Below are 57,671 nucleotides of genomic sequence, written 5' to 3'. Positions count from 1 at the left end.
AAAGCCAGCTCCTTCACCGTAAAAGATGCTGAGGGAATGGAAATTCCACTCGGAGTCTCAGTCGAGAACGACACAATGGTTGGGACACTCGGGGCTGCGATGGCAGACGGGGAATACACAGTCAACTGGAATATTATCGGGGCAGATGGCCATCCTATTGAAGGCTCCTATGCGTTCACTTTAAAAACGGGTGCGGAAACAGCAGTACCGGATGTTCCAAAAGAGACGGAAGCGCCTGTAGAGACAGTGCAGGAAGTGCAGGCACAACCAGAAGAAGAAGCTGGATCCTCATACACCTTAGTGCTGGTACTCATGGTACTAATCGTGGTGGCAGCCTGTACTTTAATCTGGACGGCGAAGAGAAGGGCGAACTAGATGATTGGGGTGTACTTAACGGAAGCGTTGCTTTATCTTTGTTTTTCGCTACTAATCGGCACCTTGCTCATCCATTTAGTTCCGCCTCACCTGAAGCCGCCTTTGAAGCTATCCAAACGGGTGCTGCAGGTGTCGATTCTGGGGATCGTCCTGTTGTCTGCTGCACCCGTAGTTCGCGTGATCCTGTTTTTATATGAAGACATCGGGTTGCTGCTGACGATTCGGAACGTGATCGGAGAATTTGCAGTAGGGAAAGCCTGGACATTGACCATTATCGTATCGCTCTTTTTCTATCTATTTGTTTCTGTAATTCCGGTATTGGAGCGAAAGGCCTTCATTTCGGCAGCTCTGGCATTTACGGCAGTTCTGCTGGTCGCCTTAGGCTGGGCGAGCCATTCTGCTTCTCTGAACGATTGGAGCGGGCTGGTTTTCCATACCCTTCATTTTGCGGCTGTCACGGTCTGGGTCGGCCTGTTGCTGGTCGTCAGCTGGTTTTCCACGTCCCAGCAGAACTGGCTGCCCTTCTTGAAGTGGTACACGCCAGTAGCCCTGAGCTGTTTGGCGTTAGTGATCGGTTCCGGCCTCTTCATCATGACCCTGGCCGTCGAACTGACGGAATATCAGGAAACGTGGATGATGCCTTATGGGCAAGCGTTGTTGCTGAAGCATTTGATGGTTCTTCCGGTTCTGCTTTTTGTCCTCATCAACGGGGTTTGGATTCGGCGGAAACTGCAGCGCGGCAGCGGCATCAACCCGCTGCCTTGGGCAAAGGCGGAAAGTGTTATCTTGCTGCTGATTTTCATTACGACGGGGGTTTTGGGGCAGCAGGAGCCGCCCCATTCCATTGAGACCTATTTACGGAGCAGCGGCCCCTCGAAAATCTTCGATTATTTCTATTCCGGCCAGATCGATTCGGCCATGACCTTGCAGTTCGGGTTTAATCTGTTAAGTATGTTATTTTTACTCGTGGCAGCCGTGTTCGGCTTCCTGGTTGTGTATTGCTTCAAGCAAAAGATGCCGGCACGCGTTTCGCTAGTCATGAGTTTATGTTGTGTCTTAGCGATGTACTTGGGATTGATGACAAGCATTTAATCAATAGATCACCATAGAAAAGAGGGATTTTATGAATCAGAAAAATAAGAAGAAACAATCGGGGATGAAGCTAGCGGTAATCCTGACATTGGCAGCAGTCGCGGTTCTCGCAGCCATCGTGGTCTTGACGAACCAGCAAAGTGCCTCGTCTGTGGAAACCGCAAATGTGGACATCACGGGCCAACCGACGCTTGGCGAAAGCGATGCACCGGTCACAATCGTGGAATTCGGGGACTTCAAGTGCCCTTCTTGTAAAGCGTGGGGAGAAATGGTGTACCCGCAGCTGGTGACAGACTATGTCGACACGGGCGATGTGAAATTCGCCTATATCAATGTCCTGTTCCATGGCAATGAATCGGTTGTGGGCTCATTGGCCGCTGAAGCGGTCTATGAACAAAACCCGGAATCCTACTGGGATTTCCACAAAGCTCTATTTGCGGAACAGCCGACTGAAAATCACGATGGGGCTTGGCTGACGCCTGAAAAAACCTTGGAAGTGGCTTCCCAATTCCCAGCCATTGATCCGGAAAAACTGAAAGCGGACATGGAAAAGCAAGAGACCATGGATAGAGTCGAAGTGGACAAGGCGTTGGTAGAGAAGCACGACGTGTCGATGACGCCAACAATCGTCGTCAATGGCCAGACGCTGGAAGATCCGTTTGATTACGACGCCATCAAAGCGCTGATCGATGAAGCGTTAGCGGAGGCAAACTGATGGAAGAGACCCACAAGCAATCCGACAAGAGTGGTTTTTGGCTTTATGGAGCCTGGTTCGTTTCATTATTGGCAACGCTCGGCAGCCTGTACTTCAGTGAAATCAAAGGCTTCATCCCGTGCGACCTGTGCTGGTTCCAGCGGATCTTCATGTATCCGCTCGTGGTGATTTTGGGGATCGCGACGTTCCAGAACGATTGGAAGATCGCCCGTTATGTCCTGCCGTTAGCCGTTATCGGCGGCAGCATCTCGGCCATGCACTACATGGAACAGAAAATTCCGGGATTCGGCGGCATCCGTCCCTGTGTGAGTGGGGTTCCCTGTAGCGCGGAGTACATCAACTGGTTGGGGTTCATCACCATCCCCTTCCTTGCACTCATTGCTTTTCTGATGATTACGATTGCGATGGTGCTGTTGATTGTGAAGAAAAAAACCAATTAATATACCGTATTCTACAATAGGATGACGTAAATAAATGAGCGTCATTCAAAAGGAGTTCTTTCTATGGCAGAAGTAAGTTTAGTGCTGGCGTTCGGCGCCGGGCTGTTATCGTTCCTGTCGCCTTGCGCGCTTCCACTGTATCCGGCTTTTTTGTCCTACATCACAGGTGTCTCGGTCAATGAGCTGAAAACGGGGAAAGGCGCGATGAAAAAGAGTGCGCTGATTCATACCGTGCTGTTTTTATTCGGATTTTCCATCATTTTTCTGGCGCTTGGCTTATCAACTTCGTTTATCGGTGCTTTCTTTTTTGAGAACGCCGACCTGTTGCGCCAATTGGGCGCCATCTTGATGGTATTTTTCGGTTTGGTGCTGACAGGCGTCCTGAAATTCGATTTCCTGCTTTCGGATAAGAAAGTCCATTTCCAGAAGCGGCCTTCGGGCTATACGGGCTCCGTGGTAATCGGACTGGGTTTCGCCGCCGGATGGACGCCGTGCACCGGCCCGATCCTTGCTGCGGTCATGGCGATGGGCATCGCCGATCCGAGCCGAGGGCTCTTGTATATGCTGTTTTATGTTTTGGGCTTTGCGATTCCGTTCCTCTTGATGTCGTTCTTTATCGAGAAGATGACCTTCCTGAAAAAACGGAGTGCCCAGTTCATGTCGATTGGTGGGGGCTTGATGGTCCTCATGGGCGTCATGCTGTATTTTGATATGATGACGGATGTCATCGCATACCTGTCGCAGTTTACGGGCGGATTCACCGGATTCTAACCGTACAGATGGAATAGATGAAAAGAAAGGGAGGAATGTGGCTTGGCGACAAAGAAGAAGAACCGTTTTTTCATGAGAACCGCCATCTTGCTGGTTCTCGCCGGGGCAATCGGGTTTACACTCTACAACAATGCCACCAAGGAGAACCGGGAAGTGCTCCAGGTGGGAGATCCGGCACCGGATTTTAAATTGACGGATTTGAACGGGGAAGAGCATCAGCTGTCTGACTATAAAGGGCAAGGGGTATTCGTCAATTTCTGGGGAACGTGGTGCAAACCATGCGAAAAGGAATTTCCGCTGATGGAAAGGCAGTACCAGGTCTACAAGGACCAGGGGGTCCAGATCTTGGCCGTCAACATCGCGCAGTCGGATTACGAAGTGAAGCAATATGCCGAACAGCGTGATTTGACGTTCCCGATTGTCATTGATAAAAACAAGAGCGTTATGGAAGCCTATAACGTCATCCCACTGCCGACGACCCTTCTGGTGAATGCCGAAGGCAACATCGAAAAGATCATCACCGGGGAAATGTCGGAAGAAGACATCCAAAGCTACATGGAACAGATCAAACCTATGTAATCATAAGAATATGCAAAAGCGCTTCACATTTTCGAGTGTGAAGCGCTTTTTATTGAATCCATATTCTTTAATGTCTGGCTGCCAGAGACGCCTTCACGCTCTTTTGATGCTTGTATACCTTCAACCAGAGAAAAAGTGCCAATCCAATGAAGAGGATGGGCATTTGCCAGCCAATCTGATCCGCTGCTATGAAATCGTATATGGACCAAATGAGCAGGGCACCGCTATAAAAGAGAAACCCAATAGCAGAAGACCAATCCTTTTGGTCGTTTTTCTTTCCCGTCATGTTGTTACCTCCTCTTTTCATGATGAACTATTGAAACATTCATCAAGGCAACTGCATCAGAAGAGATACCAGCAAAAGCTTTGCGAACTGATACAGGACATGCCCAAGTTTAACTGTAGTACAGGTTTGTTTAAAATCAATTCATCTTTATGTCATATTGATGAAAATTCCTTCCCCCATACAAAGGATTACTCTTTTGCCTCTAGTAACGGAAGTTCTTCTTAAAACAGCATCTGGAGCGTTTGGTACAGCAGGAACAGATTCAGGACAATGATGACCGAGGCAATGGCCCAAGCAAGGAACTTTGTCAGCCAATGGTTCACCAAGCTACCCATGATTTTTCGGTTACTGGTGAAAATGATCAGGGGAACCAAGGCAAACGGAATGCCGAAAGACAGGATGACCTGGCTTAACACCAACGCAGCTGTCGGATTGACGCCCAACGCGATAATGGCCAGCGGCGGAATCATCGTAATGGCTCTTCTCACATAAAGCGGGATTCGGCGTTTGATATACCCCTGCATGATGATGTCGCCGGTTTTGGTCCCAACGGAAGAACTCGCCAATCCGGACGCCAGCAAGGCAACCCCAAATAAGATGGCGGAAAACGGGCCGATGATCTCGCCAAACTGGTTGAAAGCTACATCCAGGTCTTCAACGAGCAGGCCATTGCCGAAGAAAAGGGAAGCCGCAACAATCAGCATACTGGCGTTTACTGCGCCTGCAATGATCATGGCTATCAACACATCAAAAAATTCATAGCGGAAAATCTGTTTTCGTTCGATTTCCGTTTTCCCGATGACGCGTTTTTGCGTTAGAGCGGAATGCAGGTAGATAGCATGCGGCATAACAGTGGCCCCGAGGATACCGGCGGCCAACATGACACTATCCACGCCTTGGAATTGGGGTGTGAACAGCCCCTTGAAAATCGAAGACGGTTCCGGTTGCGCAAAAACCATCTGCAGCCCAAAAGCGAGGACCACAATCAGTACCATTCCCGCAATTCCGGCTTCCAGCTGGCGCACCCCTCTTCGCTGCAGCTCCAGAATGGCAAAAGAACCGACAGCAGCGATCAATGCTGCCGGAAACAACGGAATGCCGAACAAGAGATATAACCCCAAAGCCGCCCCGATAAATTCGGCCAGATCAGTTGCCATGACGACCAGTTCGCCTTGAATCCATAGACCGAAAGATACCGGTTTGGGCAGATTTTCCCGCGACACTTCCGGAAGATTCAGCCCTGTAGCAATGCCCAGTTTGGCCGATAAAGACTGAATCAGAATGGCCATTAAATTGGATGCCAGCACGACCCACAGCAAGAGATAGCCATATTTCGAACCCGCCGTGATGTTCGTGGCAAAATTCCCCGGATCGATGTAAGCGACGCCGGCAATGAAAGCAGGTCCAAGAAAAACCAGTACTTTGTGATGCTGTTTCCGATAAGCGGTGATTTCCTCGAACGATTTGTACTCGGACTCCGCCGGCTTGACCTTCACCTCAATCATGACGCACTCCTCCTTTTCGAGATGGATGACTAGTGCTTAGTTTCCTATAGGATAAAATGTTTCCTTTGTGAAACTATATGATGAATTTAAGAGAAATGCAACTTAAATATCTGATTTATTTGAAATTTAAATCATTTTTAGCGAGTTAACATATGAGGAATTATCGGCAGTCCTATAAGAAAAAGAGAACGAAGGTGCTGGATTAATAGCACCTTCGTTCTCTTTTTCTAGCTTCTGATACCCCTTTTTATAATCAGTAAAATTTAAAGTATTTTTTTAAGAAACAGTATGAAGTAAATACTTAAAACCATTTTTTACCAAAATATTAAAATTATAAATATTATATAGTATTATCCAAAAAATAAGTAATTGTTCTAATTTTACTAAAAATTACATAATGTAAAAAAGCTTTTTAGGGAAATTTAACCAACTATTTATTTCTGTAAAAAAATGTATGGTTTAATATTCTTTATGTGGTAAATTAAGGTTATCAATTGATGAAAGGTTATTATTGTGCGCGCAGTAATAAATTAAAAATAAGTATGGAAAGAGGAGAATATATGAAAGCAAAACGTAATCTTTTGGCAGCAAGCCTGGCTGCAGTGACTTTACTCTCAACTGTTGCCGTTTCTGCAGCAACTTGGACTACAGATACGGTAAGCGGTACTTCTTTTAAATCAACCTTGAAACAATATGGAGAAGGTACAAGATACCTACATGCTCGAGGGATTTCGGGTACAGGTAAAATTGATATGTACACAGTAGATCCTTGGTCACCAGATGATCTTGCAGCGACTGTGAACACGAAGGTAGCTGTAAATACTCAAGATGTATGGTATTCAAAAGCAAAAGCACCTAATGGATCAGGACAGTCATATTATTATGTATGGAGTGGTAGCAATTCATCTGCCTCATCAAACATGAGAGTTTCTGACTATTGATTTCTTCGTAATTTAAATGCTGAGATAAACACAAATGCATAAAATTTGGTGTTTATCTCAGTTAATTTAATTGAAAGAAAGGAGATAAGTAGTCTAAAGAGGCTATTTATAACATAAATGAAAACCAATTTGTTCTATATTAAAACCATTACAAGAAGCGCTCTTTTTCTTTTAACATTACTTTTTTTATTTTTTTTAACTTATAATTTATACGAATCAATTTTCGTCTCTATTACTTACTTTACTGCTAATTACATTTATAGCATTATATGCTTTAACCTATTCCTTGTAACAGCTTCAACTTATACTATGCTAAATAGATCGAATGTTTTAATATTTTTAGAAAGAGATAGCCTTAAAAAACAGTACTCTCTAATTTTGTCTTGTGGAATAATTTCTTTGATTATAGCTTTACTTCCAGTATCACTGATGTTTTTGTTTGCAAATGATTTAACTCAACCTACTTTTCTGTTAAAAGGAATAACACATTTTTTAATTATATGGCTGATATCGAACACACTGGCTGCGGTTATTGGAAGTTCAATGGGTTTGTTAATTAAGAACAAATTTTCTTATCTATCTTCATTAATAGTATATGGGTTTTTTGTTTGGGTTTCCTCCAATATACCGATAAAACCAATAAATAAGTATTTAAATATATTTGATGATAACACTTACATTGTGTCCAATAATTTATCAGGCATAATATTCAATACAGATTATTTTTTAGATAAACTTTTTATCATTCTGATTATATTTTCATTTATCTTTATAGTAAGAATTTTTTTGGTTCCAAAGAAAAAAATAATAAACTCTTTAATTCTGAGCATCCTGATTGTTTCAATATTTTCACTTCCTATTTGGAGTAATTCAAATTACCAAACTGTCACTTTTCCAACCAATCAAAGTATGAAAAATATCTCTTATGAAATTCAAGAGTACAATATGAATTTAGAATTAAATAATAAGCTGAAAAATAAGGCAACATTAAAAATTGGTTTCTTGGAAAACTCTAAAGATATCGTCTTAGCCTTAGATAATATTTTTTCTGTTAAAAACTTAAAAATTAGTAATAGCCCTACTTCCTTTACACATAATAATAATTTAATTAATATTCCCTCTACTCATAAGAAGGGTGACGTTATTACTTTAACTATCGACTACGAAGGTACTGTTAATATGAACAACAATATAGGTTTTAATACTTATTATGTTGCTGAAAGTGCTATTAACCTACCAGGAAGTGTTTTTGATTGGTATCCCAATCTAAGGAATCAAAGTTCCATAGATTTCGAGGTAACAGTTAATTCATCCGCGAAAATATACTCTAATATATCCTCTTTATCCTCTGAAGAAGAGCATTTAGTAGGGACTGCCAATAGTTTAAATATATTTGCAGGTCAGTACCAACAAGCTGAAGTAGATGGAATTCAATATATAATCCCTAACAGTTTTACTGTCAACGGTTTTAAATCAGATCTAGAAAGTATAATTAAAAGTATGTTGGGAAATAAAAATTTCCCTGAAGACGATTTATTAGTTCTCAAAGATAAAAAATATAAGCGTGTTATAGTGGGTATTTGGCCTTTTGGGGTAAGTAGTAGCCCTGTTCAAATCATTGGAGATACTATTTTAGTTTACTATAATCAATAGGAGAGCTTGGGATGAAAAATACTTTAACAGTAGAGAACGTGTATTTCTCTTATGGTAAGAAACAAATTTTAAACAATGTATCTTTTACTGCAACAAATGGAATAATTGCGTTATTGGGAAATAATGGGGCTGGAAAAACGACTCTAATGAATATATTAACAGGTTTAAAGTCTACAAAGCATGGTAAAGTAACGTTGAATGATTCAAATCTTTTAGATACAAAACAGTATCCAATTCAAAGTGTAGGCTACTTGCCTCAAAACTTTGATATTTACAATAATGTTACTGGGTATGATTTCTTGTCTTACGTATACGATCTTAAAAAGATTAAAGAGAGTAATAAGAAAAAATACATACTAAAAATTGTCGATAAATTTAATTTAGAATCAGTCATTCATCAAAAGGTTGGGAAATATTCTGGAGGATATAAAAGAAGGCTTGGCATAGCTCAAGCGGTACTTGGTCAGCCGCCTCTTATTATAATAGATGAGCCGACGGTTGGGCTTGATCCAGAACAAAGGATTGAATTTAGAAGTCTTCTATCAGAAATCAGCAGAGATTCAATAACGTTAATATCAACTCATATTATTGAAGACGTAGAATTATTTAGTGACAAGATATTGGTGTTAAAAGATAAGTGCATCTCATTTAATGGGAGCGTTGAAGAAATGATCTCCTTATCTAGCCCGGAAATTAATGTGACTGAAACAAGTAGAGAGCTGCTATCTCAACTCTCGAAAAAAGTAACAATTATAGAAGAAAAAAGGTTAAATAATGATTTAGTAAAAGTTAAATTTATTAAGTCAGATGAAGTGAAGGGAAATAATATGAATAAGGAGATTACGCTGGAAAATGCCTATGTCTACTTACAAAAAAAATGAGAATGAAAATCTTTCTTTTATTAATGTGTACGATAAAGGAAATCAGAAATTAAAATTGGCTTATGCAGCAGTAGTAATATTATTCTTAGTTTCTATTTTATTTCCAGCAACTAATGATTATATTCCACTTATTCAAGAAGGGAATAAGCTAAAAGGTATAGATAATCTTTATGATTATATCTTTCCTCTAATAGCAATGTTTATTATTTCTTATGTATTTTTTAACGATTATCAAGATGAGACATACGAGATATTTACATTCTATAGTAATAGAACTTTTAATTTTGTTCTTTTAAAAAGATGGCTTACTTACATAATTCCTTTATCCTTAGGCTCTTTCTTTACAGGAATGTTTTATTTTAGAAATGTTTCGTTTCTTGATTTAGATAGTTTGATTCTAAGTTTACGTTTTATTCCTAATATCCTTTTCTTATCAGCTTTATTTATATGTATAACGGTTTATGCTAAAAATAGTTTTGCTGGGCTATTTGTTGTTTTAATATACTTTCTAGTCGATTTTTTATCAGATGCTAGAATCTTTAAAATATTTTCACTTGGCTCAAACTCGAATAACTTTTTTTACTCCTACTCACCAGAATATTATATTTTAAATAGGTTAATCCTTTTGATTTTGAGTTTAATATTTTTATTTTTAGCATGTAAAAGATCGGTTAAATTGTAAACTTGAGAGCTGGAAATGATTCTAGCTATTTTGAATATATATTTGTTCGGAACAATATACTTAGCTCTGTCTGAAACTATTAGCTAACTCAGATTTTTTCAATATTTATATTAATTTTCTCCCTTTACTTTAAAATTATGAGCTAAAAGAATGTTTTCAAATACGTTAAGTACAATGAGTAAACACAAAAAGAAGAATATGTTTTAAAGGGAAATATTAAATTAATACGAGTGAGAATGAAATTTTCATTGTCTCTATATTCTTCATAGAAGTTACCCTATTAACAAACTGCTTTTGATATTATGCCGAGTAAATGTCTCCTAATAGAGAACTATTAAAAACGAGAAGAGGTGCTTATTAAAAGCTAGAGTGACCCAATAAAATGAGACAAGGAAAAAACACCCCAATCGTCGTTTGTAATACTAACGACAGTTTGGAGGTGTTTTTCTGTAAGGGTCCATAAAGAGGTTCTAAAAAAGGCTCAACGAAACGATTCTATCCGGAAGAAGTGAAGCGTGAGGTCATCCGAATGAAACAAAGTGGAGAATATACCAATGCCGAGATCATGGCCATTCACCAAATCAAAAACAGTTCCCAAATCAGAGTTTGGATGAAATGGCACCGAGAAGGCGAAAGCCACCGGTTTGCCCAACCTGTTGGAAAGCAGTACAGCTACAATGCCGAAGTAAGCGAACTGGATGAATTGAAGAAAAAGGTGTTGTATTACGAAGTAAAGGAAGAACTCATGGGAAAGTACCGGGAACTGGAAAGGAAGTGGAACCTGCCCTCTTCATAGAACTCATCGAGAGCTTCAAGGACGCTTATTCTGTCATGTTGATCTGCCGGTGCATGGGCATCCCAGGCGCCACCTATTATCGATGGCGCCGGAAAGATTTTGCGAAGACGGAATTGGAAAAACAGGTGATGACGATCTGTGAACAGCTGAAATTCCGCGTCGGTCATCGAACAGTGAAAGGATTGTTGAAAAATAACGGCATCCTGGTCGACCGAAAAACGGTACAGAAGATCATGCAGAAATACCATATTCAGTGCCGGGTCAAACCCAAACGAGCTAAGAAGATGAAGGGGGAAAGCCACCTGGTGGTGCCGAAACTGGTGGAGCAGAATTTCAAAGCAAGTGCCCCCAACCAGAATTGGGTGACGGATATCACCTATCTCCCCTTCGGGGAAAGCATGCTTTACTTATCGACGATCTTGGATTTGTATAACAACGAAGTAATCGCCTATAAAGTCAGCGACACGCAGAATGCCCAGCTGGAACTGGCATGCCGGAAGTGCCACACAGCCGGCACCCTCCTGCACAGTGACCAAGGTGCCCAGTACACATCCCGTATGTTTCAAGTAGTGACAAAAGAAAACGGCATTATCACCAGCATGTCCCCCAAAGGGAACTGCTTTGATAACGCCGTCATCGAATCCTTCCACTGCTCGCTAAAGTCGGAGAAATTCGCTACCCTCGAAAGGGTAAGCCTAACTAATGCCATTGTACAATAGAAAGTTGAAGATTACATGTATTATTACAACTACATTCGACCGTTCCAAAATTAAACTGCCATTCCCCCGATTGAGTATCGGACAATGGCAGCCTAAGTGTTTTTTTCGGTGTCTCAAATTAACGGGTCAGTTCAAAGCTATCTGTCCTTTGCTTTATTTTCACGATTCGTTGACTGTTTTTGCTTTTATTGAACGGTTTTCTTCCATCCGAGATAAGACCTGTTCATTATCTTTATTGGACAAATTGGTATAGAGCGAAGTGGTTTCAATGTTGCTATGACCTAATTGATCACGCAACAGGACAATGCTGCCGCCATTCCGGATAAAGTCCGCTGCAAAGGTATGGCGCAGCTTATGCGGACTCATGCCTTCTCCTTGGGCAAAGGCCGCAGTGTATTTGGTCACCAGCTTCTCAATCGCGCGGCGGGACAAGGGACGAGCCGTTCCCCCGTAGAGCGAGACAAAGAGGAAAGGGACTTCTATTGCACTGGGATAGCGGCTTTCCCGGATATCCAGATACGCTTTTAAGTGCCGGCTCGCTTGGTCCATGATGCGAACGGTGTCTTCTTTTGAGCCTTTTCGTTTGATGTCGATAAACTGTTTCTTCAAATTGATTTTCTTCACCAGGATACGCGACAATTCCCCAAGACGGATGCCGCTTCCGAGAAACAGGGAAAGGATGGCCAAGTCCCGTTCCCGATCGCGATTAAACCGTTGGCGTGCCAGCGCATTCTCCAACGTCGCTTCATACGCCTCTTCCAAAAACTGCAGGAAATCGGTGATTTCATGTTCATTTAAGATAACAGAGCTGATCTTCTGCGCCCTGCGGCTGGCCGTTTCCTTTTTCGTATGCAGGACGATCTTGCTCATGACGTTCCGGTAGAAGTAGGATTCTCCGTCTGCATTTTCCGTTTCTTTCGTCAAATAGTTAAATAGCGATTTCAATGCATTCGTGGACAGGGCAACGACCGCTTGCCCACGTTTTTTCACCGCATCTTTCTCATGCGGAATGGATTCTTCTTTCAGAAATTCGAGGTAGAGTTCGACATCCTGCTTTTTCAGTTCAGCTAATACAGAATAGGGAATCGAACTGGTATCTGTAGCATCCGCCAGCTCCTCGCGAAGCAGCCACTGGAAAAAGTGCTGGTAGCGGTAGAGGTACTGCAGCAAGGTATCCGCTGAAAGTCCGGCCCGCTTTTTGGAGCGGACATATTCCACCACGTAGAAGGGCATATCTTTCAGCTGATTTTCAATCCGCTGGAGAATCTGGAGTTCTTCAGGTGTTAATGCCATAGGTAGCCGCTCCTTTTATTCTTTACTCATCATATGTTCGCAAAATGTAATTTAAGCGAACAATTAAATTGAGAAGCGGTTTACTGAACCGCTCGTAAGTAGTTGGTTAAACTTTCTTCTACACACGTTGCAATCAATGCAACAAAGGGACGAACATCATTTTGTACACTGGCTTTCTCCAACGTCTCATAATAAGTTAATCGCTGTTCATTCTCAGCTTTTACGATAGCGGGAGGGAAGCCATGGCTCATCAGGATCAAATTCATCAGTAACCGTGCAGTCCGACCATTGCCATCCGCAAAGGGATGAATATAAACGAATTTAAAATGAAATAATGCGGCCAATTCCACCGGATGTAGCCGGTCTTTCTCTTCTTCGTACCAAGCGAAGAGACGTTTCATCTCGTCTGGAACCTGAAGAAAATGCGGCGGCTCATGTTGGCTACCGGAGATTCGAACGTTAATCGATCGATAAGTACCAGCATTTTCATCATCAATATTTTTCAGAATCAAGTGATGGATGGTCTTTAATGTACGTTCATCAAGCGGCTCTATCCGATTCACTTGATCCTCGATAAAGTTGATAGCTTCCGAGTGATTAATGACCTCGAAATGCTCCTGAAGCCGCTTGCCGCCAATGGTTAAACCATCTTCCATGACCACCTTCGTCTCAACCAAAGATAAGGTGTTGCCTTCGATAGCATTTGAATTATAGGTCCATTCCACACGGTAGACGTCGCGCAGGTTTTTAACGGCCGCAGCGGGCAGCGGCCGATGTTGATCCAATTGTTCTTTTAATTCATCAACCCGATTTAATTTACTCATTTATTAACACCTGCTTTTCGTAGAATTCGAAGTTAATTTTAGTATAGTGCATATAAAGCCTTCTCGTATCTTCATTTTATCACAGGCGCACTCTATATGTTCGTTAAATTGATATTTTGCGAACATAGAAACGAGGAGTACTACTATATAGTAATGTACTCCCTTCAATCTTGCACAGCTGAATCCAAAACAGATGCAGACAGTAAATTCTGGGTATTTTTCGATTAGTCCAGCATATAAATAGAAGTAATTGTACCAATTGCAAGTTGCTGACCGCCTAATGGTTCTTCATATGTAATGAGCCGCTGCTCCCAATCTAGTTCTCGAATTGTACAGTGCTTGTAGTGAAAATGGCGGTCTTTCCAGGATTGAATAAATACAGGGCATTTGCGTTCATAAGCTACAAGCAGCATATCCCATATGGCTTGTTTTTCCTCGGCACTGAGCATCGGCTGCGGATCGCTTCCGTTATCGGCATCCCAGGCATGCTGCGAGACGAACAGTCCCTCCCACTGCGTGTGCCTTCTTTCATTTTTAGGACGCTTATTTCTTTTCTCTTCCATCCTCAATTCCTCCTAATAATAAGAACATTTGTTCTTATTATACCCATTTAACGGAGTGAGTGTTCTGCTTTTGATAAATTTTTTATTCCAAAGGAGAATTTAAAAAAGAGAAGAAGCTGGTTGACTTCTTCTCTTCCGATAATTCCGGATATTTTACTGTGTATTCATTAAGAATTTACAATTCGTAGACAAATCCGTTGACTTAATATGTAGTTACATTTAAAATCCGTTATTTGGTAAAAATAATAGTATATGTTATCATAAATTATCATTTCGCTCTTTTTATTATCTAACACCTATTGTTTTATAGATAAATTAGGAGGTAATTTTTTGAATGCTAAAAGGAAAACAGCCCTATTCGCCTTTGGATTTGGCATCATTGTTATACTTTTTATCCTTCCGCTGCTGAGTACAATTGGTATTCCGTCTTTTGATGAGGTTTTGACTTCTTTATTTGGAGAAAAAAGTATTTGGGCTGTCGTCTTTTCACTCTTAGGAATTCTTTTAATCAGTCTTGGAATAGGAAAAATAATTAAAAACGCGAAATAAAAATATATAAAAATAAATATTGGAAATCATAGATGAACTGAGCTCCAAATGGGGTCACTTTTTTAAAGTGTCTACCATTTGGAGCTCAGTTCATTTATGTTATGTCTGTCTCTTTAATTTCCTCTTTTTGAATTATTAATTTCTGCTAAAAAATAATCAAACAGCTTTTCCGCTCTTTAGTTCGGCCCCAATTTTCCGTCCAACTTTCTTTCTAATTCTTCGTAGGCCAAGTCGCAAACTTCAGCCGTCTCCTTCAAGGGAACGGATAAACGCGTAATCTGAGTCCGACCATTAACAGAATAGCTTCCCAGCGAAACAAATCCAATCTCACTATTTGGAATCTCACTTGTTTTCTCGCCTTGCTCATTAACATACGTATAGCTCGACTTATGCATCCCGGAATGGTCTCTGCCCTCCCAGCCAAAGTCTTGAGGTGAAGAGGTAAGCACCAGCCCTTCTCTATTGAACCGATACTGAATAGCTCCATCCTGAATCTCCAGCGGCGGCGTTCCTTCGAGATCATAGACGACATAAGAACATCCTTCAAATCCTTCGGGAAAGTAGAAAGCTTCATCATAAGATCTGTGAGTGACGATCCAGTACAGTGCCACGCCTATTCCAATTCCCACGAGCAGGCCCAAATAGAATTTTTTCATATTAAAGTCTCCTTTGGTAGTAGAGTCAACTAAATAAAGCGGCCACAGGAAATTACGGCGAATTTAGGAATAGAAAGCTTTTGAAGGCGACAAGGGAAGATCGCTTAATCCCCCATAAGTTACATTCAAACCTCTGCAGCATTTTAATAAGAAGACATGCTTAGAATAAAAAGCAGGATGGCCATACCAAAATATAAAAAGAGTTTATCCCGTTTCTTCCCCTTTTTTTCAATAAGCAGATATAGGATAAATGATGCCCAGATACTGCAAAATGCTGCTATGTAGATGTCCATGTAAAATCGCTCTTTTCCAAAGTATTTGTCTGTCCAATTTCAAGTTATCGGTACAGAGGGGACATTCATAAACTTAATTTCATAGTGATTAGCTCAAGCAGTTTTAGAACTCTTTATTTTTAAAATTACCTTTTCTTTTAAGAAAATTTATTTTATTATTTCGGCCCTTACAGCTACGTATGTAGCTACCGAAGGTTGAGAGTAAGGTACGGTGCTGTCCCAAAACACCTTTACTTTCTCACCTTCTTCTATTTCTTTAAAAAGATGATTTTCATTAGTAAAATATACAGTATTCTCCTTACCAACTTCGCCTACCAACTCATCAAAGGTCAGTTTTATAGCTTCAGACTCCTTTATTCCATTCACAACTAAAACTTTTTCTCTTCCATTCTCATAAACCTTTTCAACAACAAAACCTTCAAAATGAAGTAGATTTCCTGAATCATCTTCTACTTTAGTAGCACTTTTACTTTCAGGTTCTTCGGTATTAGTTTTATCCTCATTGCTATTTTGGCATCCTACAATAAAAAACAGAGTAAACATTATGAAAAACAGAGAGAGCTTTTTCACTACTTCCAACCTTCCTATCATTACTATGAGGCAAGTAAGAAGTCCACATCAACGGTTGCTACTGATCCCCCCTATTGAGAGGTTTCTGTATAAATGACTTTTTAAACTAGTTCATAAACCGAAGAAATACCTTGTAATTCATCTATCTCATAGTGTCATTCTACTTTTCCCTAAATATACCAAGTCAATGCAATGAAAGCCAGATAATTTTAAGCAACAAGGGGTTCGTTCAATTGTACTTGAACAAAAAAGCAAGGAAAGAAGCTACTTCTTTCACTTCTCTCCTTGCAATGACCTGATGCTACGTAAAACATATCTCCGTTTGTATGTTCCATCCTTAAAGCATTAAAGAACCGACTATTAAATATCACCTTTTCAGCAATTCTCTTTCTTTTACTTATTCTTCGAAGCTCGCTGGAATAATGATTGTGAATGTAATTCAATTTGTATTATGTTACATTCGAAATTCTAAAACAACTTGTGGAAGTTCCTCTTTTTTGAAAAAACGAAACCTAATTGGAAATAAAACAGTATATTAATAATAGAAGGCTTATAAAGTTTCGAGGAGGCAATGAACATGAAATTTTTTTACTGGAATCTATCAGATAGAGAGAAATTCATTCGATCACTTTGGACAGGTGTACTGGCCTTAGGGTTTTTATATGTTGTCGTTTATATGTATGAGGGCGGTCCATTCGTCAAATTTTATTTACCTATAACCGTCACCCTAGTCATGTTAATTTCGCTTATTTTTAAGTATCGAAAATACAAAAAAGCAGTTTAGCATAAGAGCCGTTGAATCCCCTTATTACTGAAACTGAATGTAACTAAATTACCATTAAGTTACATTCACATCCCAACAGAAAAAATGATTTAACCACGTCAAGAATCACATGACAAGTGCATCATCGTCAGTAATTCGCCCTTCAAGCCTCAAAAATTCTTCAACAGCCTGGATATATTCACTCCAACCAATCATACTTATTGGATCTTGTAGAAAACCTGCCTCTTTTAAATTGGTGGACAGCTCTCTAATTTTTTCTTTGTCTGCCGCTGAAGTTTCACCCTCTGCATATTTTATTGACTCAGCTACCGGCAAGTACTTTGATTTAAGGAGGTCATGAAACACAAAAAGATAATCCGCTTCAGTAGATTCAAGTGGCGTGTCAGCATCGGCATCGTGCATTTTACGGGTATATTCAACAGCATATGCCGCATTCATTAACCGAGAATGCATAAGAATTGCATCCTCCGAAAAATTTAAATCTGATTCCGTGAAATAATGCAGTCCGAAAATGACATCGTCCGTAAGCTCATATAACTTCTCTTCCAGTATATTTGCTTGCTGTTGCCATTTATAAAAAAAACAGCCACTGATCAGTAGCGTTATTAGAATTAATCCAACAATTCCTTTTGTTTTCAATTCAATTCTCCATTCTCTTTGTAGTCGACTTTGTTAAAGCCAGTTGTAGATACTTAGATACAAAAATAGACATTTCATAAATCAGGAAGATCTAGTGATTTGGCAGAATTTGAATTGTTCGAAGTATTTTTTAGGATCGGTTATTTCGTTCTCTACGAATATTTTTGACCAATCGTAAATTTGTTCGAAATAAGACTCTTCGTTTTCACTAGGAAGAACAGCCAATATCTCACTAAGATCGCCCTCTTTATACATCTGATCCGTAATGAAATCGGTAATGACCGTCATTTTCACTTCATACTGATAAGAAATAGTTGCTGTCACTTGCTTTTTTAGCAAGTCCACGTGGAGGTAGTCATGCCTATTGGTTGAAAAGCAGTATAACCTTCGTTGTTACTCAAATCCTCACCTCTTCTCATTTTAGATGTAACTTAATTCACAATAAGTTACATTTACAACTTTGTCTTTATCCCAAGATTCTCATCAAAATATTAATCATTATTTTACTTTTATTCTGTGATGAAGGGATTTTAAGATCGCATCTTTAATATACTTATTGCAAAAGTGAATGGTTAGATAATTTTGGCAGTATAAAAATTTATAAGAGTACTCGTCTTTGAATAAAAAAGGAGAAACCTATGGTTAAGTTTCTTCCATCTGCATAATCCTGAATTCGCTAAGATGCAATTATTGTAGCGTAAGCTCGTTTACTGTTGCCACACAGAATGAACGTACTTTATTACTCTTCTTTGGAAGAGGAAGAAAGGAGACAAGGATATCATTCCACTAGCCACAAAGAATCCAATCGCATAGGATAGAATATCTTTATTCAGGACATGATCATTAACCTCAAATAGTAGAAAGTATACCCCTATACCTGCGCCGTCTATGTTTTTCATACTTTCCAGCAAGATAAATCCTTCTTTCAGTAAAAGGAATGCGAGCAAGAAACAACTTAATGATCCTCCCCATTTCACGAATTTCAAATAAGGGAACATGGCCTCCTGCATGGCGCTGCTTATTTTCTTGTCTTCTCCGAAAACCAAGAGCGCCTGATTTATCGCTTCATGTTCGGAATATCCTTTCTTTTGAAATTCCTCTTTCAGCATCATTAAATGATCCAACATTTCCTCAGCAATTTCGGCTTTTTCGGTATCACTGCATTCCAAACCGCTTACAATGACGCTTACGTGAGCTTCCAACCTTTTTGCCATGTTATCCCCTCCAAATTGCTTTTGATCAACTCGTTCACCCGACTCCATTCCTTTACCTTCACTTCCAATTCTGCTTTCCCAGTTTGCGTAATCTTATAATACTTTCTTCTGCCGCCTGCATCCGACTCTCCCCAATAAGATTCAATCCAACTCTTTTTCTCGAGTCTTTTTAACGCCGGATATAGCGTTCCTTCACTCATGTTGTATAACTCTTGGCTTGTCTCTTTTAAATCTTTAACGATTTCATACCCATAAGTGTCTTTTTTTACAATTAAGGAAAGAAGCAATATGTCGATGCTTCCGCGCATTAGATCTTTATCCATCATTTTCACCTCTTAAAAAGAGAATATCACTCATTACATCGTTGTGCAAGGTATATTGATGAAGTTAAATCTTAAACTAAAATATTGATAGCCCATTCTTAAAAGTACCACTTACACAACAAAAAAGAGAAAAAGCATAACAGCTGATTCTCTTACGTTAATTCCTCGTATATATTCCTAAAACCTGATAAAACTCGGACTCCAAACCTTATCGAGTAAGCCTTTCAATGAAGACTTTCAAAGAAATGGGGAATCGGAATGTGACTTGTTTTACTAAAGTCTCTTTCATAACCCTTTAGAGCCGTCAGTAAGGAGAAGACATGCTTAGAATAAAAAGGAGAGTTGCCAGGCAAAAATATAAAAGGAATTTCTCCCGTTTGGCCACCTTTTTTCGATGAGTAAGTAAAAGATAAGTGTAGCCACAATGCTACAAAATGCCGCTATATAGATTTCCATTTTGAATCGCTCTTTTCTAAAACATTTGTCTGTCTAAGCCGCACTTCGCGTTGTTACTCACAATAAGTTCATTCTTAAGGTATACGTGATCTCTGCGTAGATTCAATAATAGAAAAAGTGATGCGAGTCCTTTTTGAGAATCTAGTTTTGGCCAGGAGAACCATTCGCTTTTCATTCAACTACACTGAAGGGTGCTGCGACCGAGCCATAAACAGCGCGGTACTCCCCGGGTGTCAATTCGTTTTTCAATAGATCCACCGGCAACGTCTTCGGAGAGGCTTCATGAATTGAAAAAGTCGTTAGGCTGGCGTTCGCTGCTTCCTCTTTTAGTGGAAACCTGCACCATGTTCCAAACCGTTTCTTTTCCAAGAATAAGTAATCCCCACCTGTAGCCCCCTCCGCCTTTGCTTGGATCAGTATCGTTAATTCCTTGGCGGTGGCTGGATATTCTCTTTGCTCCATTTCTACAGAGAACTCTTCATTTGAGGAAGGACGCTCTTGAGCTGGAGCCACCGTCAACAAATAAAAGCAGAATAGAATTGCGATGAAAGCAAGCAAAGAGCCGATTATCCTTTTCCCCTTTTTCATCTTCTCACCCTTTCGGTTAAATAGGTCAGCTCTTCGCCGTCCCGTTCTCACAATTTCGATAGAACAAATCTGGACGGCGGCCGAATAGAAATTGGATGAATGAGCAGCACTGGCCGATAGCTATTCGGTTACGGTAAATTCGGACGCCATTCCTAAAAAAGTGGCCCGATAGGATCCAGGAGACAGCTCATACTGCAGCTCCTCCGTTGAAAGGGTGAGTTGACTGGTGGCATGTGGTGATTGGTATCCACCAATCGCATCAATCGGTCCTGAATCTTTCAACGGAAACTCATACCAGGTTCCGTCAATTGCTTTCTCCAATTCAAAGAAAGCGCCCGATAGCCCTTCATCGGAATTATTGGTAATAAGAAGCATAATTCGCTCGGCATCCGAAGAATAGGTATCTTTTTCAGTTTTAATTTGAACTTCTCCTTTTGCAGTTGGCAATTCTTGAACTTCCGCTTCTTTTAAATTGCTTGGGGTGCCGCTTGTCTGGCAGGCTGTTAAAAAAAGAACGAATAATCCTAGTAGAATTTTCGTTAATAGATCCATTCTCACACAGACTCCTCCTTATGAAATAGCGGCCACTTTCCAAGTGTTTGGTTCCTTACATTTCTTTAGACATGTTCTCTATAATCGGGCATTGAACTTGCCGCCTCAATGCGTTTAATCTATTTTCTCTACTTTTACTGCCTCTACTGTAATAATAGAAGGTTCTGCATGTGGAATACTGGTATCCCATATCACCTCTACTTTTTCTCCCGCCTCTATTTCACTGAATAGATTTTTGTCACTTGTAAACCAGAGGATGTTGTCATGATGGACTTCCCCTGTCACTTCATAAAAGCTTAAATTCTTCGCTTCTTTTTCTGAAATTCCATTCACTACTAACGCCATTTCTCTTCCACTTTCTATTTTCTTTTCAACGACAAACCCTTCGAATGCCACCAAATTTTCGTCTGTTTTTTCTTCTGATGAGACATCCGTACTTTCAGCTACTTCAGATTCTGTCTTTGTCCTGTTCTCAGCTTGACACCCTGTTAAAAACAGAGAAAACACAAGCGCTACTGAATAGGCTTTTTTCATCTTTTCTCACCCCTTCCTACTTAATTAGACGGCTGCTTCTTTTATTAGTTACGGTAAAGTAAGAAGAGGGAGGAATTGCTTGAATTATTTTACATTAAATTGAATGAAATTTTTAAGTTCAGAATCATTATCACTTTTACTCGTGCATAAAAGCAGACATTTAGAAGCGAAAAGCAGGTGAACGCTAATCAGCATCTACTTTTTAATTCTAAAAGTATAGACGCTATTTAATAAAATCGATAGGATCGTCAATAATGCCGTTGCTGTGGAAGGTACTACATCCGTTGAAGCAGACCAATCTTCCGCCTTCACCCGATTGGACACCATATTATAATCTGCTGCAACTGTGGAAGCTGTAAATAATAAACCCATTGCCATCGTTAGTTTATAATTCTTGCCTGTTCCATACTGATAAAGGTTTAGAAAAGTGGCTGTTATTGCATTCAGTCCGAATACGAACCACATCATTACGCCTCCATTCTATTAGAGTAAAAAATCCATCTCCCCTTAGTGATTCTGTTTTTAAAGATAGAAAACTCAGATATAGTTAAATAACGATTCAGATTAACCAAAGTTTCCAAGAATACCACTCGTAAAACTACATTTATTGGGTCACGCCCTTGCACTTTTTTAGATTTCTTTCATTACACATCGAAAACTATGGGTTGAGCGTTCTCTAATTTGAACGTAATTGCTTTAAAATGAAAAATTAGAAGAAAAATGGAAATGATGAAACTTGACTGGCTTAGGAGTCGTTTTAGGGGCAGATAGGAAATTTAGGTTTTCAGGAAAGTTGGGAGGATACTATGTTGGCGCATCTGCAGGAGGAATTACAGGAAGAATCGGACAAAGAACGCTGGTTAATCGAACTCATGGACGAATACGGAGATCGATTAACCAAACTGGCCCATGGCTATGTGAAGGATTGGGGCAAAGCGCAGGAAGTGGTGCAGGATGTTTTCTTAACCTGTTATAAAAATTACGATAAAACTTCTTCTATCGACACCTATAAAGCATGGATTTATCGCGTGACGATTAACCGGTCGAAAGATGTTCTCCGCAGCTCCTGGTTTAAGAAAGTCTTTGTGACGAATCGCTTTTTTCAGGATGCTCACTCCCACGAGGCGTCTCCTGAAGGTGTCTCCATCCAAAATCAGGAGTACGCTCTATTGTTCGATGGAATCTTTTCACTGCCCATCAAATACCGGGAAGTTATTCTTCTCTTTTATTATGAAGAACTCTCGATTCAAGAAATCAGTGAATTAATCCGGACGAATGAAAACACCATCAAAACCCGCTTAAAAAGAGGGCGCGAACTGCTTAATAGCACCTTGAAAGGAAGTGATCTTGATGAAAGATGACTTGCAGGATTTGCGGAAGAAAATGGACAGCACAATCTACAAAAATAAAAGATTTTCGCCACAGCGCAAGCAGGAAGTCTTGCGAAGAGTGAAAAATACCGAAAGAGGAAATGTCTGGATTCCCCGCTCCCTGACAACTGTCTTCTTAGTTGCTTTCCTAGGATTAGGCCTCTATTTAACTATGGGGTCCCCTTCTGAAGAAGCTTCACTAGAAAAACGAGCCGAAAACGAGCCAACGGTGATTGCTTCCCCTAATGATTCGGAAGAAACTGAGGTATCGCTCGAATCCGATCTTCCGATCAATACCCTGCTGGAGCTGACGGATGCATTCAAAGCCAACTTGAGCATTCCTTTAAATCTCCGGGAGTTGCTTCCCGCTGTTGAATCGAAGCCGGCAGTAACCGCGAATACATTGCACAATGGTTACCGAACCCATGTCACCTATCCGATGAACAGCTATACTATTGAACTCATTGAAAGTGTCGAGACCGAGGAGCGAATCTTAGAAGAATTAAATGCCCATGTACTTATTGCAGAAGATCAACAGACACTGGACATCAAAGGCCATCCCGCCTTCTACTCGGAAGATCAAAAGGAGCTGCATATCTTCACCAAAGAACGGTATTTCACGGTCTATGGTGCGGAAAAAAACTTGTTGATGGAAATCGCTGATTTAATCGAATTGGATAAACCGTTAGCTCCGGTGGAACTAACGGAAATGCCAAATACGGCGATGGAAACGGTGGAACTATCGCAAATCGAGCAGAGAAATTATATTCCTGCAGATTTTCACAAAAGGACGGAATTTCTGCGCGAAGAGTCTGCGCCGCTCGTCTTGGCAGCTAAAGGAGAAACAAGTTCGTCAATCCGGAACCATTATTCCTCCCCCCTTAGTCCTACAGGCATCATCGTCGAACAATTATATGACGCATCAGGCAAAAACTATTTGATGAATCACATAAGTGCGGCGTATGACATTGTCCAGACGGTACAGCAGGAAGACCGGACCCTCTTTTTAATGACGGACGGGATGAATTATGGGGGTTACTTTGAGACGGCAAATTACTCTTTCTGGGTCAACGCCCATCAAGAGAGCATCACACTAGAGGCTGTGGAAGAAATTTTAAGTGCGATACAAGTGGAAGAAAATGAAAGTGAGACCAATTTCAAGGAATCTTCCAACTCGGATCCGTTTCAAGGGTATGTAGTAAAGAAAGAAAAAGAAGGAAGTCATGAAAAAATCTTAGTCGTCAAAGGGATCACTTTGGAACGTGCTTTAGAAGCGACCGCTGAAGAGATAATAGAAACCGAAAATCCGGATAATGTGACTTGGTTTACTGGCGATGGAAAGCAATTCGATGGAATTGAAAAAGGCGATCAAGTGAATGTCTGGTGGGATACGAAGAAACTGCATGCCCAACCTTCCATCCTCACTTTGGAAGCAGTAAAAGTAGAAAGAATTGATTGATATCTCTCAAATTAATTTGCAGGTATACAAAAGATGATACCGCTATAGCATCGTATATGGCTTATTCAAACCTTTAGTTAATAAGGACTTGAATGCTAACTACATTGATAAATTGAGAAAACCCAGCAATTCTAATTTGCTGGGTTTTCCTATATACTTTTGTATCCATTTCTTCCTATAAAACTGATTTTATGTCACTTCCGATAGATTCATGAAAATAACAAATAATTCATAGGGAGCTTATTATGGATAAAATCGATTAACAACTCCTAGTTGCCTTTCACAGCCGGCAGTAACAGAGCGTGTCAAAAAATCGGAAGAAAAAAGGGCGATTACGGGTTACCACGCACTCATTATGATTAAAAGTTTAAAAAAATTCAAAATAGAAACCTAGTACTATCGGAAAGAGGAAAGTACCCACAATGTATTTTATTGCACGTTTTCTTTTTTTATTTGGATTTAAATGAGTATCAGTTGTATCAAACTCAATTTCTGTATACATTTTTCCAAGAATGCGTATCAATATTGAAGCCATTGCAATTGAAAGACCTAGCGTGATGAATAAAGTCGCTATTGAATTAGAAGTCGCTGGCACTAAGACATATTTGCCGATAACTAACGCCAGTGGAAATGGAGTTACATAACCTATTAGAAGTTGAGAAGTGAAATTACCAAGCCATTTATTTTGATTTGGCACAGAATTGATTATCTCTTTTAATTGAGTAAACTTTGCATCAACCCAATCCTTGCTTTCACCTTTCACTGAAAAGTAACCTCCTGTTTCTCTTACCTTTACATCGACGTAGATTCTATCGAGGTAACTAGCAAAGTTGAAATCAATTTTTTCAACAAGCTTATTATCATCGATGACATCTGGCTTATCACTATCAACAGAAGAACCATCTTTAAAATAGACTTTAAACTCCAGGGTTTTACGTTCCCCATCTATTTGTTCATCTATTTTCAAAAAGTATTCCATCAGAAACTCTAAATGCTTCTTTCCAAATATTTTCATTGAAATCTTATCTTCTCTCTTTATTCCCACCTAATTCACCTTGCCTTTTTCAAAATTCATTATTTAGTTCGAACTTCTAAATTGTAGCAGAATACATCCTACTCATAACTATATTTTCTTTCTATTAAATGCAAATAAATACAACTAAAACGCTGAACTTCGGCATCGAAGTTCAGCGTTTTGCGTTTAATCTATTAACTCAGGTATCATTCGCTAAAATATTAAGTTAGAAATAAAGTTTCCAGTCAAAGGAAAGAATAAAACTATAACCATAGTCCAAGAAATAGTTTTTTCTTAATATGATTTACATGCTCCTTATTGCCGGAGAGTATGAACTCGCTCTTCTTTTTCCTGCTTCTCCATTTTCTCCTGGCATTACTTTACGGATTCGCCATTGATGCTTTGATTAACAAGCTAAAGAAATCCCCACAAAACGAATAGTTCCTGTAACCGCCTTCTAAAAGGAAACCGCACTTGAAAGAATTACACACCCGCAGTCCAATCTGGCGGTTCATAAAAACATACTTTTTTAAATAGAAAGGGAATGAAGATGTGCTGGAATCAGCCACTTCTCTCCCTTTATGCAGCTTCCGATAAGCCCTCATATGTAAACTCGAAAAACATTCATCAATGGAGAATTCCTCTTCTACACACCTTCTACTTCTTTCTCTTTCTTACATCATGAGTTTTCTTCAACTTTCTGTTGCTCCTTAACAAATCTATAAATATAGCAAGTGCTTTCGTTTGAAACGGCGAATTGGTAACAATAGCGAATTCTCTTAAATGCGGCATTCCTTTGACATCCAGCACCTTCAAATCACCAGAATGCAATTCTTTTTGAATGGCCCACTCTGATAAAAGACTAATGCCGTCCCCTGCTTCAACCATTGTTTTAATGGACTGGTTGCTGCTGAATTCCATGATATTTTCAGGGTGAAAGTTGTACTGCTGAAAAACATTTTCAGCTGCCTCTCTTGTCCCGGAGCCATCTTCTCTTAAGATCCATGGTTGTGCTGCAAGTTGATCGATAGTGATTGCCTTCTTGCTTTGCGTCAAGGGGTTGTTTAGAGATGCAAAGATCACCATTTGATCTTCTGCGAATATTTCTGTTTTAAGTTCTGACTTTTCTTTAAACCGTCCTTCTACAACGCCGATATCCAATTGATGATTCGCGACCAATTCAGCAATAACAGCCGTATTGGCGATTGTGACCGCAGCTTTAATATTTGGATAGCTGTCCTTTAATTTAGCGATAATGCCTGGAAGAATATATTCTCCAAATGTATAGCTGGCGCCGATCGAGAGCTTTCCAGCGGCCTGACTGCTCAAATCTTCCACCAGGTGCTGCATCTTCTCGTAAAGTTCTGTAATTTCTTTCGCATGATGGTAGACGATTTCTCCTGCTTTATTCATTCGCACATATTTGTTCGTTCTCTCCAGAAGTTGAACCCCCATTTCAGTTTCGAGCGAACGGATATGCTGACTGACAGCTGGTTGCGTCATATGCAGTTGCTTTGCAGCCTTAGAAAAATTTTGCTCTTCCACGACTTTAACAAACACTTCAAGCACTTGATTCATAGTTATCCCCCCGAAAACATTTTCTACAATAAGTTTTACTTATTATTATACACTTAATTATTTATTTTACTTATATCATAATCCTTCTTATAATGACTGCAGAGGTGAACTTATGTCATCAATTAATTCTAAATTTCCCAACTCATCAAATATGAAAGCTTGGATAAGCGGTGTGTTTTTCACATTTCTTATAGCTCTTTCAGGTTACTTACTTGCGAAAATTCCTGGTTTTGATTACATCGGTCAAATGGCATGCGCCATTATCATAGCTGTCTTCTATCGGCAAGCTTTCGGATACCCTTCCAATATACGCACTGGAATAACTTTCTCCTCTAAGCATTTGCTGAGGACCGCGATTATTTTATATGGGCTGAAGCTTAACATCGATATTGTGCTGAGCGATGGCATCGGCTTATTGGTAAGAGACGCAGGAGTCATTGTGTTCGCTATCGTCGGAACAATCTTGCTCGCTAAACTCTTTAAGGCGGATAAAAATATATCCTTATTGCTGGGTGTAGGAACAGGTATATGTGGAGCCGCCGCAATTGCCGCCGTAGCTCCCATAATTAAAGCGAAAGATGAAGATACAGCTATCGGGGTTGGCATTATTGCGTTGATGGGAACAGTTTTCGCCATCTCCTACATCATCCTTCGGCCATTCTTGCCAATCGGCGATATCGAATATGGCATATGGACAGGAACGAGCTTGCACGAGGTAGCTCATGTAGCGTTGGCCGGCGCTCCAGCCGGAGAAGACGGATTGGCTATGGCTTTGCTCGCAAAGTTGGGTCGCGTCTTTCTTCTTGTACCAGTTTGCTTCATTTTCATTGTTCTCATGAAGCGAAAAAATAAGGGCTCGGAAGAAACAAACAGTAAGATTGAATTTCCCTGGTTTCTTCTTGGATTTATTGCAATGAGTATTCTTGGCAGCTATGTACTGGGTCCCGTCATTTCCATACCAAACTACTTCATGGAGTTTGTTTCTGTTTTAACGACTTGGCTGTTAACTGCTGCTATGGTAGGTTTGGGACTGAACGTAAGTTTACGGGATTTACGGGAACGTGCTATGCTTCCTTTAGCTGCAATGACCATCGTTTCTGTTGCATTATCGGTATTGACGTACTTCATAATTTAAGGAGGATAAAGTGAACCAGAAAACTTTTTTATGGCTTTTGTCACTATTCTTATTTGGGGTTCCACTTTCGCAGCAATCGGTTCCAGTTTAGAAGGAGGATATGAAGCCGGCCATTTAGTATTGGTCCGTTATCTTATCGCATCTTTACTATTTTTAATTTATGCTCTTCTCAACAGAAAACAGTTTAAAAAACCCACTAAAAATGACTTGTTGAAAATTATAATTTTGGGCTGGGTTGGGATCAGTGTATACCACATAGGCGTAACTTTTGGCATACAAACTATCCCTGCTGGAACTGCCGGCATGCTTATTGGTGCAGCGCCGATTTTCACAGCGGTTATTGCGATGCTTGTATTAAAAGAACGATTAACCGTATTAGGATGGGTTGGCTTGGGAGTGGGCTTTGTCGGCATAGTTTTAATCGCTGTCGGTTCCAGTGGATCTTCCTTTTCTTTAGCCAACGGAGCATTATTTGTATTAGGCGCCGCCATAGCAACTTCTATTTTCTTTGTATTTCAAAAGCCATTGCTTAAAAGATATAACCCGATTGAACTTACCGCCTATTTTACATGGGCAGGAACGCTTCCCTTTTTCATATTCTCGCCTGGCCTGTTGGATACGCTCCAACAATCTACTGATGAAGCGCATCTATCCGCTATATACGTGGGTGTCTTTCCAGCTTGTATTGCTTATGTAACTTGGGCAAAGGCCCTTTCTTCCGGAAATGCCAGTGCGGTAGCGAGTATGATGTACTTGGAACCCGCCATTGCTATAGCTGTTGCATGGGTTTGGTTAAAAGAATGGCCTGAAACTCTTTCAATTACAGGTGGAAGCGTTGCTCTTGCTGGGGTTATTATTATCAATGCGCTGGGAAGAAATAAAGCTGGCAGTAAACTCGGATTAAATGAGTAAAATTGAATTTTAAAGAGGAAAGATAAAATGAATTCATTTGAAGAAATATATGACCGTAAAAATAGCCGATCCGTCAAATGGGATGCAATGGGCGAAATTTATAATTTAGATGAGACTTCTGATGTTTTGCCTATGTGGATCGCTGATATGGATTTTCCTGCTCCTTCACAAGTTCTAATGGCTTTACAAAAAAGACTCGATCACTCTATTTTTGGTTATTCTCTTATGTGCGATGAGTGCCGGGAAGCCGTCATCAACTGGCAAGCTAAACGAAATGATTGGCAAATCAACCCTGAATGGCTACTGTTCCATCACGGCATCATTCCGGCTATCGCCTCAATCATCGAGACTTATACAGAGAAAGACGACAAAATATTAGTCACGCCACCTGTCTATCCTCCATTTTTTCAATTAGCCCAAAATCAGGACAGGAAAGTGCTGTATTCGAATCTTGTCGAACAAGACGGTCACTATACCATCGATTTCACAGACTTTGAGGAGAAATTAAAAGAATCCTCTCTTTTCATTCTTTGTAATCCGCATAACCCCGGAGGCAGAGTCTGGTCGATTGAAGAATTGCAGAAAGTCATCAAACTTTGCAGCAAATACGATGTCCTCATTATTTCAGATGAAATTCATGGAGATTTAATTGTTGGTCCCGAACGGTATACCCCTTTAGCTAAAATTGCTGGAGAAGAAAGCAATCGGATCTTCACTTGCCTCGCCCCTACCAAAACATTTAACCTGGCAGGCATCCAAGTTGCTGCCGTTGTGGCAACCGACAAAGAAAAACGCTTAAAACTGGAAAAACATGCATTAGCTCATGGTTCTGGCATGCTGAACTCTTTTGCTTCAACTGCATTAATTGCAGCATATAACGAAAGTGAATCCTGGCTCGAACAAATGCTGTCAGTAATTTCCGGAAACATGGATTACGCCATTAAAGAATTAAAGCGTCAAGTTCCTGGAATTGAAGTCACAAAACCTCAAGCGACTTATTTGTTATGGATCAATTATCGGTCTTTGCATTTATCGGAGAAAGAAGTAATGGATCTTCTGCTTACGCACGGAAAAGTTGCTTTGGAACCTGGCAGTAAATACGGAGAAGCCGGATTGGGATACCTCCGTTTAAATGTTGCCTGCCCCCGTCCAATTTTGGAAGATGGCGTGAACAGAATAGCATTCGCATTAACCAAAGAGAAAAAATAAATGATGGAAACGAAAGAAGATGTGCTTTGAACAACCAGTGCTTGTACCCAGTCAATGCTCTAAAACCTATTGAAACTGGAACTGCAAGATTCGCGGGATTAAAATGTAGGATAATATAGAGAATGCATTGTAAATTTTTTAAGAAAAATAGAGGATGGAAGGCTTGTTCAAGCTATCCATCCTCTTATTGATATTTTAAACTCCTATAATAAAAGTATTTGTTATTTACGAACTTCCGATAACTCATTGATATGTAAACTAGGAAATTAATTATAGAAAATAAAAAACGTCCTCTTTCTGGAGTAAGCTTGAAAATAAGCTCGAGTATCCTAGAGAACGTCTTTTTAATCTATCACTTATCTGTCTTCTGCGTGTCGCTTAGAACAATGCGATCAAAGAACCGCCGATTGCTCCTGTGACAACCACCAGCCATGGCGGCAGTTTCCAATAAGCCAGCATGCTGAATAAGACCGCTGCCAAAGCGAAATCTTTCGCCTCGATAATGGAACTCGTCCAGATTGGCGTGTAGAATGCAGAAATTAAAATTCCCAGAACTGCCGCATTGACCCCCATGATTGCACCTTTTACTTTCCGGTTTGTACGCAACGCATCCCAGAAAGGCAATGCACCCACGATCAATAAGAACGCCGGCAAAAAGATAGCGAAAGTAGCGAACAAGCCGCCTGTCCAGCCGTTCATGACCGTTCCCAGATAAGCTGCAAAAGTAAACAGTGGACCCGGTACTGCTTGAGTCGCCCCGTATCCAGCCAGAAAGGCTTCTTCACTCAGCCAGCCCGTTGGGACAAATTCCTGCTGTAAAAGGGGCAAGACGACATGTCCCCCGCCAAAAACCAAGGAGCCAGCCCGATAGAAGCTATCAAACATCGCTACCCAATACGAACCGCTAACTTCCCGGAGAATTGGCAGAAGAATCAGGAACCCGAAAAACAATACCAAGCAAGCAGTGCCTGCCTTTTTCGTAATTGGGAATTGAATCTGTCCCTCTGTTTTTTCAGCGGTATTTTTATACAGGATATAACCAACCAAAGCTGCAATCAGAATGACACCTACTTGCGTAAAAGCCGTCTGCCAGAAAAGAGTCCCAATCAACGCAAACAAGACAATCGCTTTCCGTTTCAAGTCCGGTGCCAAATTTTTTGCCATGCCCAAAATGGCATGAGCCACTACTGCTACAGCAACAATTTTCAACCCTTTTAACCAGCCGGCATCCGATACATCAAAATTTTGCAGTAGCAGCGCAAATAGAATCAACGCGATAACCGATGGAAGGGTAAAACCGATGAAACTTAAAATCCCTCCCAGTAGGCCTGCGCGCATCGCTCCAATTCCAATTCCTACCTGGCTGCTTGCAGGTCCGGGTAGAAATTGAGCAAGCGCGACTAGATCCGCGTAACTTTTCTCATCCACCCATTTTTTCCGGCGTACGTATTCTTCGTGAAAATAGCCTAAGTGTGCAATCGGCCCTCCAAAAGAAGTTAGTCCTAAACGAGTGGAAACAATCAGGATTTCCAGTAATGATTTGAAGCTGACAGTCGATTTTTTTTGATTCATTGTTCTCTCCTTCGATTCAGTCTTTAATTTCCTTGAACAGTTCATAGGCTTTCTTTTGGGCTTCAACCAAAATGTGTTCTCCTTTTTCCGTGATACTGTAGTACTTCCGGATTTTGCCCTCCACGTTCCGGTCTTCCCTCGTCAACAAGCCATCGGATTCCATGGTATGAAGAACCGGATAGAGCGTTCCTGGTCCGATGCTGTAACCATGTTCCCGAAGTTCTTCCAACATCCAAGCACCGTAAATTGGCATCTCTTTGGCATGGTGCAAAATGTGGATATGAATGAATCCCAAAAAGAGTTTCCGAAGCACCTTGTCCTCCATTTGATTTCTCCTTTCTCATACTGACTCTAATAATGGTTTTCAATATTGAGAGTCGATATTGATATTTGTTATTAAGATAACACAGAATTTCCCGGAAGTCAGCGTAGTTCCAAGAAATTTACATTTCTTTAACATTGAAGAAACATTTAAAACATTGTTCCGGAGAAGCGTTCGTAAAAGTACACTTTTCCGTACACTTCAAAAAGGGCAAAATATGACCAAAAAGAACGTTCGTAAACGTATCAAATGACTTTACGAACGTTCGCTGAATTGCAGATACTTTTTTGTACGCAACAACATCGAACCGCTAGGCTCTTTCTCATTAAATATGATGCTAAAAGGTCACAGTTCCTTTATTCTCACACGTATATTGTCCATGTATTCGATATTAATAGTGTAACCAAGATAAATCCTTTTACAACCAAATTTATCCAATTTTTTCAATATCGTCTAGGTTCATCATGGTAAATTCCTTCTATCGAATATTAGATCGTAGCAGCACCTTGCAACTGTTTCAGTATTACAATTTAATTGTAATATACCGGTTTGACCTGATTCTTAAATAAATCTTGTTTCGCAACTTTAGAACTTGTAAACGTTTCTCAAATAGGCAAAATAACTCAAAAGAAAGTGTTTTAGAAATGGGGGCGCAATTAATGAACAAAACGGTAATTATGAGCACCGTAGCATTAGTCATAGTAGTAATTGGATTAGTAAATTATTTTTACCTGACACCGAAAGCCGCAAAATTAGAACAAATGGAAAATGATATGGAGCAGTATTTGTATTTGGATAGGGGATATTTGGAAGAGGAAATTTTAGAAGTTGATGTTAGATTTGATCCTTGGAAGCAAACAGGGTTGCAGCGATATACTGCTGTCGTTTATTTTGCGGATGAACCGGAAAATGATTACGGCTATTCGTATAGCCAAGATGGGGAGATTGAGCCATCATATTTTGGGAATGGCAGACATAATCCGTAAATTTGATATTTAATTCTATTAATTCTTTTAAAAACGGGAACAAGTGCTATAAATTATCATATAGTTGCATCTATGCAAATAAATCGTTAGAATAAAGGTAGATAAAGCAAAAGAAAAGCCGACAGGTGCGCTAACACCCATCGGCCTGTAACATGAAAGCATCGCTTCAAAGGCGATCGCATATCAGGTCAGAAGTAAACCGCTCTCTATGCTGGGAGGCACAGGCGGTTTACTTTTTTTGTGAAAAAGTATATGACAACACGATAATTGAAACAATCAGCCCCGAAAAGTTAATCACCAATGTCAGTGCTTGAAATACTGTCATTTGCATCTCCCTCCTTTCTTTTATAGCTGTGAGCTACTTTAGAAGGTGAGACATGCAACCGCCTATGATTTTCCGCTTACGTTACCTCTTAATTATACCATACACACGTTCTCCTTATATATTCATACTGCTATTTTTAAGCAAATAGAAAAATTCCATTTTCTTCGAAAATCCTACTCCCTGAATTTCCGCTGCAGCAAAAGTGATTCGACAATTCGAGTGAATATAGTGTCGTAATTCGACAAAGCCTCTATTTTCTAAAAACATTCTTCTGTTTGAAAAAGCCAATACATTTAATTTGTAAAGTAGCTTTCAAGTATTAGTCCTTGGATCATCAAGACAACTTGAATTCGATTAAGCTAACATGATTATATTCAAAACAGCATTAGAAATAGCCACATTAAAACGAGTTTCTTCTATTGTATAGGCGTTTTTTAAAACACTTTGAATAAAGGAGAAATTCTACAATTCCACAACAAGATTGATCTGAAACAAAGCAATGCTGATTTATGATATTGGAATTCTCAAATTCCCCATGTTGTCAATAAAAGAAACGCGTAGAGTAGGGTAATTTAATACACAGAATTTCGACATATTGTGACAAAAAGAAAGAAAAAAAAACGAGTTTCTTCTATTATATAGTGACTCTATAAAGGAAGAGACTGGATTGAGTTCCCACAATTCCACAATTCGTAATTTAATAAACGAAGCATATATGGGTTTCTTGAGTTATTAATTGGCTTATGAACAGAATGGAAGAAAAGATTAAAAGTTAAATTCAACTTCGGTAAAATCCGACAATTTGTGATAGACAAAAGACAGCAAAATGATCCAGTGGATCAATTTACTGTCTTTAAAAATCTTAAAATCAATAACATGATAACGATGTCTCTATTCTTTATTATCTAATCATTTTGAAGGCGGCCATTGGACTTCTGCTAATGCTGGATCAAGATTAAGATCAGAATTATGAACGTGAGTGTCTTTTATTAATTCTACCACCTTATCAAGTAAAGTTTTATCTACATCAGCGAATCTTGTATAAAAAGATTCTTTATCATGCCAAAGCTTTAGTTCCGCAAGAATGACTTTATAAAGTAAAGGAAATTCTGTTTCAATACTTTCTTTATTCATTAAGAAAGCATTTAGATAATTTTCAAAAGAATAGGCATAGCTTGATTTATCATTATAAACGGATGTTTTGCTTTCAATTATCACGTTATCTGAATGCATTACTCGGGCTACGCCTCTTCTCGTATTTCCTACAGCAGCAGCAAATACAAGAAGAGCCATCTTTCTCGTCTCGTAGTCCGAATCACTAAAATAAAGATAAAAGTCGTCCTTTGTAGAAGGGGACCAATCTTTGGCAGTTTCAAAATGCCCCTGTTCTAATCCTTCTAAAATTTGTATAGCTTTTTGTACAATCTGTCCTGACACATTAACCGCTCCTTATACTAGATTCAAGTTGGAACGTACATTCTAACGGAATCATTGCGGGTACATTGTTACTATTACCCAATCATAATTAAGATACCTAAAGTTGGAAAACGAGCTGTTTCCTTTTGCTAGGATAATTCTAACGGTTTGACCAGCTAAATCAGAAGGTCCTTGTTTATAACGGTAGTTTCCTGAATAACCCAAATAATTTTGTTCATTCATTACTTCCATTGCAATGTCTAAAGTGGCATCTGGATACTCTGCATATTGAAATTGATCTATCCCATTAACTTCGTGACCAAGTTCATTATTTGCTAGCAACATATGTCGTTTAAATATGTGACAGTATCCGTGACCGGAAGCAGCTCCCTTTCCATCGGGTAAAATTATCTTAGAACCTGATTTACTGGTTGCATACTTAGTTCCAAACGCCGTACCTGCAACAGCATCTAGTTCTGAAGAATCAATGCTATTTTCATTTTCAGAAATATTCTTATTGCTTGTTTCTTCGGTCAAGTTTTTTTCGTTTTCAACTGAAATAGTTCTGGCACTGATCCCGCAATAACTTTGGGCTTGCTGTTTAACTAGAGCTGAAAGCAACGGATCGGCACTTGCTTGAGAAGGGGAAAAAACGAATAGAGACATCAAAATAGATAAAGCGGCAACTAATTTGAGAACTTTGAACATTTTCAATTCCTCCTTATTTTGTAATCACTTTACATTATATAACATATATAACCAAAAAATACCATAATTTTTTTAAAATTCAAAAAACTTTTTCATTTCTCTATTAGATGAAGTAAAATTGTTCCCGTCAATCGCCCCAATTTAAAAAAGCAAGAAATGCATTAAAACATGCATTTCTTGCTTTTTCCTATCAATATATTGAATTTTAGGCTAGCTCTTTAAGAAAGAGAACCGTGTAGCTTAAAAGTTACTTTCTATAAGTATTTATCCACGCTTGTGTCGGAAACGGTCAAATAATGCTTTTCCAAAACTTGCGTCGAGGCATGTCCCGTCTGCTTGGCGATGGTGGAGAGGTCAGCCCCCTTGCTATGCATATGGGCCACCAATGTTTTCCGGAAGTTATACGGAGAAAGTCCAGTCCATTTTTTCAGTTGATTGCGATAGGCCGTTTCGCTGATCTGTTCACTCTTGTATTTCCCGCTTTTGTGCGTGCGTCCAACAAAATAATCCTCCTGCTTCAGCTTGTACAAGTGAATGTATTCCCGGACAGCTTTGACCGTCTCCAAGTTCAATCGTTTGTAATGCCACTTTTTCTGTTTCTTCAAGTAGACGCTTAAGGTAAACCCTTCCAAATCAAAATCCTTAATTTTCAACCGCACCATTTCATTCGGCCGGTTTCCGGAATACAGGTTCACCAGGCAGATGGCTTTCGGGCGGGCTGACAACAGGTGAAGGGACTCCACCAAGTGATCTTTGTTGACGTTGGATTTTCCTTCTAATTTAATGAGATCCGCATTTTCATCGGTCTGAAACATTTTCCGCATAAAGCTTAGCTGCTCTTTGCACGTTTCATCGAAGGTAACCTTTCGCGTGACGGCCAAATATTTCCGGATGGCCACCACCCGTTTTTCCCATGTGCTTTTTTTGACGCGTTCGACCAAAATCGACAAATGGAGAAAATCGATGTAACTGGCCAGATTTTCTTCCTGTTCCGTTTTTCGGCAATGCTGCTGGAAAGAACGAATTTCGCTGTTGTACTTTTCCGGAATGTAATTTTTGATTTCCGCAAATTGTTTCTCGCGATCCAGTTGCCGTTTCCGGTTTTCAAAGGCTTGTTTGAAAATAACTTTTCCATTTGCTTCCAAAAACGATCCCTCCATTTTCTATTGAACAATTGTTCGTTATCTTTTCCCAACTTACGATAACTCTACATTATCGCAACTTGAAAAATCCTGAAAAATTAGCCCGTTAAAACGGGTTTGTTTTTCATTCCGAATTCCATTTAGCGCATTTCTACCCAATTCAAATTATATCTTATTTTCATCGCTTGCATAATTGCAAAGCCATATTCATTGGAAGGGGAGAAATCTAGGGAACATTGACGGCCATTGAATAAGCTCATGCCAATATTCAGTAATTCAGTGGCTGAACCGTTGAGGCCCGGATTCGCTGGTATTAACTCATCTTCGGTATCGCTATATTTCATTAAAGTGACCAAAGGGGCATTATCGCCGCTGCTTACATCCGCTTCTCTTAACAATTCAAAAATTTCTGGAACGGCAGCCAAGTAAATATTGGCCCGATACTGAATATCGTCTCCTTTGGGTCCGTAGTATTCCAGGAAGGTTCCAAATTTGTATTTGGGACGATCATTGATAAAATACAATTCATCAATCCCTTTCTTCAAATCGATCATCTAGAAAACAATACTTAAACAATAATCCGGCATATAGGAAGAAGTTAATTATTAATAGCCAACTCATTGAAGATAAATCGCTTATATTCATCATTACCCCACTCTGCCTAAACTTTTGAATCAGTTTTTATGACTTTATCAGTTCCAACTTTTTTTAATTCATAGACTACAACATTTAAGTCCTTAGCCAAGCCATGTACAGACAAGAATTTTTTTAAGGTTCCTTAAATCTTTCATCACTTGTTTTTATTATGAATGCATTTTTAGAATTGTTCTGTCAAAAGCTCTTTCGAGATTCTTTTTTTCAAAAGAATTACTTGTATCTCTTGATTAATGGAACGAGGACCATCGTTCATTTCCACCAAAAACACTCCTTCGACCTATATTTATAGTTAGATTTTAACATTTACTATTCTGCCTACCTAATCAAATTGACATAAAAAAACGCCACCTGAAATAAGTGACGCTCCTTTGTTACTTGGTATTTTCTTTTAAACTCATTTTTTAATCGTTAGACTTCAATGGTAACTTGTAGTGAGCAGCTAAAACGTATACGGCCATCACAATAAATAACTGACTAAATTCACTGCTTTCAAAAAAATCTTGTGATGAAATTTCTGATTTAGTCAGTAGTCCTGTTGCAGTAGAATGTGATAATAAAAATATTGTCGTAAAAATAGCGAACAAATCAATTAAGTTAAGAAAGACCTTTTTACTAAGTTTATCTTTAATAGAGATATTTGATTCTGAAGCAGTTTTACTTAGATACATTTGCAATTTATCTAAATGTTTAGGAATATCAATATGCAAGTAAATACTATAAAAAGTTAGAGAAGTAAGGTAAGTTCCAAATATTAATGTATTAAACATCCTCACTGTTAACAAACTATCACCATAAAAATGTATCATTAAAGTCGATGCAAATAGCAAAGAAATCATTGAGAAAAATAAACATGTCACTAATTCTTTAAAGTAGAGGAAAATTTGTAAAGCTTTACCGACCTTTACGATTGAAAGCAAAAATTGCTCGAACAGTTCAAATCCGATAATTAGTGCACCTAATTTTATTAAATTAGATAAGGTTTGTGCAGATACAGGGTCTTGGGAGGCTATTGTACCAATAATCACAATAGAAAATAGGCTGTAAAAAATAACAACGACATAAATACCTTGGAAAACATGTTTTTTATTCATTTCATTCATCTGTTGATTAATCCCTTTCTCGGATAATGCTCTAAATTTAAATTCTTATTTAAGAATAAATGTTTTACCATTGCATGCAAACCTTTTATAAAAACTCTTATCAATGTTTTAAGTTTAATTAAGGCCCAGCACCAATAATACGAGCTATAATCAGCAAGTCATACAGTCAAAGAATTGATTTCTATTTTCTATATTGGAATATAACTGCTGACTTTCCTTTAACTTATAATTATTTAAAAAACACGTCACTTGAGCAAGTGACGTGTCTCTTCTTTCTGATCTTATGCACATTTTAGAACTGATTCTTTAATTCGTTCTGCACATAAAAACCGTATCCGATACATGCTAAGGAAAACAGGGTGACGATAGAAGAGAAAATAATCATCATCAAATCTCCTGGAATTCCGCTGATTGATGCACCCAGTGTCAGCATTGAAAGCATAAGCGCTAGGATTGCAGCATAGACTTTTGCTGAAAATATGAATTTACCATAGATGGTTTTTTGCATGTGAATCCCTCCTTTAATTTTTTATATAAAAACGGCAATATGCCCTTTCCAATCAATATACAGTATTCTCTTGCAAGGAATCTAATATTTCTGGTTCTAGCAATTGCTCAATTACCATCTGCCCCCCGACCCAATAGCCAATCAAGCGATTAGGCATTACTCTTCTATGATTCCATATCCCCTCAAGATAATCCGATTCTAAGCAAGTTTCTTGATAGACCGACATTAAAGTAGCCTGGTATGTTTCTAAAGAAGAACTTATGATTCCCTTATAAATGTGCAAATTCACGAAGCTGTTCTGCTGTGAACTTATAAGAAATACTTGCTGAAAAGTCCCAAATTTTATCTGAAGTTACTAACGGACCGTTTACTTCAACATATTTTTTTAGTTGATCTTTCGTAGCTTTAGCTGCAGATTCAATCCGTTCGATTTCATTTGCTAGTTTGAAAGTGTCCTCCGGTGTCAAAGTATTATCTGGAATGATTGCATGGTTTTCTATTTTAAATGCCATCTCTTTCAACTGGTTTCTTAAATAGTAATCCTTAAACAACATGGCTAGTCCCAATGACTTTAGCTTAGCTGTTTGCAACAAATTCTTTAACTTTCTCTACATGACTTGATTCAATTTGATTCATCTGCTCTTTATCTCCAAAGAAAAATGTCGACTCTTCCTGGATCAGATAAAATAACTTGTCTTTTCTTTTAAAACATACAAATTGACTCTTTTTCATAATAATTCTCCATTCTATTTTTTATTTTTACTTCCACAACAAGTCAAATTGATTCTGCATCTCTACAGACATATCCATTGCGGCAATATCAGTAAAGGTATTCAACATAATGTTAGATTGCTCATAAAGCGAATCTATCAAAATATACAAACCAGTAAGTGACAAAACACCAAGCAATAGTGTTATGCCAACGTAGCTGCAAACTTTCATTTTTACCACCTTCTCTCTTAGTTTTTTTACACGCAAAAAAAAGCCGACTTTCCCGAAAGGGACAATCGACTTTTTAAAACGCTTTTCACCTGTTAATACAGATAAAAAACAAACCATATGCAAATTTTTGACCAAAAAGTGGCCTGTCTTTTAATTCCCTTCAAATGAAAGAAATGTAAAGAACTAAAACAATTTGTGCTTACTCTCTTATTTCTGTGAAAACAGAAATAGTATGTAGGCTTCCGCAAAATTTGCGACTAGGATAACGTGTATAGCTGAATTATAGCAAAGTGTAATTTCCACTTCAATAAATTATGTAAAATTTTAACTCGAAACTAATTTTACATAAAGTTATCAGAATAGTTTTACTTTTTTAAAATATGGTGATTTAATGTAATAGATTCAAAAATATGGAGGAGGTATCATTTTGAGGAATAATTGTATTAAGTTGTTCATGGTGTTTTCGATTTTGCTGTTAGGGTTAATTTTCACAAATTCTGTTAGTGCTTCGACTGGCGCAGCAAATGACACGCTTGCCACTTCACTAACAGAGGAGGATAATATAGCAACTATGGGTAATCAATTTCCGCATAGAGTTATCGGTCCTACGGGAGTTTCTTTTCCGAAATCCATTAATATTCAAAAACAAAATGCTCACATTGCTGGGACATATGAACATGGACGAGTGCCAACTAATAGCGTCATAGGGGGAAATTTGGACTTTGCCCGTCACTTATTGAACACACATGGAGGCACAGGCAAGTGGCAAAATGCTAATAAAGAAGTATTTATACACTCTACAAATATCGGTAGAACGGTAAATCCACAAACAGGAATTGCTACTCTTACCAGAAAAGGAACTATACACTATTCAAATACTGGAGCGCATATTGTTCCAGCCCCATTCTATTAGTCAACTTGTAAAATTTACAGAAGTGGAAGTGATTTATGTATGATTGAACGCGGTAAAATATTTGCGAATATTGTACAAGCGCTACTTGGTAATGTTCCAACGTCATTACGAGCGCTAGTTATTACAGGCGATGACCAATCAAAGTTTTCTAATTGGACTGCATATTTCGATTTAGAAGCTGACGAAGAAGAATTGGAGGCTATTAATGTAGCAAATACGGTTTTCATGTCTTTATTTCTTGAATCTGAAATAAACAAGACAAATATCGAAAACATAAAACTATCGAAAGATGAATCATTACCTTGGTATAAGGATAAGGGCGGGAAAATTGACGGCTTTTTAGTTTATTTAAGATATGAGAAAGAGAATCTAAATCCTTAAAAAAGACAGGGTCAATCCTTAGGAGTTAGTCCTTAGCGTTAACCACTTTTTTTCAAACAAAAAAGGGGCTGACCTGAAGTATTTTACTTCTTCGTCAGCCCCTCTCTTCTTATTCACGATATAGAGTGAAATCAAAACCTCTTTTATTAGTACACTCCGTTTCGCCGCTTTTTCAATGCAACTTTCTAGGCATCGTAAATACCGAATACTCCAATGATAAAATAGAAAACCCATATATTTGACGATTAGAACTAGTACGCATTGAATACTTGCAAGCTCATTAAACTCAGACCTTTAATATGTTGTTTATTATAGAATTGATCAAAGCCGTTCCAACACAGACTTAAAGCAGCAGCTATTATTGTTCGGTGCTTTGATTCAAAATGCAATAAGAAATCTTCTTGGGCTTGTGGGTTCATGGCCATTCGCTACCATTTATTCAAACGCTTCTCGCCTGAAGTACTAGACAAAAACAAACTATATGCAAATTTAGACTATAGAATAGCCCGTCTTTTATTTCCCTCCAACTAAAAGGAATATAAAAAACTAAAACAATTTGTGCTAACTTACTTTCTTCTGCGAACAGAAAAACGTATGTAAGTTCCGCAAATTCGCGCCTAGGATAACGTGTATTGGTGAATTATAGCTAAGTACCATTTCTACTTCAATAAGTTATGTGAGAATTAACTTAATACTATCTAAAGGGGTTGGAGAACAATAATTGGAAGCAAGTAATTAAACAAATGCAGTTCTAATTTTGCTAAAACTAAAAAATAAAAGATTTAGTAGCATAGTATAGCAATTAAGATAACATTAGAGTTGAAAAAATTATTAAAATAATATGTTTTAGTATTAAAGTTCTATATATATTTTTATGGAACTAATTTACAATTGTTTAAACATACTACTTATAATTACAACGTTTGTAAATAGAACTTTAAATGGATTAGTCATGATATAACTTTTAGTTTAAAGCCATTTTCAAATTACTATTTTAAGAAATTAAATAGTGAGATATTTTTTGGAATTTTCAATTCGTATTGTACGTTTAGGTAGGTTTGTAATAACTTCAAGAAAGGAGGGGCAATATGATAAAGAAAATAATTTTATCTATCATTATATTATTGGTAATCGGTATCGGATTCACTATATGGTTTAATACGCAAGAAAGTATGGAAGGATATGTTTATTCTACTGAAGATTCTTCACTCTGGGTTATTGAACTTGGAGATGAAGAAATTAATAAGGGAGACAGTATTCCCGACCTGTTAAAGGCTAAAGCTAGTGAATCTGAAGGTGTAGTATTCGAAGAACCATTATTGAACCGAGTCACTGGAAGTTCTAACTTCCAAGAAGGCGATAAAGTGAAAATCTATTGGTCCGGTGGAGCTTTCCAATCAGCGCCAAGCTTAGTAGAAAACACGTTTTTCATTAATAAAGTAGATAACTAATTTATTTTGAGGAAAAATAAGGTAGTTATACGAAGTAAATTGGGGGATATAATTTGAAAAAAATAGTATTGTCATTGCTTTTTACTGTATTCATAATTGGATTTATTGAACAAGAACAAAAAGTAGAAGCAAATACGGTTGATGAATTTATGGAAGAACAGCAATCGCAAAAACAGGAGAAATTACTTACTAAGTTAGAAAAAGAGTTATCTAAAATGGATTTAAGTTTAGAAAGTTTAAGTGAAACAGGTGATATGTACTTTGATGGAGATCAAATGATTCTACAAATTGCCAATTCGACAGCTTCTAAAAAGGATCAGAAACGATTTGAGAAACTAGGTAGAATTACTAAGAAGTTAGCTCAATCATCACCTACTGAAATTAAAGTAGTAGCTACCAAGTATACCTCTAAAGAATTAATTGATATGCAGAATAATTTCGAAAGTAAAGCGAATGAATTAGGGCTTACTGATAAATATAAGTTGTCTTTAAATTCCGAGTTCAATCGACTAGAACTTGTAATTGAAAGTTTATCCGAACAGAGCACGAAAGAACTTCAATCGCTATATGGAGAAGCTCTTTCAATTAAAGTGGATGCAAATATTTCAGAAAAAATGGAAAGCGAATTCCAAGCGTTTAAACCTAGAAAAAGTGATTTTAACTCTCAAGGCGGAGGCATTGGTATAAAAACAACTACGGCGACTTCTGGAAGTTATTACAACTGTACGACTGCCGGAGTGGCTCAAAAAGGTGCTAATACTTGGGTAATGTCAGCAGGACACTGTGCTCAACATAGCGATACTTTTTATCAGTGGAATTCCAGTTCGCCATTAGGTTATACACATTTAAATGCCACTGCGAGTGATTATGACTTTTTATTAATTAAGGTAAGTGGCTCTCCTCTTAAAAGATATGCAACGAACGGTTTATACAACGATACAGCAGACACATCAACAGGATATGACGGTTCATTGACCGGTTCAATTGAACAATATCAAGGGATGCAAGTATGTAAAGTAGGCATAACTACAAATAGAACTTGTGGAGTAGTGACTGTCAAGAGAGAGCGAGCAGGCTCAATATTTAATAACGGAGCAGTTTATTTTGTGGTTGAAAACAACGGAGCAGTTATTTCTAAGGGTGGAGATAGTGGAGCGCCTTGGTTTACTCAAAGTCGACCATATAGATTAGTTGGAATTCATTCTAGAGGTTTGCCGACGGGAGATTCAACAAGAGCATTCGCTACTCCATGGACTGAAGTAGCAGATAAATATGGACTATCATTATATAGTGGCAGTGCGTCACTTCCTATGAATTAAATGTAAAGTAAAGTATTTTAAATTATCATAAAAACCTCTAAACGAAATTGAATTTTCGTTTAGAGGTTTTTAATTAGCATATAATGTATATTTAGGGGCGTTCAATACTCATTTCCGGGAATTGTGGGCAGTTATTCATTACCCATCTACTATCCCTTCCAAATTAATTATCTGGTAGTTCTACCAATTATATTGAAGGGGGCTGACGAAAGTTTTTTAATCTTTGTCAGCCCCCTTCATTTTATTTGGTGTGCGAATTAGATAGCTTTTTGTTACTAAGAATTATTTTTTTATTTTTAGACCAACTATATAGGCATCCAAAACTGCAAACGCTGCAACAAAAATATAAAAGAACCACATATTTGCTGCAAGTATTAAGTATGCATTGAATACTTGAAGACCTAATAAAGAAAGACCTTTTATATATTGTTTATTATAGAGTTGTCCAAATCCGGTCCAACACAGACTTAAAATAGCAGCTATTATTGTTCGATACTTTGATCCAAAACGCAATAAGAAATCTCCCTGGACTTGTTGGTTCATGGCTATTCCCTCCCATAAATGGATCTGTTTAGTTATTCTAGCAGGGAATGCAACATACTAGCAAAGCATCTTGACATAGAAAAGTATTAGAACTTACTAATTTATAGAAATTTTAAAATAATGGTATAATTAGGATGATTAAGTTACAAAAAGGGAGACGTTTAAATGATATTAAAAAAAGTGAAAATTAATAAATACAAAAGCTTTCTGCAAGAACAATCCATTGATGTAGAGCCTAAAACTACTCGTCTTGTAGGTAAAAATGAGTCAGGAAAAACCTCTTTTTTAGAAGCGCTTGCAAAGTTTAATTATTTCGAGGAAGATACTGAAAAAAAGTTTAACGAAACATTTGATTACCCTAAAAATGAACTAAAAAGTTATCAGAGATCGGATGAACTAGTTGAGGTAGTATGTTGCACGTTTGAACTTCTCCCTTTTCAGATCGAAGAGATTGAAGAAGAACTTGGCAAAGGAGTTTTTCAATCCAAAGAAATAATGGTTTCTATTGATTATGGAGATAATGAAAAAGTATATAGGAATGTATATTCAGACGAGAAAAAATTTCTAAAACTACTTCTGAAAGATTATTCCCTCGAGCCAGATGTTTTAAAGGATTTAGGAAAAGCTAATAATATAAAAGAACTTATTGCAATGTGTGAAGGAATAGAAGAATGTAGCAGTTTATTAGAAAGACTTAAAGTGATTAAAACATTTTCAAAAGGTTCGGTAAATACATTAAATGGCTATATTGCAAATCGCTATATAAAAAAATGGTTACCTAAGTTTTGGTACTTCGATGAGTACTATTCGATTCCTTCTCGCATCAGTATTTCTAAAATGAAAGCGGGTCAAACCGATGCAATTTTTACTAAGGAAGAGTTTAATACAGCTAAAGCACTGTTTGATTTAGCTAACATAGATATTGAGGAATTAGATAACGCTGATAGCTTTGAATCTTTTATTTCAGAATTAGAAGCCACGTCCAATGAAATTACTGACAAATTCTTAGAATACTGGACAACTAATCAAAACCTTGAAATTCTATTTGAAATTGAGCCAATTACGAACATTCATCCTTCTAACAGAACAGTCATAAGCCAAGATAAAATGCTAAATATCAGAATCAAAAATACGAAACATCGAGTATCATTACCTTTAAAAAATAGAAGTAAAGGCTTTATCTGGTTTTTCTCATTTCTCGTATGGTTTAGCAGAATTGAAGGGAAAAAAGATGAAAGATTTATCTTGTTACTTGATGAACCCGGCCTGAACCTTCATGCTTCAGCACAAAAAGATTTATTGACATTTATTGATAACGAACTCGCTAAAAACTATCAGGTGATCTATACTACCCACTCCCCATTTATGATTGATTCTACAAAATTACATGAAGTTAGAACTGTTTATGATTCACTTGATCCTAAAAAAGGCAGCATAATTTCCAATGCAATACAAGAAAAGGATTCGGAAACGTTATTCCCGTTACAAGCTGCTTTAGGATATGATCTTGCACAAAATCTTTACATTTCTAAAAATAACTTGTTAGTGGAAGGACCAGCTGATCTTATTTATATAACAATAATGTCCAGTCTTTTAGAATCAATGGGCCGTACTTCCCTTACTAATACTGCAACGATTATTCCAGTAGGGGGGCTGGATAAGGTCTCGACGTTCATTTCTCTTTTAAGAGGGAGTAAGTTGAATATTGTATGTCTCTTAGACTCCTTTACTGATCAAAAAGGCAAGCGCAAAGTAGATGATTTAGTCTCACACAAAATTGTTAAGGAAAAAAACATTCGATTCTTTGATGAATTCTCGGATATTGAAGGTAAATACGCAGATATTGAAGATCTATTTGAGAAAGAAGAATATTTAAGTCTCTTCAACGATACGTTTGAAGAATATCCAGACATTACAATTGAGGAATTGGATTCTAATGAAGAGCAAATTCTAAAACAAATCAATAAAAAAATTAAGAAGACTCACTTTAATCACTACAGACCAGCAAATAAACTTGCTCAAAAAGGTGTTCATAATGAGTATTTTGATAAGAAGACACTTGAACGCTTTGAAAATATGTTTAAGGAGATTAATAAATTATTTTAATCAATTTAGTTCGAAATTTTCGATTGTAAAAAACCCGTGATTCCGATTTTGAACTGAAATCCAAATGGTAGACACTTTAAAAAGTGAACCCATTTGGGTTTTTTTCTGTTTTCAGCCCCGATATACTGAACATATCTACTGGAACGGAAGCGATTGTCAAGAGTAAACTGATCTTTAACGAACATCAACGCCGCGTTTTGGAAGCGAATCCGAATGTCAAAGCGGTCTCTGATCGTCACTTTAAAGATTATGTCGATTATAAACAAGCAACCAGCTTTGACGAATTGAGAGGGTTGGTAAATGAGCAAATGTAATATTACAACGGAACACGCAAGCGATGGAATCTAAAATGGACCGCTAGGATATAAAGAAGCTAAACACTTTAATAATGCTGTTTATCACGAAAAATTCTTAATAAGTTTAAATCGTTTTTTTGACAATAATAAAACAGAATTATTTGTATCCCATCATTAATCAAAATATCAAGGCGTCTTTCCCGTATGGGTTACAGTTGAAGTTTTGTCCTTTTCGACTTTTTCTATGCTCTTCAAAAACCTTAAGAATAAAGATAAATCGGCTATTTCTAAAGATCATTACAACCTCCCTTTTAAATACACGTAATGTTGGCTACATACCCTCACGATGATTCGAAATACATGTGCGCACCACGGTCGGCTATATGGGAAGAAGTTGACCAAACGGCCGCAGCTATTTGACGAGATGCAGGGGAAATTGAAAATGATGGTGTATTTTCCGCCATTCTAATAGCATGCAAGCTACTAAATGAGGAGGAATGCGTTACTTTCATAAATTTCTTGGCGTCATTAATAGAAGAATCTCGCCATTCTGTTAATATACAGCAAATAGGTTTCCGAGTGAGTGGAAAAATTGGATATAAAAATAGCGAAAGGTCTACTGTAAAAAATACAGTAGACCTTTTCTCATAACTGATATTCTGAAACAGACAGTATTTGAAAGCTAACTTCTATCGACAGCTCTTTCTTCTTTGGGTGTCGGAGAAATTCCCTTACGAACTTCGTTCTTCTTTTTCAATTCCAACATCCACTTCATCAGCAGTGTTCGATCCACTAAATGGACTAGATTGGATTTTGCTAAGTTCTTTGCAGGCTCCGTGTAATGGCTATTCGTGACAACCCAGCATTCGTCCGCCTGGTAATGCTTTTTGGCAGCAGAGATTTCCTGGACGGCTTTTATGCCTACATTCTTTTTATAGCGTTTTGCTTGAACGATGATTTTACGACTTTTGGATGATAAAACCAAATCCGCTCCATAGTCACCGGTGGTTTTTGTTAATTGAACTTGATAACCTTTTTCGAGAAATAAGACGCGTAAATATTCTTCAAATTCTTTTCCCGTCATTTGATCAACGTTTAGGATGCCTGACTTCTTTAGCTTTTGATATCTAATAGCATTTCCGATTAAGGCAATTAAGAAGGCTCCCAACGCAAATAAAACAAGAAACCCTGTCAATAGAGGTTCTGCCGTTACAATCGTCCAAAAAAACTCAAATCCCATTTTAAAACCTTCAAAAAACCCCATTATTATCTGCTCCTCAATCTTCATTTTAAAAGAAAAAATCTTTTATCTATATGTGCTATATCCTAGACTATCGTTTTAATCTGGATAATTTTCTAATCTATTTAATGCTTTTTCGTAAGCAGAAATTCGCTTCGCTTCTGCAGCATCTATTTTTTGAAGAATTCGCTGCCAATAGATATTTCCGCTGTCACTATAGGATTTAGCCGTTTCGCGCCAGAGGAATTCTTCGGCTTCTTCCAGTACAATGAGTCTCCGGCTGTTAATTTTCAAATGCGGCATTCCCTCTTCTTTAATCAAGAGATTGATTGTTCCATAACTGACTCGAAAATGCTCTGCAGCTTCTTGAGGTGTTAGAACGGTGCGCCCCAAGTACGACTCTCTTTCCTTTGCTGACTTATGGCGGAGCTCTTCTCCAAATTTCCCTAGCTCCTCTTGGATAATGGACCGGATAACTTCATCAATCATGGATGGTGCCTCCTTTTTGATTTCATTGTTCCTCAACTCATGCATTACCGCTTGGACATCCCATACACCTTCCACATCGGACCATTGATTTTCTTTGTAAGATTGAATCGTCTCCTGAACCTCAGTTAAATCGAATATTAATCGATTGCCAACTCTGCGATGAGGCATGGCTCGCTCATAGGTAAGTCTTCTAACTACATGGGAATCTATCCCTAGTTCTCCTGCAAATTCTTTCATCGTTACATATTGCTTCCTCCTAGGGGGCAGCTGCTCTCTTTTCGTCAGCATAAATAACTCCATCTCTTCTTTAAACAAGTTCTGAATAAGAAATTCAAAATTGCGCATTCCTTTCCTCCTTTCATTTTAGGATAGGAGTAAACAGTATTTTTTTAAGCTTACCAAAACTTCTCGCAGTAATGATAGATGCAATTAAAACATAGATTTTGGAATGAGTTTTGATAGAAATATTAAAAAGAGAAGTAGATTTATCTCTACTTCTCTTTCACTCTCAAAAACCATCGTTTTTGATAGATTTGAACTTCTAATACTCTCTTCTAATAAATAAAATAAATCTCACTCAAATATTTTCCTAAATTAAATTAACTTATAATTCTTAATTTAACTTTACATTTGAGAACCTTTTTTAGTATTCTATTATGAGAACCTTTATTAGAAATACTTAGGAGTGATAAAATGGATTTCAAAAAATATGTTGAAGAAATAAAACTTGCCAAGGAAATCGAAGAAGAAACGTCGGATTTTGTTAAATTCAGTATAAACGTTGATGATAACGTTAATCGCCGTTTAAAATACGTTGCTGGGGAACTGGAAATTACACGCGCAGAATTAACAAGAGATTTAATAGAACGCAGTTTGTATCAACTTGAAACGGCTCTTGAACTGGATCCTTTAGACTTCGATAAACCATATGCAAATACACTCTATGCCCATTTAGATTATGTAACGGTATCTGGAATTAAATTAGCTAAAGAAGATTTTATTCAAGCGATCAAAGCTTCCCGTGAACGTGAGGCAAAGAAAAAAAGAGTAGAAAATTAAACAGTAAAAATCACTACGCTTCTCATCTTTAAACTTAATAAATCTCATTCAAAAATTAAAAATATAATCCTATTCTTTTAAAATTTTCATTAGAAATTTGGAGGTATCCGTGTGACTCAAATTTATCACTACCCACCCGATTTATTTAATCTATTAGTACAGACCATCCCTTTGTTGTGTAAATCTAAAAGAGATACTATAAATTTTTTGAAAGGGTCAGGTATTCCCAACAGTTTTATTAGTGATTTAATTAATCAAGTCAACTTCGATCGTAATTCTATTGGAAAAGCTGAAATAGTTAGAACTGTTCTGGAAAGAATCAATGAAAATGGGGATGCTTCTTTAAGGGAACGAAGAGAGTTGTTAAAAAGAGTAACAGAGTTTGAAAATTTTGAAGCATGCTGGGAGAAAGACAGGCTTCCTGCAAAAGCTTTAGTAAGCGATATCCGGAGCTTAATAAACGTTAAAGATTCTTTTACTAGAATAAATGTAGAACGAGAAAAACAAGTGAAAATAAATCAAGAGGAATATCTAAAGAAAACACTCGCAAAAGAAAGGCATTATAAAGAGCTTAGTTCTATAAAGTCTCAGCTATATAGCTTATTTTCATATACAGATGCGCATAAAAGAGGAAAAGAATTAGAAATTGTGTTAAACAGATTATTTAAAGCAGCCGGTTTTTCGGTACGAGAAGCTTTCGCCCTTATAGGCGATCAAGGAGAAGGAATTATAGAACAAATAGATGGAGTTGTAGAAATAGACGGAGAACTGTACTTAGTAGAGATGAAATGGTGGAGTAAACCTATAGGAAACGGTGAAATGGCCGAACACCTTGTACGCCTCTATAGCCGTGGAGAAGGAAAGGGGATTTTCATTTCAAATTCTAGTTTTACAAAACCGGCTATCAATCAATGCAAAGATTTTCTCTCTAAATCGGTTGTATGTCTTTGCGGATTAAATGAAATTGTGATGGCATTAGAGACTGGTACCGATTTGAAACAACTTTTTAAAGACAAAATCCAGGCAGCTATCGTAGACAAGAATCCTTATCATGTCATTCATTAGTCTATATTACAAAATCTTCTTGTGAAAAGGGATTATACAGAAAAGGAATGCTTCCCTAAACTGTATAATCCCTCTAGTTTTCAAGCTATATTTTATGCTAAACAAACCCTGGAGTTATATCATTTCTTGATATAATGGTAAAACTGTACTATCTAAATCTCCTTCAGTTATATCAGAAATATGACGTTCCTCAATCATCAATTTTTTCAACATAAAGTCATCAATAAACGCAATTTCTTGATTTTTTATATATCCAATTTGAATATGGTACTCTCCAAACTTTTGATAATCTTTAAAGAATCTTTGTTGATGTTGAGAATTTATTGATTTAGACATGAAATGTATTCGAGAAACTGCCATAAACAAATCACTATGAGCAACCTCAATATTCAGATCCTCATACCTTTTAATAAAACCATCGAGGTTCGTACCAACAGTTACAAAGTAACCGGCATTCTCTCCCTTTAAATCAGTGTGAATAATGGCAATTCTTAATTCATCATAAAAATCAACATTTACATCTTCTTTTGTTAAATCTCTTTTCCACTGCTCAGCAATCTTCTTTGCTGAGTTTTCACTTTCAAACAGAAGAGCAATTGCAGGTGGCAGAGAACTATCTGGAGTATATAAGTATGCACAACCTCTCCAAGCAGCCTTATTCCATAAATCAATATCAATTAAAGAAGTATAGAACATTGTTTTTCTTTCTTTTTCTTCTACAGGGCGTAACGGTCCTAGTGGAGGTCTGCTCGCAGTGCTTGGCACCCCTCGCAATCTCCAGTACAGTCGGTCAAAACTGCTGTCATTATCTGCGATATACCGTGTAGCACCCTGTAATGGAGTTGGAATATCCATATGTGTTGACCCTTCACTAAACAAAATCGGAATAAATTTATTATTTATACCGCCCTCATTATATAAGTGTTGATAAATCAAACCTGATTCCCAAATTCCGCCTAATCCTTGACCTGGAATTTCTTCGCCCATTACTCTTTTAAAATATAAAGGAGTACAAATCATAAGAACATAATCAGCATTACGAACTTGTCTATCCATCCATCTTGGCCAGCCCTCAGGCGGAGATTCTTCATATTGATCTAAGACAGCGTCTATTCCATCAGCCCGCAATCTATTTGAGAAAGCCAATACTCTGTCTAAATGTTCTTCTGAATCATGAGTATAACTGATAAAAACCACCGGGTTTGTATTACTTCCCTGACTCAAATATTCTCCTCCTAAGTAATTAATTTTTATAGAATCAAGTGCTTTTTATTATAAGGATAATTATACGATATTAATCGTGATAATTCTCTGATACCGATAGCCTTCGAAAATCAAAAATAGAAAGCTAATCGACAAAGATTAGCTTTCTATTTAGGCGTGTTAAATAACACTTGAATAGGATGTATTCATCTAAATAAAATACTAAAGAGAAAAATCTTCAAGTATAGGAACGTTCTCTTTGTTAGTTCCATTTTCTTGAAAGCATCCATTGACTTTGTAAAATTGAACGATCTTTTTGTACGTGTGTGAAAAATTATTCACTTTTCTTTGTATATTAAAGTTACTGAAGTTGTTGGGCTATTTTCTTTATCTGAATAAAAGTAAATTTCGTAGCCTTCTTTATAATAAACGGTAACATATGATTGAGTTTCACTCTCGTCGAAAAAAGTATCAGTAGATTCTTTTGAAAAAATTGAACTAACTTCATGTGGTGTCATTCCTACATGAGCATCAAAAATATTTATTTTAGAATCTGCAGTAGTGAATCCTACTACCTTATTCTCTTGAGATAAGAAATATCCAATTGTTTCATTAAAAACGACTAACCTTCCACCCATAAAGTAATCATCATAAGTTGGATCTCCATAGTCACTTATTAATTCTTCCAATGAAACTCCAAGTTTTAAAAAAGTTATAAAATCAGACATCTCTCTTTCACAACCTTCGTCAATTATTTTTCTTTTTTAGTTTCTAAAATTTATTATCAGGGTAGTTCCATTTTAGTCAATAATTGATATCTAATTCTTAGATTTAGTATATCTGGAAGTTGCTTTATAGTCCATCTCTCTACTTAATCTTATTAATTTTTGCTTCTAAATTGAATGCAATTTTTCCTCAGTCATTGTCTACATGAATTTATATATTGTTAAAACTCCATTTACATATAGTACGACTCTGCGTATTTCAAATTTCATAAGTATCGACAATCCTCTATTGTTTTAACACACCGGCTAGTGTATTAGTTCAAAAACAATCGACACATTTTTTAATCACTTTCCTAAGGAAGTAGTTTAATCAAAAAAATGGTAAAATATTAACGATAACTAATTCGCTACTCAAGAACTGAAGGAGACGAAAATATGACAGCATTTCCTAAAGATGAAGATGGACAGGTATTAAAAAAATTATATAAACAAGGTGTTGATTTTAAAGAACCACAAAATATTGATTTTATGGTTGCAGTTCCAGATAAAAAGAACGGTAAAGCTCTTTTAGAAACTTTAAGAAGAGGTGGGTTTACTTGTGAATTAGAACAAGATGAGGAAACTGAAGAATGGACTTGTTATTGTTTTATAACAATGCTTTTAAATTACGAAGAGATCATTGATATACAAAAACGACTTGACGAATTAAGTAAGCCCTATGATGGGTACACAGATGGATGGGGACTCATGGTTAACTAACAAAAGTTTTAGAAAAAAGTAGTTAAATAGTGAGCCCATGAAGTCAAAGCTTTAGTTTATGCAGCTAAATGACTGGCATAATCCCGGTGTAATACCGAGTTTATGCCAGTCATTTTATGTTTGATGTGTTAATTGTTGTAATAGAAAATGAGAATAGTATCGATAATTCGCTCTTGTCCATGTTTAAATTATTTATGGAAACTAAAAAAAGATGACTCTGGTAGAATACCGACGTCATCTAATCGCAGACTAGCTGCAGCATACCTTTTTATAACCTATCCATTAAACGGGTCGCGGATTAGTCTTTCCTATCCCTTTCTTTCTCCTTTTAGCTCCCTTTTCAATTTTGATGCAGTCCCTTTTTTCTTTGGCGGGCTGAATATGGAAAGAGCAACGGCACTTTTTTTATGGGTTTTGCTAATGATTTGATACAAGTTTTTTTCAATATAACGCAACTGTTGATGATTTATTTTTTTTGTAGCAACGATATCGTATCCCCATATAGGAGGCTTTAAAATATTTACATATTGATTGCTTTCTCTGACGCGCTTGAAGTGACGGTGCGAATGATCCCATACGATATAATGCTTCTCATACGTGCTCTCATGTTCGTTCTTTAGGCAGGGCAACACGATATATACGTCTCCTTCTATCCCTTGAGTTCGCTGATGATGGATGTCAGCCGTTGCGGTTTGCCACGTGATATACGCTAGACGATTTTTGTAATCCGAATTCGTCTCTTCTGCCGTTTTCTTCGGATAAATTGGTTTTTGTTTTCTCGAAAATAATTCGACAATGATAAAAGAAAAATCCTCGTCAGAATGGGACAAAAACCGCTTCTCCATATGCCTTACATCAATCCACTTTCCCTTCGTGTCTATATCATTTACCAGATTCCGCACAATCAACACAGCGGTAGATTGACTGCTTTTCACATATGTAATATAGGTGGCATCGTATTGTTGATTGCTTCTTAAGTGTGGTGGTTCAACTATATTCCGACCGTTTTTCTCTGCTTTGCACGTAGCATAATCAATATATTTCTCTATGTAATACGCTCGTAATTCTCCTAAAGGCTCCTGTTCTCGTTTATGACGTAATGCTTTTCCTAGTTGTTTATTACGCTTTTTCTTTTCCTCTATTTTTTGTAGAACTTCAGAATTACCTATAAGATGGTCATTCTTATACGATTCACTACAGTCATAACAGATTTTCCATTGTTTAATCCACCGATGCTTTACATCTAGTTCGCTGGTTGTTCTCAAATAGTCTTTCACTTTCTTTTGCAATCGGTTGTTTTCATTTACTACTTGTTCCCCACAAATGATACAGTCCATCGTACACCTCCAATCGTTGCGTTAGTCGAAAAAGGGAAAAACTTTACTCCTTGTTCAAGTAAAGCACCAGTTTAATTAAAATCCTTAGTCCTTCTTCCCATGAATGATAAAGTTTCCCTTAATTTTTTATTTCAAAGTTACTCTTATCATGTTGTTCAATTACTCTGGTGAAATTAATACACATATATAAGAAATTTATTAGTAATAAGTAGGACTTGGTCCTTTAAAGGAAATCTGACCATAGAAAAACCACACTCCTATTGTTATTTACAACTAACAAAGTAGGTGCAGTTCAATTTTTGTTTATTTAGCAATCAATCATTTCCCCAGAACATACGCTTTATTGAAATTCAATCAGATTGATCTTTTTAATTTAAGTGAGAACTACCCACAAAATTAAAGAAATAATTGATAAACAAATCCAAGTAACCACTTTTGATTTACTATCTTTGTTTAAAATGGTTAAGGATACAGTCCAAAATATAAGAGTGAGCCAAAACAAGTGGACCCATATGCCTCCAAAAGTGATAGCTAAAATGGCTAATACGACATTAATTATGGAAATTATTGAGCTCATTTCTTTCATAAAATCTCTCCTCAGTTATATTTCATTTTATAGCTATTGTACTTGAAACAAATAAGAAGTACTAACAAATTTTGATTTTTCAAAATTTATACTATTTAAATTACACTGTAATTACTATATTTGCATAAAATGTTAAATTTTTTAAATATAAATAAATGCTAAAAATTTAAAATATTATATAAAATTAGAATTTTATGTCATTTTGATGTTACAATGTAAAAAGATGGATTAAAAACAATAAATGGAGGTTATGTAAATTGAAGAAATTAGTCTTAACTGTGGTGTGTACTAACTTAATTCTTGCTGGGTTTGCTTCATCTTCTTTAGCAGCTCCAATGAAAGCAGTACAAGAACCATCTCAAGTACTTAGCACTGAAACTGGAAATTCTCCGATAAATACGAAGTTAGTTAAACAAACAGACGATTATTTAAAGTACTCTTATACTTTAGACGGTGAAAATTACGTTATTGAAGAAAATTTTAAGGGAGATTATGAAGTCAGCTCAGTTATTTACTTGGAGAATAAAAAAACAGGAGAATTAGAATTTTTTGAAGAACTTAATACATCATATGATGAAAAAAAAGATTTAATTGTCCAAGTAAATCATGAAGGAGATGTTAGTGAGACTGTAGTTGAACCAGAATCTGAAGTTACTCTATATAACTCTAAAGATGCACAACTACTCTCAAATGGCTCAAACTTCTCAACTTTTGCAGATCAGGCGGGAGAATTTTTATACAAAAGTACAACTACTGGAAGTAGCAAACCAACTCAATGGTTAGTAGGGGTAATTGCAATTACGATAGCTTCTATTACAAAAATGCCTGCAACAGGAGCCTGGGCTGTTAAAGTAGCCGGTTTTACTTACGCTTTTAACACAAAAACAGTATATTATAAGTATGTAAATTACCAAAAAAATGCTGGGAGTGCTGCTATGGTAGCCAGAACTTTCCGATATGTTTATCCATCCAGCGCTAGAACTAATCCAATCGCCAATTCTGTGACAGATTATAGTAGAGGTGGAACTTCTATAGTATCTACAAGAATTTATTAAACGAATAGTATTTTTTAAAATAAAATCCATCTGAAATAATATACTCTTCATAACAGATTACTTTTTATAGTCTGTAATGGAGAGTTTTTTTAAAGAGAAGAAGACATATAATAAGTCCACAATCTTAAATGATAGATCATTAGCAATTAAAGAAACTACATTTCTAATAAAAGTGAGACCGTCAATAATTATGTGTAAATAAGTAAATCCTTTTCTTGTATGTATGTTCATTAAGCCTGTTTGAACATCTCAGCCAGCTCTGCTCGAGCTTGGTCGAATCCGATATGGCAGCGGGTGGAGAAATTCTGGTTATAGATTTCGAATTGGGAAACCACGAAGCGGTCCAAGGAATCTTCGTTCGGGAATTGCTCTTTTCGCTTGCTGTATTTCTTCACTTTCTTATTGAACGACTCGATGAGGTTTGTCGAATAGATGCTTCGCCAAATCGATTTCGGGAAATCGTAGAAGGTGAAAATAAAGGGATTGGATTCCAATGATCTTGTCACTTTCGGATAAGCGGTTTTCCATTTGTCGACAAAGGCTTTCAGCGCTTCTTCGCCCAGTTCCCGGCTCTCTGCCCGGTACACCGATTTGAAGTCTTCACAGATTTCTGGCCGGTCGGCGACACGGACTTTGTGGGAGATGGTGCGCGACAGATGGACGCAGCACGCTTGATACTTGGCATCCCGAAAAACCGCAAAGATGCGATCGGTGATGCCTTTCAAGCCGTCGGAGATGAACAGAAGCACCTCTTCGACACCGCGCTCCTTTAAGTCCAATAGGACTTCTTCCCAAACGAACGCGGATTCCGTGGGCGCCACTGTATAAGCTAGGACTTCTTTCGAGCCATCCTCCCGGATGCCAACTGTGATATAGACGGCTTCCTTGGAGACGGTGTCGCGCTTGAGGGAAATGTAAGTCGCATCCAGATAGACACAGGCATAGCGCTTATCCAACGGACGAGATTTGAACGCTTCGACCTGTTCACTCATCGCTTTCGTCATATTGGAAATCGTTTGCGGGGTGTAGTGATGACCGTACATCTTCTCAATCAGATCCGAGATCTCGGACATCGTGACGCCTTTCTGGAACATGTGGATGACGAAAGATTCCAGCGTATCGTTTGAGCGCTTGTATGGAGCGACCGTCTGTTGGTTGAATTCGCCGTTCCGGTCACGTGGAATCGACAGGTTTAAATCCCCGTACTCCGTATGGAGTGTCCGCGTGTAGACGCCATTCCGGGAATTGCCTGAGTTGAAGCCGATACGGTCGTATTTCTCGTAATCCAGGAAAGCCGTGAGTTCGGTCTGAAGGAGCGTATTGACCGCTGTCTCCAGATGCTTGCGGAAAACTTCGGAGATGTCTTCTTTTTTTACTAGAGCTTGCATGATATCTGTTGTAAACTGAGTCATAGGGAAGGCCTCTTTTCTGTGAATTGGTTGTGGTGACTTAATTCTACAAGAAAAGGTCTTCCTTTTTCTATTTATTCATTTACACAAGATATTTTACGCTCTC

General features: G+C 37.8%; 61 protein-coding genes and 2 pseudogenes (1 of these 63 running past the window's edge). 28 read left to right on the top strand and 35 right to left on the bottom strand.

What is annotated here, in order from left to right:
- From NFU07_RS13310 to resA, 6 genes are all read left to right on the top strand, one after another.
- Positions 1-375 carry the 3' portion of a copper resistance CopC family protein gene (locus tag NFU07_RS13310; RefSeq protein ID WP_251478894.1) on the top strand. Its footprint begins 156 nt before the window's first position, so only the last 375 of its 531 coding nucleotides appear in the window; its start codon lies beyond the left edge, outside the window; its stop codon occupies positions 373-375.
- Entirely contained in the window at positions 376-1,467 is a 1,092-nt protein-coding gene (locus NFU07_RS13305; RefSeq protein ID WP_251478892.1) for a copper resistance D family protein, read from the top strand.
- Between the two features lie 31 nt (positions 1,468-1,498).
- Entirely contained in the window at positions 1,499-2,182 is a 684-nt protein-coding gene (locus NFU07_RS13300; protein WP_251478890.1) for a DsbA family protein, read from the top strand.
- The gene (locus tag NFU07_RS13295; protein ID WP_251478889.1) at positions 2,182-2,622 is read left to right on the top strand and encodes a disulfide oxidoreductase; all 441 of its coding nucleotides are present in this window, start codon (positions 2,182-2,184) and stop codon (positions 2,620-2,622) included. Before NFU07_RS13300 ends, NFU07_RS13295 begins: the two co-directional genes overlap by 1 nt.
- A 63-nt stretch (positions 2,623-2,685) precedes the next feature.
- Complete coding sequence (locus NFU07_RS13290; RefSeq protein ID WP_235196241.1) at positions 2,686-3,393, top strand: cytochrome c biogenesis CcdA family protein; 708 nt, start codon at positions 2,686-2,688, stop codon at positions 3,391-3,393.
- A gap of 42 nt (positions 3,394-3,435) precedes the next feature.
- Positions 3,436-3,972, top strand: a complete 537-nt coding sequence (gene resA, locus NFU07_RS13285) for a thiol-disulfide oxidoreductase ResA (protein WP_285835969.1) — start codon at positions 3,436-3,438, stop codon at positions 3,970-3,972.
- A 67-nt stretch (positions 3,973-4,039) separates the two neighbouring features.
- On the opposite strand, the gene NFU07_RS13280 is transcribed toward resA, so the two are convergent.
- Both NFU07_RS13280 and NFU07_RS13275 read right to left on the bottom strand, forming a co-directional pair.
- Entirely contained in the window at positions 4,040-4,258 is a 219-nt protein-coding gene (locus NFU07_RS13280; RefSeq protein WP_235196240.1) for a hypothetical protein, read from the bottom strand.
- Positions 4,259-4,479: 221 nt separating this feature from the next.
- On the bottom strand, positions 4,480-5,763 hold the full coding sequence (locus tag NFU07_RS13275) for an Nramp family divalent metal transporter (RefSeq protein WP_285835968.1): 1,284 nt from the start codon (positions 5,761-5,763) through the stop codon (positions 4,480-4,482).
- Between the two features lie 560 nt (positions 5,764-6,323).
- On the opposite strand from NFU07_RS13275, the gene NFU07_RS13270 reads away from it, so the two are divergent.
- The 5 genes and pseudogenes from NFU07_RS13270 to NFU07_RS13250 all read left to right on the top strand — a co-directional run bounded on the left by NFU07_RS13270 (position 6,324) and on the right by NFU07_RS13250 (position 11,531).
- Positions 6,324-6,704 (top strand): hypothetical protein, encoded by a 381-nt coding sequence (locus tag NFU07_RS13270; protein ID WP_251478887.1) that lies wholly within the window; start codon positions 6,324-6,326, stop codon positions 6,702-6,704.
- 399 nt (positions 6,705-7,103) lie between these two features.
- Positions 7,104-8,357 carry a M1 aminopeptidase family protein gene (locus NFU07_RS13265; protein ID WP_251478885.1) on the top strand — a complete coding sequence of 418 codons (1,254 nt, stop codon included), beginning with the start codon at positions 7,104-7,106 and terminating at the stop codon, positions 8,355-8,357.
- A gap of 11 nt (positions 8,358-8,368) precedes the next feature.
- Positions 8,369-9,238 carry an ATP-binding cassette domain-containing protein gene (locus NFU07_RS13260; RefSeq protein WP_251478884.1) on the top strand — a complete coding sequence of 290 codons (870 nt, stop codon included), beginning with the start codon at positions 8,369-8,371 and terminating at the stop codon, positions 9,236-9,238.
- On the top strand, positions 9,216-9,920 hold the full coding sequence (locus NFU07_RS13255; protein ID WP_251478882.1) for a hypothetical protein: 705 nt from the start codon (positions 9,216-9,218) through the stop codon (positions 9,918-9,920). The genes NFU07_RS13260 and NFU07_RS13255 overlap by 23 nt, the downstream gene beginning before the upstream one ends.
- A 529-nt stretch (positions 9,921-10,449) precedes the next feature.
- Positions 10,450-11,531: pseudogene (locus NFU07_RS13250) on the top strand (IS3 family transposase).
- Between the two features lie 63 nt (positions 11,532-11,594).
- Here NFU07_RS13250 and xerS read toward each other — a convergent pair.
- The 3 genes from xerS to NFU07_RS13235 form a co-directional block, all read right to left on the bottom strand.
- Complete coding sequence (gene xerS / locus NFU07_RS13245; RefSeq protein ID WP_251478880.1) at positions 11,595-12,728, bottom strand: tyrosine recombinase XerS; 1,134 nt, start codon at positions 12,726-12,728, stop codon at positions 11,595-11,597.
- 80 nt (positions 12,729-12,808) lie between these two features.
- A complete protein-coding gene (locus NFU07_RS13240; protein ID WP_251478878.1) occupies positions 12,809-13,552 on the bottom strand; it encodes a Fic family protein in 744 nt (247 codons plus the stop codon).
- 224 nt (positions 13,553-13,776) lie between these two features.
- Positions 13,777-14,115 carry a hypothetical protein gene (locus NFU07_RS13235; RefSeq protein WP_251478873.1) on the bottom strand — a complete coding sequence of 113 codons (339 nt, stop codon included), beginning with the start codon at positions 14,113-14,115 and terminating at the stop codon, positions 13,777-13,779.
- Between the two features lie 330 nt (positions 14,116-14,445).
- Between NFU07_RS13235 and NFU07_RS13230 the strand changes: the two genes are divergently transcribed.
- Entirely contained in the window at positions 14,446-14,664 is a 219-nt protein-coding gene (locus tag NFU07_RS13230) for a hypothetical protein (RefSeq protein ID WP_251478872.1), read from the top strand.
- Positions 14,665-14,840: 176 nt separating this feature from the next.
- Here NFU07_RS13230 and NFU07_RS13225 read toward each other — a convergent pair whose 3' ends face one another.
- The 9 genes from NFU07_RS13225 to NFU07_RS13185 all read right to left on the bottom strand — a co-directional run bounded on the left by NFU07_RS13225 (position 14,841) and on the right by NFU07_RS13185 (position 21,738).
- Complete coding sequence (locus tag NFU07_RS13225) at positions 14,841-15,320, bottom strand: DUF6843 domain-containing protein (protein ID WP_251478870.1); 480 nt, start codon at positions 15,318-15,320, stop codon at positions 14,841-14,843.
- A gap of 440 nt (positions 15,321-15,760) precedes the next feature.
- A complete protein-coding gene (locus NFU07_RS13220) occupies positions 15,761-16,183 on the bottom strand; it encodes a DUF3221 domain-containing protein (RefSeq protein WP_251479179.1) in 423 nt (140 codons plus the stop codon).
- A gap of 889 nt (positions 16,184-17,072) precedes the next feature.
- Entirely contained in the window at positions 17,073-17,606 is a 534-nt protein-coding gene (locus NFU07_RS13215) for a hypothetical protein (RefSeq protein ID WP_251478868.1), read from the bottom strand.
- Positions 17,607-18,313: 707 nt separating this feature from the next.
- Positions 18,314-18,820, bottom strand: coding sequence for a permease prefix domain 1-containing protein (locus tag NFU07_RS13210; RefSeq protein WP_251478866.1), 507 nt, complete (start codon positions 18,818-18,820; stop codon positions 18,314-18,316).
- On the bottom strand, positions 18,793-19,143 hold the full coding sequence (locus NFU07_RS13205; RefSeq protein WP_251478864.1) for a PadR family transcriptional regulator: 351 nt from the start codon (positions 19,141-19,143) through the stop codon (positions 18,793-18,795). The genes NFU07_RS13210 and NFU07_RS13205 overlap by 28 nt, the downstream gene beginning before the upstream one ends.
- Before the next feature lie 627 nt (positions 19,144-19,770).
- Positions 19,771-20,187 carry an immunoglobulin-like domain-containing protein gene (locus NFU07_RS13200; RefSeq protein ID WP_251478862.1) on the bottom strand — a complete coding sequence of 139 codons (417 nt, stop codon included), beginning with the start codon at positions 20,185-20,187 and terminating at the stop codon, positions 19,771-19,773.
- A 120-nt stretch (positions 20,188-20,307) separates the two neighbouring features.
- A complete protein-coding gene (locus NFU07_RS13195) occupies positions 20,308-20,739 on the bottom strand; it encodes an immunoglobulin-like domain-containing protein (protein WP_309296783.1) in 432 nt (143 codons plus the stop codon).
- 114 nt (positions 20,740-20,853) lie between these two features.
- Complete coding sequence (locus NFU07_RS13190) at positions 20,854-21,273, bottom strand: DUF3221 domain-containing protein (RefSeq protein ID WP_251478859.1); 420 nt, start codon at positions 21,271-21,273, stop codon at positions 20,854-20,856.
- A 195-nt stretch (positions 21,274-21,468) separates the two neighbouring features.
- Complete coding sequence (locus NFU07_RS13185; RefSeq protein ID WP_309296779.1) at positions 21,469-21,738, bottom strand: hypothetical protein; 270 nt, start codon at positions 21,736-21,738, stop codon at positions 21,469-21,471.
- Positions 21,739-22,079: 341 nt separating this feature from the next.
- Between NFU07_RS13185 and NFU07_RS13180 the strand changes: the two genes are divergently transcribed.
- Both NFU07_RS13180 and NFU07_RS13175 read left to right on the top strand, forming a co-directional pair.
- Entirely contained in the window at positions 22,080-22,634 is a 555-nt protein-coding gene (locus tag NFU07_RS13180; RefSeq protein WP_397443733.1) for a sigma-70 family RNA polymerase sigma factor, read from the top strand.
- Positions 22,624-24,102 carry a DUF3221 domain-containing protein gene (locus NFU07_RS13175; RefSeq protein ID WP_251478856.1) on the top strand — a complete coding sequence of 493 codons (1,479 nt, stop codon included), beginning with the start codon at positions 22,624-22,626 and terminating at the stop codon, positions 24,100-24,102. Before NFU07_RS13180 ends, NFU07_RS13175 begins: the two co-directional genes overlap by 11 nt.
- A 367-nt stretch (positions 24,103-24,469) precedes the next feature.
- Here NFU07_RS13175 and NFU07_RS13170 read toward each other — a convergent pair whose 3' ends face one another.
- Positions 24,470-25,117 carry a hypothetical protein gene (locus NFU07_RS13170; RefSeq protein ID WP_251478854.1) on the bottom strand — a complete coding sequence of 216 codons (648 nt, stop codon included), beginning with the start codon at positions 25,115-25,117 and terminating at the stop codon, positions 24,470-24,472.
- Positions 25,118-25,774: 657 nt separating this feature from the next.
- Complete coding sequence (locus tag NFU07_RS13165; RefSeq protein WP_251478853.1) at positions 25,775-26,695, bottom strand: LysR family transcriptional regulator; 921 nt, start codon at positions 26,693-26,695, stop codon at positions 25,775-25,777.
- Between the two features lie 112 nt (positions 26,696-26,807).
- On the opposite strand from NFU07_RS13165, the gene NFU07_RS13160 reads away from it, so the two are divergent.
- Genes NFU07_RS13160 through NFU07_RS13150 form a run of 3 tightly spaced genes read left to right on the top strand, consistent with a single transcriptional unit; the run spans position 26,808 to position 29,951 of the window.
- Positions 26,808-27,830 (top strand): YeiH family protein, encoded by a 1,023-nt coding sequence (locus NFU07_RS13160; RefSeq protein WP_203333875.1) that lies wholly within the window; start codon positions 26,808-26,810, stop codon positions 27,828-27,830.
- A 30-nt stretch (positions 27,831-27,860) separates the two neighbouring features.
- Positions 27,861-28,742: a DMT family transporter gene (locus NFU07_RS13155; RefSeq protein ID WP_210016795.1), complete on the top strand. Its 882-nt coding sequence runs from the start codon at positions 27,861-27,863 to the stop codon at positions 28,740-28,742.
- Positions 28,743-28,769: 27 nt separating this feature from the next.
- A complete protein-coding gene (locus NFU07_RS13150; RefSeq protein WP_101802577.1) occupies positions 28,770-29,951 on the top strand; it encodes a MalY/PatB family protein in 1,182 nt (393 codons plus the stop codon).
- Between the two features lie 378 nt (positions 29,952-30,329).
- Here the strand turns inward: NFU07_RS13150 and chrA are convergent, their stop codons facing one another.
- Positions 30,330-31,523, bottom strand: a complete 1,194-nt coding sequence (chrA, locus tag NFU07_RS13145; protein ID WP_210018583.1) for a chromate efflux transporter — start codon at positions 31,521-31,523, stop codon at positions 30,330-30,332.
- Positions 31,524-31,539: 16 nt separating this feature from the next.
- A complete protein-coding gene (locus NFU07_RS13140; RefSeq protein ID WP_210018584.1) occupies positions 31,540-31,848 on the bottom strand; it encodes a PadR family transcriptional regulator in 309 nt (102 codons plus the stop codon).
- 656 nt (positions 31,849-32,504) lie between these two features.
- Between NFU07_RS13140 and NFU07_RS13135 the strand changes: the two genes are divergently transcribed.
- Positions 32,505-32,831 (top strand): DUF3139 domain-containing protein, encoded by a 327-nt coding sequence (locus NFU07_RS13135; RefSeq protein WP_251478851.1) that lies wholly within the window; start codon positions 32,505-32,507, stop codon positions 32,829-32,831.
- A gap of 229 nt (positions 32,832-33,060) precedes the next feature.
- On the opposite strand, the gene NFU07_RS13130 is transcribed toward NFU07_RS13135, so the two are convergent.
- The 10 genes from NFU07_RS13130 to NFU07_RS13085 form a co-directional block, all read right to left on the bottom strand.
- On the bottom strand, positions 33,061-33,156 hold the full coding sequence (locus tag NFU07_RS13130; protein WP_251478849.1) for a putative holin-like toxin: 96 nt from the start codon (positions 33,154-33,156) through the stop codon (positions 33,061-33,063).
- Between the two features lie 909 nt (positions 33,157-34,065).
- Complete coding sequence (locus NFU07_RS13125) at positions 34,066-34,593, bottom strand: hypothetical protein (RefSeq protein ID WP_251478847.1); 528 nt, start codon at positions 34,591-34,593, stop codon at positions 34,066-34,068.
- A gap of 51 nt (positions 34,594-34,644) precedes the next feature.
- Positions 34,645-35,280: a hypothetical protein gene (locus NFU07_RS13120; RefSeq protein WP_251478845.1), complete on the bottom strand. Its 636-nt coding sequence runs from the start codon at positions 35,278-35,280 to the stop codon at positions 34,645-34,647.
- 254 nt (positions 35,281-35,534) lie between these two features.
- Positions 35,535-36,425, bottom strand: coding sequence for a tyrosine-type recombinase/integrase (locus NFU07_RS13115; protein ID WP_251478844.1), 891 nt, complete (start codon positions 36,423-36,425; stop codon positions 35,535-35,537).
- A 137-nt stretch (positions 36,426-36,562) separates the two neighbouring features.
- Complete coding sequence (locus tag NFU07_RS13110) at positions 36,563-36,976, bottom strand: hypothetical protein (RefSeq protein ID WP_251478842.1); 414 nt, start codon at positions 36,974-36,976, stop codon at positions 36,563-36,565.
- 504 nt (positions 36,977-37,480) lie between these two features.
- A complete protein-coding gene (locus tag NFU07_RS13105) occupies positions 37,481-38,179 on the bottom strand; it encodes a hypothetical protein (protein WP_251478840.1) in 699 nt (232 codons plus the stop codon).
- A gap of 292 nt (positions 38,180-38,471) precedes the next feature.
- On the bottom strand, positions 38,472-38,687 hold the full coding sequence (locus NFU07_RS13100) for a hypothetical protein (RefSeq protein ID WP_251478839.1): 216 nt from the start codon (positions 38,685-38,687) through the stop codon (positions 38,472-38,474).
- 269 nt (positions 38,688-38,956) lie between these two features.
- Positions 38,957-39,280: a hypothetical protein gene (locus tag NFU07_RS13095; RefSeq protein WP_251478837.1), complete on the bottom strand. Its 324-nt coding sequence runs from the start codon at positions 39,278-39,280 to the stop codon at positions 38,957-38,959.
- Positions 39,264-39,419 (bottom strand): hypothetical protein, encoded by a 156-nt coding sequence (locus tag NFU07_RS13090; protein WP_251478836.1) that lies wholly within the window; start codon positions 39,417-39,419, stop codon positions 39,264-39,266. The genes NFU07_RS13095 and NFU07_RS13090 overlap by 17 nt, the downstream gene beginning before the upstream one ends.
- A 27-nt stretch (positions 39,420-39,446) precedes the next feature.
- The gene (locus tag NFU07_RS13085; protein WP_251478834.1) at positions 39,447-39,764 is read right to left on the bottom strand and encodes a hypothetical protein; all 318 of its coding nucleotides are present in this window, start codon (positions 39,762-39,764) and stop codon (positions 39,447-39,449) included.
- A gap of 292 nt (positions 39,765-40,056) precedes the next feature.
- Between NFU07_RS13085 and NFU07_RS13080 the strand changes: the two genes are divergently transcribed.
- The 4 genes from NFU07_RS13080 (at position 40,057) to NFU07_RS13065 (ending at position 43,693) form a co-directional block, all read left to right on the top strand.
- Positions 40,057-40,542 carry a polymorphic toxin type 50 domain-containing protein gene (locus tag NFU07_RS13080; RefSeq protein WP_251478832.1) on the top strand — a complete coding sequence of 162 codons (486 nt, stop codon included), beginning with the start codon at positions 40,057-40,059 and terminating at the stop codon, positions 40,540-40,542.
- Between the two features lie 39 nt (positions 40,543-40,581).
- Positions 40,582-40,923, top strand: a complete 342-nt coding sequence (locus tag NFU07_RS13075; RefSeq protein WP_251478830.1) for a MafI2 family immunity protein — start codon at positions 40,582-40,584, stop codon at positions 40,921-40,923.
- Between the two features lie 1,088 nt (positions 40,924-42,011).
- Positions 42,012-42,374, top strand: a complete 363-nt coding sequence (locus tag NFU07_RS13070) for a DUF3221 domain-containing protein (RefSeq protein ID WP_251478828.1) — start codon at positions 42,012-42,014, stop codon at positions 42,372-42,374.
- A 53-nt stretch (positions 42,375-42,427) separates the two neighbouring features.
- Positions 42,428-43,693: a S1 family peptidase gene (locus NFU07_RS13065; protein ID WP_251478827.1), complete on the top strand. Its 1,266-nt coding sequence runs from the start codon at positions 42,428-42,430 to the stop codon at positions 43,691-43,693.
- Between the two features lie 282 nt (positions 43,694-43,975).
- Here the strand turns inward: NFU07_RS13065 and NFU07_RS13060 are convergent, their stop codons facing one another.
- Positions 43,976-44,236 (bottom strand): hypothetical protein, encoded by a 261-nt coding sequence (locus NFU07_RS13060; RefSeq protein WP_251478825.1) that lies wholly within the window; start codon positions 44,234-44,236, stop codon positions 43,976-43,978.
- A gap of 165 nt (positions 44,237-44,401) precedes the next feature.
- Between NFU07_RS13060 and NFU07_RS13055 the strand changes: the two genes are divergently transcribed.
- On the top strand, positions 44,402-46,342 hold the full coding sequence (locus tag NFU07_RS13055; RefSeq protein ID WP_251478823.1) for an AAA family ATPase: 1,941 nt from the start codon (positions 44,402-44,404) through the stop codon (positions 46,340-46,342).
- Positions 46,343-46,834: 492 nt separating this feature from the next.
- A pseudogene (locus NFU07_RS17780) lies at positions 46,835-47,107 on the top strand (Abi family protein); the annotation flags it as partial.
- 213 nt (positions 47,108-47,320) lie between these two features.
- On the opposite strand, the gene NFU07_RS13050 reads toward NFU07_RS17780, so the two are convergent.
- Both NFU07_RS13050 and NFU07_RS13045 read right to left on the bottom strand, forming a co-directional pair.
- On the bottom strand, positions 47,321-47,902 hold the full coding sequence (locus NFU07_RS13050; RefSeq protein ID WP_251478821.1) for a restriction endonuclease: 582 nt from the start codon (positions 47,900-47,902) through the stop codon (positions 47,321-47,323).
- A gap of 75 nt (positions 47,903-47,977) precedes the next feature.
- A complete protein-coding gene (locus tag NFU07_RS13045; protein ID WP_251478819.1) occupies positions 47,978-48,712 on the bottom strand; it encodes a helix-turn-helix domain-containing protein in 735 nt (244 codons plus the stop codon).
- Positions 48,713-49,060: 348 nt separating this feature from the next.
- Between NFU07_RS13045 and NFU07_RS13040 the strand changes: the two genes are divergently transcribed.
- Together NFU07_RS13040 and NFU07_RS13035 are read left to right on the top strand one after the other, a co-directional pair.
- Positions 49,061-49,426 (top strand): hypothetical protein, encoded by a 366-nt coding sequence (locus NFU07_RS13040; RefSeq protein WP_251478817.1) that lies wholly within the window; start codon positions 49,061-49,063, stop codon positions 49,424-49,426.
- A 111-nt stretch (positions 49,427-49,537) separates the two neighbouring features.
- Entirely contained in the window at positions 49,538-50,491 is a 954-nt protein-coding gene (locus NFU07_RS13035) for a restriction endonuclease (RefSeq protein WP_251478816.1), read from the top strand.
- Positions 50,492-50,605: 114 nt separating this feature from the next.
- Here the strand turns inward: NFU07_RS13035 and NFU07_RS13030 are convergent, their stop codons facing one another.
- A complete protein-coding gene (locus NFU07_RS13030) occupies positions 50,606-51,715 on the bottom strand; it encodes a toll/interleukin-1 receptor domain-containing protein (RefSeq protein ID WP_251478814.1) in 1,110 nt (369 codons plus the stop codon).
- A gap of 317 nt (positions 51,716-52,032) precedes the next feature.
- Complete coding sequence (locus NFU07_RS13025) at positions 52,033-52,422, bottom strand: hypothetical protein (protein WP_251478812.1); 390 nt, start codon at positions 52,420-52,422, stop codon at positions 52,033-52,035.
- A gap of 432 nt (positions 52,423-52,854) precedes the next feature.
- Here NFU07_RS13025 and NFU07_RS13020 point away from each other — a divergent pair, with 432 nt between their 5' ends.
- Complete coding sequence (locus tag NFU07_RS13020) at positions 52,855-53,178, top strand: ribonuclease E inhibitor RraB (protein ID WP_251478810.1); 324 nt, start codon at positions 52,855-52,857, stop codon at positions 53,176-53,178.
- 308 nt (positions 53,179-53,486) lie between these two features.
- Here NFU07_RS13020 and NFU07_RS13015 read toward each other — a convergent pair whose 3' ends face one another.
- Entirely contained in the window at positions 53,487-54,515 is a 1,029-nt protein-coding gene (locus NFU07_RS13015) for a hypothetical protein (protein WP_251478808.1), read from the bottom strand.
- Between the two features lie 843 nt (positions 54,516-55,358).
- On the opposite strand from NFU07_RS13015, the gene NFU07_RS13010 reads away from it, so the two are divergent.
- On the top strand, positions 55,359-56,156 hold the full coding sequence (locus NFU07_RS13010) for a hypothetical protein (RefSeq protein WP_251478806.1): 798 nt from the start codon (positions 55,359-55,361) through the stop codon (positions 56,154-56,156).
- 230 nt (positions 56,157-56,386) lie between these two features.
- Here the strand turns inward: NFU07_RS13010 and NFU07_RS13005 are convergent, their stop codons facing one another.
- The gene (locus NFU07_RS13005) at positions 56,387-57,568 is read right to left on the bottom strand and encodes an IS256 family transposase (RefSeq protein ID WP_251478804.1); all 1,182 of its coding nucleotides are present in this window, start codon (positions 57,566-57,568) and stop codon (positions 56,387-56,389) included.
- Positions 57,569-57,671 lie beyond the last annotated feature (103 nt).

Source organism: Planococcus sp. NCCP-2050 (assembly GCF_023708025.1).
GTDB lineage: Bacteria > Bacillota > Bacilli > Bacillales_A > Planococcaceae > Planococcus.
Note: the sequence above shows the minus strand (reverse complement) of the source record. Positions and strands in the feature narration are given on the sequence as shown.

Bases quoted from the DNA above. Each gene is read 5' to 3' on its own strand.
- NFU07_RS13240 (WP_251478878.1), bottom strand. From the start codon at position 13,552: ATGAGTAAATTAAATCGGGTTGATGAATTAAAAGAACAATTGGATCAA.
- NFU07_RS13005 (WP_251478804.1), bottom strand. From the start codon at position 57,568: ATGACTCAGTTTACAACAGATATCATGCAAGCTCTAGTAAAAAAAGAA.
- NFU07_RS13100 (WP_251478839.1), bottom strand. From the start codon at position 38,687: ATGCAAAAAACCATCTATGGTAAATTCATATTTTCAGCAAAAGTCTAT.
- NFU07_RS13070 (WP_251478828.1), top strand. From the start codon at position 42,012: ATGATAAAGAAAATAATTTTATCTATCATTATATTATTGGTAATCGGT.
- NFU07_RS13165 (WP_251478853.1), bottom strand. From the start codon at position 26,695: ATGAATCAAGTGCTTGAAGTGTTTGTTAAAGTCGTGGAAGAGCAAAAT.
- NFU07_RS13200 (WP_251478862.1), bottom strand. From the start codon at position 20,187: ATGAAAAAGGGGAAAAGGATAATCGGCTCTTTGCTTGCTTTCATCGCA.
- NFU07_RS13120 (WP_251478845.1), bottom strand. From the start codon at position 35,280: ATGTTCAAAGTTCTCAAATTAGTTGCCGCTTTATCTATTTTGATGTCT.
- NFU07_RS13260 (WP_251478884.1), top strand. From the start codon at position 8,369: ATGAAAAATACTTTAACAGTAGAGAACGTGTATTTCTCTTATGGTAAG.
- NFU07_RS13180 (WP_397443733.1), top strand. From the start codon at position 22,080: ATGTTGGCGCATCTGCAGGAGGAATTACAGGAAGAATCGGACAAAGAA.
- NFU07_RS13190 (WP_251478859.1), bottom strand. From the start codon at position 21,273: ATGAAAAAAGCCTATTCAGTAGCGCTTGTGTTTTCTCTGTTTTTAACA.
- NFU07_RS13060 (WP_251478825.1), bottom strand. From the start codon at position 44,236: ATGAACCAACAAGTCCAGGGAGATTTCTTATTGCGTTTTGGATCAAAG.
- NFU07_RS13130 (WP_251478849.1), bottom strand. From the start codon at position 33,156: ATGACAGTATTTCAAGCACTGACATTGGTGATTAACTTTTCGGGGCTG.
- NFU07_RS13305 (WP_251478892.1), top strand. From the start codon at position 376: ATGATTGGGGTGTACTTAACGGAAGCGTTGCTTTATCTTTGTTTTTCG.
- NFU07_RS13090 (WP_251478836.1), bottom strand. From the start codon at position 39,419: ATGAAAAAGAGTCAATTTGTATGTTTTAAAAGAAAAGACAAGTTATTT.
- NFU07_RS13050 (WP_251478821.1), bottom strand. From the start codon at position 47,902: ATGGGGTTTTTTGAAGGTTTTAAAATGGGATTTGAGTTTTTTTGGACG.
- NFU07_RS13195 (WP_309296783.1), bottom strand. From the start codon at position 20,739: ATGGATCTATTAACGAAAATTCTACTAGGATTATTCGTTCTTTTTTTA.
- NFU07_RS13170 (WP_251478854.1), bottom strand. From the start codon at position 25,117: ATGAAAATATTTGGAAAGAAGCATTTAGAGTTTCTGATGGAATACTTT.
- NFU07_RS13055 (WP_251478823.1), top strand. From the start codon at position 44,402: ATGATATTAAAAAAAGTGAAAATTAATAAATACAAAAGCTTTCTGCAA.
- NFU07_RS13135 (WP_251478851.1), top strand. From the start codon at position 32,505: ATGAACAAAACGGTAATTATGAGCACCGTAGCATTAGTCATAGTAGTA.
- NFU07_RS13045 (WP_251478819.1), bottom strand. From the start codon at position 48,712: ATGCGCAATTTTGAATTTCTTATTCAGAACTTGTTTAAAGAAGAGATG.
- NFU07_RS13275 (WP_285835968.1), bottom strand. From the start codon at position 5,763: ATGATTGAGGTGAAGGTCAAGCCGGCGGAGTCCGAGTACAAATCGTTC.
- NFU07_RS13075 (WP_251478830.1), top strand. From the start codon at position 40,582: ATGATTGAACGCGGTAAAATATTTGCGAATATTGTACAAGCGCTACTT.
- chrA (WP_210018583.1), bottom strand. From the start codon at position 31,523: ATGAATCAAAAAAAATCGACTGTCAGCTTCAAATCATTACTGGAAATC.
- NFU07_RS13160 (WP_203333875.1), top strand. From the start codon at position 26,808: ATGTCATCAATTAATTCTAAATTTCCCAACTCATCAAATATGAAAGCT.
- NFU07_RS13025 (WP_251478812.1), bottom strand. From the start codon at position 52,422: ATGTCTGATTTTATAACTTTTTTAAAACTTGGAGTTTCATTGGAAGAA.
- NFU07_RS13210 (WP_251478866.1), bottom strand. From the start codon at position 18,820: ATGGCAAAAAGGTTGGAAGCTCACGTAAGCGTCATTGTAAGCGGTTTG.
- NFU07_RS13295 (WP_251478889.1), top strand. From the start codon at position 2,182: ATGGAAGAGACCCACAAGCAATCCGACAAGAGTGGTTTTTGGCTTTAT.
- NFU07_RS13300 (WP_251478890.1), top strand. From the start codon at position 1,499: ATGAATCAGAAAAATAAGAAGAAACAATCGGGGATGAAGCTAGCGGTA.
- NFU07_RS13235 (WP_251478873.1), bottom strand. From the start codon at position 14,115: ATGGAAGAGAAAAGAAATAAGCGTCCTAAAAATGAAAGAAGGCACACG.
- NFU07_RS13255 (WP_251478882.1), top strand. From the start codon at position 9,216: ATGTCTACTTACAAAAAAAATGAGAATGAAAATCTTTCTTTTATTAAT.
- NFU07_RS13150 (WP_101802577.1), top strand. From the start codon at position 28,770: ATGAATTCATTTGAAGAAATATATGACCGTAAAAATAGCCGATCCGTC.
- NFU07_RS13015 (WP_251478808.1), bottom strand. From the start codon at position 54,515: ATGGACTGTATCATTTGTGGGGAACAAGTAGTAAATGAAAACAACCGA.
- NFU07_RS13110 (WP_251478842.1), bottom strand. From the start codon at position 36,976: ATGATCGATTTGAAGAAAGGGATTGATGAATTGTATTTTATCAATGAT.
- NFU07_RS13270 (WP_251478887.1), top strand. From the start codon at position 6,324: ATGAAAGCAAAACGTAATCTTTTGGCAGCAAGCCTGGCTGCAGTGACT.
- xerS (WP_251478880.1), bottom strand. From the start codon at position 12,728: ATGGCATTAACACCTGAAGAACTCCAGATTCTCCAGCGGATTGAAAAT.
- NFU07_RS13020 (WP_251478810.1), top strand. From the start codon at position 52,855: ATGACAGCATTTCCTAAAGATGAAGATGGACAGGTATTAAAAAAATTA.
- NFU07_RS13140 (WP_210018584.1), bottom strand. From the start codon at position 31,848: ATGGAGGACAAGGTGCTTCGGAAACTCTTTTTGGGATTCATTCATATC.
- NFU07_RS13040 (WP_251478817.1), top strand. From the start codon at position 49,061: ATGGATTTCAAAAAATATGTTGAAGAAATAAAACTTGCCAAGGAAATC.
- NFU07_RS13290 (WP_235196241.1), top strand. From the start codon at position 2,686: ATGGCAGAAGTAAGTTTAGTGCTGGCGTTCGGCGCCGGGCTGTTATCG.
- NFU07_RS13155 (WP_210016795.1), top strand. From the start codon at position 27,861: ATGGCTTTTGTCACTATTCTTATTTGGGGTTCCACTTTCGCAGCAATC.
- NFU07_RS13225 (WP_251478870.1), bottom strand. From the start codon at position 15,320: ATGAAAAAATTCTATTTGGGCCTGCTCGTGGGAATTGGAATAGGCGTG.
- NFU07_RS13205 (WP_251478864.1), bottom strand. From the start codon at position 19,143: ATGGATAAAGATCTAATGCGCGGAAGCATCGACATATTGCTTCTTTCC.
- NFU07_RS13185 (WP_309296779.1), bottom strand. From the start codon at position 21,738: ATGTGGTTCGTATTCGGACTGAATGCAATAACAGCCACTTTTCTAAAC.
- NFU07_RS13105 (WP_251478840.1), bottom strand. From the start codon at position 38,179: ATGAATGAAATGAATAAAAAACATGTTTTCCAAGGTATTTATGTCGTT.
- NFU07_RS13175 (WP_251478856.1), top strand. From the start codon at position 22,624: ATGAAAGATGACTTGCAGGATTTGCGGAAGAAAATGGACAGCACAATC.
- NFU07_RS13280 (WP_235196240.1), bottom strand. From the start codon at position 4,258: ATGACGGGAAAGAAAAACGACCAAAAGGATTGGTCTTCTGCTATTGGG.